The organism is Planotetraspora sp. A-T 1434 (genome assembly GCF_025420585.1).
In the GTDB taxonomy this organism is placed as follows: domain Bacteria; phylum Actinomycetota; class Actinomycetes; order Streptosporangiales; family Streptosporangiaceae; genus JAOEGB01.
Genome location: NZ_JAOEGB010000027.1, coordinates 1 through 57,671, shown reverse-complemented (window position 1 = coordinate 57,671; position 57,671 = coordinate 1). Strand labels below are relative to the sequence as shown.

General features: G+C 70.9%; 48 protein-coding genes and 1 pseudogene (1 of these 49 running past the window's edge). 27 read left to right on the top strand and 22 right to left on the bottom strand.

Features of this window, described 5'->3' with window-relative positions:
- From N5079_RS28925 to N5079_RS28905, 5 genes are all read right to left on the bottom strand, one after another.
- Positions 1-1,171, bottom strand: the 5' portion of a protein-coding gene (locus N5079_RS28925) for an FxsB family cyclophane-forming radical SAM/SPASM peptide maturase (protein WP_261587310.1). 1,094 nt of this gene lie to the left of the window's left edge; 1,171 of the gene's 2,265 nt are visible here — the first part of the coding sequence; its start codon is at positions 1,169-1,171; the stop codon falls past the left edge of the window.
- A gap of 685 nt (positions 1,172-1,856) precedes the next feature.
- Positions 1,857-2,738 carry a DUF4231 domain-containing protein gene (locus N5079_RS28920; RefSeq protein WP_261587309.1) on the bottom strand — a complete coding sequence of 294 codons (882 nt, stop codon included), beginning with the start codon at positions 2,736-2,738 and terminating at the stop codon, positions 1,857-1,859.
- A 31-nt stretch (positions 2,739-2,769) separates the two neighbouring features.
- Positions 2,770-3,264 (bottom strand): hypothetical protein, encoded by a 495-nt coding sequence (locus tag N5079_RS28915; protein WP_261587308.1) that lies wholly within the window; start codon positions 3,262-3,264, stop codon positions 2,770-2,772.
- Positions 3,265-3,288: 24 nt separating this feature from the next.
- Positions 3,289-4,596 carry a M20/M25/M40 family metallo-hydrolase gene (locus N5079_RS28910; protein WP_261587307.1) on the bottom strand — a complete coding sequence of 436 codons (1,308 nt, stop codon included), beginning with the start codon at positions 4,594-4,596 and terminating at the stop codon, positions 3,289-3,291.
- Entirely contained in the window at positions 4,593-6,380 is a 1,788-nt protein-coding gene (locus N5079_RS28905; protein ID WP_261587306.1) for a S9 family peptidase, read from the bottom strand. The genes N5079_RS28910 and N5079_RS28905 overlap by 4 nt, the downstream gene beginning before the upstream one ends.
- 263 nt (positions 6,381-6,643) lie before the next feature.
- Here N5079_RS28905 and N5079_RS28900 point away from each other — a divergent pair, with 263 nt between their 5' ends.
- Complete coding sequence (locus N5079_RS28900; RefSeq protein WP_261587352.1) at positions 6,644-9,166, top strand: glycosyl hydrolase family 18 protein; 2,523 nt, start codon at positions 6,644-6,646, stop codon at positions 9,164-9,166.
- A gap of 49 nt (positions 9,167-9,215) precedes the next feature.
- Here the strand turns inward: N5079_RS28900 and N5079_RS28895 are convergent, their stop codons facing one another.
- On the bottom strand, positions 9,216-10,325 hold the full coding sequence (locus N5079_RS28895; protein ID WP_261587305.1) for a DUF5925 domain-containing protein: 1,110 nt from the start codon (positions 10,323-10,325) through the stop codon (positions 9,216-9,218).
- A 158-nt stretch (positions 10,326-10,483) separates the two neighbouring features.
- Here N5079_RS28895 and N5079_RS28890 point away from each other — a divergent pair, with 158 nt between their 5' ends.
- The 5 genes from N5079_RS28890 (at position 10,484) to N5079_RS28870 (ending at position 18,817) form a co-directional block, all read left to right on the top strand.
- Positions 10,484-11,257 carry an N-acetylmuramoyl-L-alanine amidase gene (locus tag N5079_RS28890; protein ID WP_261587304.1) on the top strand — a complete coding sequence of 258 codons (774 nt, stop codon included), beginning with the start codon at positions 10,484-10,486 and terminating at the stop codon, positions 11,255-11,257.
- A gap of 386 nt (positions 11,258-11,643) precedes the next feature.
- Entirely contained in the window at positions 11,644-13,416 is a 1,773-nt protein-coding gene (locus tag N5079_RS28885; protein ID WP_261587303.1) for a methylmalonyl-CoA mutase subunit beta, read from the top strand.
- 5 nt (positions 13,417-13,421) lie between these two features.
- Positions 13,422-15,557: a methylmalonyl-CoA mutase gene (gene scpA / locus N5079_RS28880; protein WP_261587302.1), complete on the top strand. Its 2,136-nt coding sequence runs from the start codon at positions 13,422-13,424 to the stop codon at positions 15,555-15,557.
- Between the two features lie 127 nt (positions 15,558-15,684).
- On the top strand, positions 15,685-16,644 hold the full coding sequence (gene meaB / locus N5079_RS28875) for a methylmalonyl Co-A mutase-associated GTPase MeaB (protein ID WP_261587301.1): 960 nt from the start codon (positions 15,685-15,687) through the stop codon (positions 16,642-16,644).
- A 181-nt stretch (positions 16,645-16,825) separates the two neighbouring features.
- Positions 16,826-18,817, top strand: a complete 1,992-nt coding sequence (locus tag N5079_RS28870) for a CehA/McbA family metallohydrolase (RefSeq protein ID WP_261587300.1) — start codon at positions 16,826-16,828, stop codon at positions 18,815-18,817.
- A gap of 4 nt (positions 18,818-18,821) precedes the next feature.
- Here the strand turns inward: N5079_RS28870 and N5079_RS28865 are convergent, their stop codons facing one another.
- The 7 genes from N5079_RS28865 to efeU all read right to left on the bottom strand — a co-directional run bounded on the left by N5079_RS28865 (position 18,822) and on the right by efeU (position 26,781).
- On the bottom strand, positions 18,822-19,442 hold the full coding sequence (locus tag N5079_RS28865) for a hypothetical protein (protein WP_261587299.1): 621 nt from the start codon (positions 19,440-19,442) through the stop codon (positions 18,822-18,824).
- Positions 19,429-21,009 (bottom strand): vWA domain-containing protein, encoded by a 1,581-nt coding sequence (locus N5079_RS28860; protein WP_261587298.1) that lies wholly within the window; start codon positions 21,007-21,009, stop codon positions 19,429-19,431. The genes N5079_RS28865 and N5079_RS28860 overlap by 14 nt, the downstream gene beginning before the upstream one ends.
- Positions 21,006-22,172 carry a toxic anion resistance protein gene (locus N5079_RS28855; RefSeq protein WP_261587297.1) on the bottom strand — a complete coding sequence of 389 codons (1,167 nt, stop codon included), beginning with the start codon at positions 22,170-22,172 and terminating at the stop codon, positions 21,006-21,008. Before N5079_RS28855 ends, N5079_RS28860 begins: the two co-directional genes overlap by 4 nt.
- A 63-nt stretch (positions 22,173-22,235) precedes the next feature.
- The gene (locus N5079_RS28850) at positions 22,236-23,360 is read right to left on the bottom strand and encodes a hypothetical protein (RefSeq protein ID WP_261587296.1); all 1,125 of its coding nucleotides are present in this window, start codon (positions 23,358-23,360) and stop codon (positions 22,236-22,238) included.
- A gap of 131 nt (positions 23,361-23,491) precedes the next feature.
- The gene (gene efeB, locus N5079_RS28845; protein WP_261587295.1) at positions 23,492-24,742 is read right to left on the bottom strand and encodes an iron uptake transporter deferrochelatase/peroxidase subunit; all 1,251 of its coding nucleotides are present in this window, start codon (positions 24,740-24,742) and stop codon (positions 23,492-23,494) included.
- A gap of 8 nt (positions 24,743-24,750) precedes the next feature.
- Positions 24,751-25,905, bottom strand: coding sequence for an iron uptake system protein EfeO (efeO, locus tag N5079_RS28840; protein WP_261587294.1), 1,155 nt, complete (start codon positions 25,903-25,905; stop codon positions 24,751-24,753).
- 33 nt (positions 25,906-25,938) lie between these two features.
- A complete protein-coding gene (gene efeU / locus N5079_RS28835) occupies positions 25,939-26,781 on the bottom strand; it encodes an iron uptake transporter permease EfeU (protein WP_261587293.1) in 843 nt (280 codons plus the stop codon).
- A 694-nt stretch (positions 26,782-27,475) separates the two neighbouring features.
- Here efeU and N5079_RS28830 point away from each other — a divergent pair.
- Positions 27,476-28,432: a hypothetical protein gene (locus N5079_RS28830; protein WP_261587292.1), complete on the top strand. Its 957-nt coding sequence runs from the start codon at positions 27,476-27,478 to the stop codon at positions 28,430-28,432.
- Between the two features lie 96 nt (positions 28,433-28,528).
- Here N5079_RS28830 and N5079_RS28825 read toward each other — a convergent pair whose 3' ends face one another.
- Together N5079_RS28825 and N5079_RS28820 are read right to left on the bottom strand one after the other, a co-directional pair.
- Complete coding sequence (locus tag N5079_RS28825) at positions 28,529-28,786, bottom strand: zf-TFIIB domain-containing protein (protein WP_261587291.1); 258 nt, start codon at positions 28,784-28,786, stop codon at positions 28,529-28,531.
- Between the two features lie 25 nt (positions 28,787-28,811).
- Positions 28,812-29,966 (bottom strand): phosphotransferase family protein, encoded by a 1,155-nt coding sequence (locus N5079_RS28820; protein WP_261587290.1) that lies wholly within the window; start codon positions 29,964-29,966, stop codon positions 28,812-28,814.
- A gap of 804 nt (positions 29,967-30,770) precedes the next feature.
- Between N5079_RS28820 and N5079_RS28815 the strand changes: the two genes are divergently transcribed.
- Positions 30,771-32,429, top strand: a complete 1,659-nt coding sequence (locus N5079_RS28815; protein ID WP_261587289.1) for a flavin monoamine oxidase family protein — start codon at positions 30,771-30,773, stop codon at positions 32,427-32,429.
- Between the two features lie 131 nt (positions 32,430-32,560).
- Here N5079_RS28815 and N5079_RS28810 read toward each other — a convergent pair whose 3' ends face one another.
- Positions 32,561-32,791, bottom strand: a complete 231-nt coding sequence (locus tag N5079_RS28810) for a hypothetical protein (RefSeq protein ID WP_261587288.1) — start codon at positions 32,789-32,791, stop codon at positions 32,561-32,563.
- Positions 32,778-33,026, bottom strand: coding sequence for a DUF6400 family protein (locus N5079_RS28805; protein WP_261587287.1), 249 nt, complete (start codon positions 33,024-33,026; stop codon positions 32,778-32,780). Before N5079_RS28805 ends, N5079_RS28810 begins: the two co-directional genes overlap by 14 nt.
- A gap of 106 nt (positions 33,027-33,132) precedes the next feature.
- Between N5079_RS28805 and N5079_RS28800 the strand changes: the two genes are divergently transcribed.
- From N5079_RS28800 to N5079_RS28775, 6 genes are all read left to right on the top strand, one after another.
- A complete protein-coding gene (locus tag N5079_RS28800) occupies positions 33,133-33,354 on the top strand; it encodes an FmdB family zinc ribbon protein (RefSeq protein ID WP_261587286.1) in 222 nt (73 codons plus the stop codon).
- Positions 33,355-33,393: 39 nt separating this feature from the next.
- The gene (fmdA, locus tag N5079_RS28795; RefSeq protein WP_261587285.1) at positions 33,394-34,671 is read left to right on the top strand and encodes a formamidase; all 1,278 of its coding nucleotides are present in this window, start codon (positions 33,394-33,396) and stop codon (positions 34,669-34,671) included.
- Between the two features lie 119 nt (positions 34,672-34,790).
- Positions 34,791-35,378, top strand: a complete 588-nt coding sequence (locus N5079_RS28790) for a (2Fe-2S)-binding protein (RefSeq protein ID WP_261587284.1) — start codon at positions 34,791-34,793, stop codon at positions 35,376-35,378.
- Positions 35,375-36,391, top strand: a complete 1,017-nt coding sequence (locus tag N5079_RS28785; protein ID WP_261587283.1) for an FAD binding domain-containing protein — start codon at positions 35,375-35,377, stop codon at positions 36,389-36,391. Before N5079_RS28790 ends, N5079_RS28785 begins: the two co-directional genes overlap by 4 nt.
- On the top strand, positions 36,388-38,490 hold the full coding sequence (locus tag N5079_RS28780; RefSeq protein ID WP_261587282.1) for a xanthine dehydrogenase family protein molybdopterin-binding subunit: 2,103 nt from the start codon (positions 36,388-36,390) through the stop codon (positions 38,488-38,490). Before N5079_RS28785 ends, N5079_RS28780 begins: the two co-directional genes overlap by 4 nt.
- A 75-nt stretch (positions 38,491-38,565) precedes the next feature.
- Entirely contained in the window at positions 38,566-38,790 is a 225-nt protein-coding gene (locus tag N5079_RS28775; protein ID WP_261587281.1) for a hypothetical protein, read from the top strand.
- 68 nt (positions 38,791-38,858) lie between these two features.
- Here N5079_RS28775 and N5079_RS28770 read toward each other — a convergent pair.
- A pseudogene (locus N5079_RS28770) lies at positions 38,859-39,090 on the bottom strand (carbohydrate-binding protein).
- Between the two features lie 281 nt (positions 39,091-39,371).
- Here N5079_RS28770 and N5079_RS28765 point away from each other — a divergent pair.
- The 9 genes from N5079_RS28765 to N5079_RS28725 all read left to right on the top strand — a co-directional run bounded on the left by N5079_RS28765 (position 39,372) and on the right by N5079_RS28725 (position 49,750).
- A complete protein-coding gene (locus tag N5079_RS28765; protein WP_261587280.1) occupies positions 39,372-40,364 on the top strand; it encodes an N-acetylglucosamine kinase in 993 nt (330 codons plus the stop codon).
- A 26-nt stretch (positions 40,365-40,390) separates the two neighbouring features.
- The gene (locus N5079_RS28760; protein ID WP_261587279.1) at positions 40,391-41,836 is read left to right on the top strand and encodes a glycoside hydrolase family 3 protein; all 1,446 of its coding nucleotides are present in this window, start codon (positions 40,391-40,393) and stop codon (positions 41,834-41,836) included.
- A 205-nt stretch (positions 41,837-42,041) separates the two neighbouring features.
- The gene (locus N5079_RS28755; protein ID WP_261587278.1) at positions 42,042-43,007 is read left to right on the top strand and encodes a MurR/RpiR family transcriptional regulator; all 966 of its coding nucleotides are present in this window, start codon (positions 42,042-42,044) and stop codon (positions 43,005-43,007) included.
- Positions 43,008-43,061: 54 nt separating this feature from the next.
- Entirely contained in the window at positions 43,062-44,876 is a 1,815-nt protein-coding gene (locus tag N5079_RS28750) for an ABC transporter substrate-binding protein (protein ID WP_261587277.1), read from the top strand.
- Positions 44,873-45,892, top strand: a complete 1,020-nt coding sequence (locus N5079_RS28745; RefSeq protein WP_261587276.1) for an ABC transporter permease — start codon at positions 44,873-44,875, stop codon at positions 45,890-45,892. The genes N5079_RS28750 and N5079_RS28745 overlap by 4 nt, the downstream gene beginning before the upstream one ends.
- On the top strand, positions 45,889-46,812 hold the full coding sequence (locus N5079_RS28740; RefSeq protein ID WP_261587275.1) for an ABC transporter permease: 924 nt from the start codon (positions 45,889-45,891) through the stop codon (positions 46,810-46,812). Before N5079_RS28745 ends, N5079_RS28740 begins: the two co-directional genes overlap by 4 nt.
- A 3-nt stretch (positions 46,813-46,815) precedes the next feature.
- Positions 46,816-47,859 (top strand): ABC transporter ATP-binding protein, encoded by a 1,044-nt coding sequence (locus N5079_RS28735; RefSeq protein ID WP_261587274.1) that lies wholly within the window; start codon positions 46,816-46,818, stop codon positions 47,857-47,859.
- A complete protein-coding gene (locus tag N5079_RS28730) occupies positions 47,856-48,863 on the top strand; it encodes an ABC transporter ATP-binding protein (protein ID WP_261587273.1) in 1,008 nt (335 codons plus the stop codon). Before N5079_RS28735 ends, N5079_RS28730 begins: the two co-directional genes overlap by 4 nt.
- Entirely contained in the window at positions 48,860-49,750 is an 891-nt protein-coding gene (locus N5079_RS28725; protein WP_261587272.1) for a GNAT family N-acetyltransferase, read from the top strand. The genes N5079_RS28730 and N5079_RS28725 overlap by 4 nt, the downstream gene beginning before the upstream one ends.
- Here N5079_RS28725 and N5079_RS28720 read toward each other — a convergent pair.
- The gene (locus N5079_RS28720; protein WP_261587271.1) at positions 49,729-50,865 is read right to left on the bottom strand and encodes a DUF1343 domain-containing protein; all 1,137 of its coding nucleotides are present in this window, start codon (positions 50,863-50,865) and stop codon (positions 49,729-49,731) included. The genes N5079_RS28725 and N5079_RS28720 overlap by 22 nt on opposite strands.
- Before the next feature lie 92 nt (positions 50,866-50,957).
- On the opposite strand from N5079_RS28720, the gene murQ reads away from it, so the two are divergent.
- Together murQ and N5079_RS28710 are read left to right on the top strand one after the other, a co-directional pair.
- Positions 50,958-51,869, top strand: a complete 912-nt coding sequence (murQ, locus tag N5079_RS28715; RefSeq protein ID WP_261587270.1) for an N-acetylmuramic acid 6-phosphate etherase — start codon at positions 50,958-50,960, stop codon at positions 51,867-51,869.
- Between the two features lie 101 nt (positions 51,870-51,970).
- Positions 51,971-53,044, top strand: a complete 1,074-nt coding sequence (locus tag N5079_RS28710) for a serine hydrolase domain-containing protein (protein ID WP_261587269.1) — start codon at positions 51,971-51,973, stop codon at positions 53,042-53,044.
- Between the two features lie 42 nt (positions 53,045-53,086).
- On the opposite strand, the gene N5079_RS28705 is transcribed toward N5079_RS28710, so the two are convergent.
- Positions 53,087-54,163: an NAD(P)/FAD-dependent oxidoreductase gene (locus N5079_RS28705; protein WP_261587268.1), complete on the bottom strand. Its 1,077-nt coding sequence runs from the start codon at positions 54,161-54,163 to the stop codon at positions 53,087-53,089.
- Between the two features lie 143 nt (positions 54,164-54,306).
- On the opposite strand from N5079_RS28705, the gene N5079_RS28700 reads away from it, so the two are divergent.
- Positions 54,307-54,606, top strand: coding sequence for an MTH1187 family thiamine-binding protein (locus tag N5079_RS28700; RefSeq protein WP_315967895.1), 300 nt, complete (start codon positions 54,307-54,309; stop codon positions 54,604-54,606).
- Positions 54,603-54,947 (top strand): MmcQ/YjbR family DNA-binding protein, encoded by a 345-nt coding sequence (locus N5079_RS28695; RefSeq protein ID WP_261587266.1) that lies wholly within the window; start codon positions 54,603-54,605, stop codon positions 54,945-54,947. The genes N5079_RS28700 and N5079_RS28695 overlap by 4 nt, the downstream gene beginning before the upstream one ends.
- Positions 54,948-55,088: 141 nt before the next feature.
- On the opposite strand, the gene N5079_RS28690 is transcribed toward N5079_RS28695, so the two are convergent.
- Both N5079_RS28690 and N5079_RS28685 read right to left on the bottom strand, forming a co-directional pair.
- Entirely contained in the window at positions 55,089-55,832 is a 744-nt protein-coding gene (locus tag N5079_RS28690; RefSeq protein ID WP_261587265.1) for an endonuclease V, read from the bottom strand.
- 455 nt (positions 55,833-56,287) lie between these two features.
- Positions 56,288-57,055: a VOC family protein gene (locus tag N5079_RS28685; RefSeq protein ID WP_261587264.1), complete on the bottom strand. Its 768-nt coding sequence runs from the start codon at positions 57,053-57,055 to the stop codon at positions 56,288-56,290.
- Between the last annotated feature and the right edge of the window lie 616 nt (positions 57,056-57,671).

Sequence of the window (57,671 nt, the reverse complement as noted above, 5' to 3'; positions counted from 1 at the left end):
CTTCTCCGAAGCCGCCGGCGATCGCGTCGATGGCGTCGTAGGGCAAGGCGTGCGCCCGCACCGTCTTCCCCTCCCGGACATGGACGATCAGCTTGAACAGATCCGCGCAGAAGACGCTGGGATTGTCGAAGGAGCCGGCCCTGTACCTGTGGGTGTAGAGCCCGCCGCCGCAGCTGGTCACCACCGGACACGCCCGGCACGCCGCGGCCAGGCTCTCCAGACCGCCCTGCCGGGCGCGTACTCCCGGATGGGCCGCCACCTCGTCCAGGGACTCGTTGGCGACGTGGTGCCCGGTGGCGGGGGCGCCGTCATGGACCACCTTCAGCGAGTCGACCAGCTCGTAGGAGCCGTCGGTCTCGATGACGATCAAGTTGCTCGGTTCAAGGCCGATCGCCTCGGTCAGGCTGGCGCCGCCCCACGTGGTCGCGATGATCGAGTCGAACAGCCGTACGGCGACCGGCCGTCCATCGGCCTCCCAGCGATCGAAGATCGTGATGAGCCAGTCCGCGTACGCCGTCGCGGAGGGGCGGGGAGGCGGGGCGTCCCACGTGGCGTGGGGAAGCAGGAAGTCGATCCGCGGTGGCCGCAACGCCACCAGAGCCTCGTAGACGGCGATGGGATCATTGGCGACGTCGATGGTGCACAGCAACCCGGCATACAGTTCCGGCTGCCGGCGGAGCCGTTCCACGGCGCGGACGGCCTGAGGATAGCTGGTCCGCCCGTCGGCGTATCGGCGATGCCTGTCGTTCGCCAGGCGGTCGCCGTCGAGCGACACCCCCACGGTGATGCCCTGAGCGGCGAAGGTGTCGCAGAACCGGTCATCCAGGAGGATCCCGTTTGTATGAATCCGCAAATCGAGGTCACATGACTCGCTGATGCGGCCGCGCAACTCAGTGGCGACCTCGGCGAGGACGTCCGGCCCGGCGAGCAGTGGTTCCCCGCCATGCATCACCACGAGGATCTGCTTCAGGTCGTGTCGCCGTACATGCTCGGCGATGCGTTCCGCTGTCCGGACGATCGTGTCCGAAGACATCATCTTGGGGCGGCCCCGCCAGCTCTGGTCCGCGTGTTCGTAGACGTAGCAATGATCGCAGGCGAGATCGCAACGGCTGTGAACCTTGAGCACGAACTGGCGAAATGGCAGGATCCCGCTCGCGCCGCCCCACTCCATCAGATGGAGGAGTTGAAGGCGGCCACCGCCACGCGGGCGACATCGGGTGACGCGGGCATCAGGCGCCGCAGCGTCGCCCCGAGCTCGACGTCGCCGTACGTCTTCATCTGTGCAAGCGGGACATGCTGAAGGTCTCTGACCTCAGATGCGATTTGTGCCGATGTGTCTTCGGTAGTGTTCATGGTTCGTTCCAATGGTAAAGAGAATCGGACCGCGAGCGGTAACAATGCGTGATCGTAGTCCCTTCGGGAAGCAGAGTGAAAGCCCTGTGGCCGCACAGTTCAATTGCTTCCGGGAACGTACGCCGGGTCCGTGCGGGTCCCCGCTGTCCTAGAGTCGCCCATGGACCTCATGGCTGGTAAGCGGCACGCCGTAAAGGTTATTTTGCGTGGGCGGCTCGACGATCATCTTTCAGATGGACGACTGAAAGGCGGACACGTTCGCCGCCGCCTTGTCCTCGGCTGCCGAGGTCACACGCCGGAGCAGGGCGGTGACTTCCGCATGGCGCACCTCAGCGAGGCGGAGGGGGACGTCGTGGAGTTTCGGGACACCTGATGACAGTTCTATGCGTTCGTCCGAAATTCCCGAGAATCGTATGACTGCACCGTCTTGTGCCATAGATATCTACTGTGAGTTATTGGCCTATAAATGTCCAGTAACAGGGTGAGAAACTATGATTTCCCGATCAGCTGTGGGCCTTCCACCACGCCGCGTGTTCGCGGGAGATGACGTCCTCGGCCTCTTCGACGAACCGCGCCCACTCCTCCTCGGTGGAGGGCCATTCGGCCCGCGAGATGATGTCGCCGAGCTCCAGCGCGGCGACGGAGTAGGTCGTGGCGAGTTGCCGGTGCTGCCGGGTCTGCATCCAGGCGATCCCGGCCGCACCGATCGCGCCGACGATGCCGGGGAGGTCCAGGTTGAGCACCTGGGCGCCGTTCAGCACGGCGGTCACCAGGCCGAGCGCCTCCAGCGCCGCCAGGGCCACCGACCATCGCGACGCCCGCCGCTCGTTGGCCGTCGCCTTGGCCCGATACCACGCCCGCTGGTCGTCGACACGGCCCGACATGTAGTGCCGCTTGCGCTCCTCCAGGGAGGAGGCCCGAAGCTGACGCATCGCCGAGGTGAGCTGGGCGTCGCCGTCCGACAGGGGGATGGGCGCGAAATTGTGCAACTCCCGGGCGATCGCGGTGAAACGCCGGAGGAGCAGCAGGTCCGCGCTCTGCTCGTCGTGCTCGCGGCGGCCGAACGGCGTGCCGCCCACGACATAGCGCCACGTCAGCGACTTCGCGGACTCGGCCGCCGCCCTCGCCTCCGACCACTGGCGGTCGGGCATGGCGGTCAGCAGGTAGACCTCGGTGACGAGCGCCGCCGCCAGCGCGGCGGCGGCCAGCACGGCCGCGGTGTCGATCTTGGCGATGTCGAGGCTGAACGCGCCGAACGTCGCGGCGATGACCAGGCACGTCAGGCGGAGCCCCGTCGTGGCGAGGAGCCTTCGCTGGCCTGCCACGGCGCTTCGGTCGGCGGCACGGAACAGCGCCGGAAACTCGTCCTCGGCAAGTGTCTCCACATGTCGAGGGGAAAGGCGATGCGGTGAGGTGTCAAGGCCCGCCGGACCGGGCGGCGCCCTCCGGCCACAGGATCCGGACCTCGATCGAGCGCCGCCGCGCGTCGCCGACGACCTCGGCCGTGCCGCCCGTGCCCTGCGCCGGTCTGCCGTCCCATACGGCCAGCAGCAGGTCCACGCCCGACAGAAGAGTCTCGTTGGCCGCCTGATACGTCGCCGGAGTCGGTGTGTCGTAGGGCAGCCGCACGACGTTGCGCGCCCGGCCCAGCAGCCGGTCGAACTCCGCCCGGTCATCGGCGGTCAGGACGCATCCGTAGCGGCGCGCCGGGACGATCGCCTCCAGTTCGCCGCCCAGTTCGAGGACGGCGTCGGCGAAGATCTGGTCCGCGCCGGGAGCCAGGCAGGACACCCCAACGATGGCCGGGGCGTGCGCCGCGAGCTCTCTCTGGATCGCCGAGCCGACCAGATCGATGGTCGCCGGAGTCAGGTCTCGATGCCCGGTGACGGCCACGCGGAGCCCTTGGTGCATGGGTTCCCCCCTCCCGGGGAGGTTCTACCCATCCGCCGCTTCGCGCGCACCGTCGGGCTGCGGGAGGAGCAGGCGGTTGAGGACGCGGACGCCGAACTCCAGGCCCTCGACCGGGACCCGCTCGTCCACGCCGTGGAACATGCCGAAATAGTCGAGGTCCGGGGGCAGCATGAGGGGTGCGAAGCCGTACCCCTTGATCCCGATGCGGGCGAACGACTTGGCGTCGGTCCCTCCCGTCATGATGTACGGCACGGGCCGCCCGGCGGGGTCCTCGGCGAGCAGCGCGGCGGTCAGCTCGTCGAACAGGCCGTCGGCGGGGGAGGAGACCCCCTCCTCGAAGCTCACGAACTCGCGGGTCACCTTGGGGCCCAGCAGCCGGTCGACGGTCTCGAGGAACTCCTCGCGGAGCCCGGGGAGAAACCGGCCGTCCACATGGGCCTGGGCGGTGCCGGGGATGACGTTGACCTTGTACCCGGCGTCCAGCATGGTCGGGTTGGCCGAGTTGCGCAGCACGCCCTTGAACAGGGTGCCGGCCCGGGGGAGCCGCGTGATCTCCTCGTCCAGCCGGTCGAGGTCGATGGGCGTGCCGAGGGCCCGGGACAGCTCGTCGATCAGCCGCGCCACGCCCGGCGTCAGCCGTACCGGCCACTGGTGGTCGGCGAGCCGGGCGACCGCGCGGGCGAGTTCGGCGACGGGGTTGTCCACGGCGGGTTTGGAGCCGTGCTGCGCGACGCCCCTGGCGGTGAGGCGCATCCAGGCCGTCCCGCGCTCCCCGACGGCGACCGGATATAGCCGGACACCGCCGTCCTGCCAGCTGAAGCCGCCCGACTCGCTGATGGCCTCCGAGCACCCCTCGAAGAGGTCGCGGTGCCGCTCGACGGCGTGGCCCGCGCCGTACTCGCCGGTGGCCTCCTCGTCGGCGAGGAACGCGAGCACTAGGTCGCGCTTGGGCCGCAGGCCCCGCCGGGCCCACTCCAGGGCCGTGGCGAGGGTCATGGCCAGCGTGCCCTTCATGTCCACCGCGCCCCGGCCGTGGACGCAGCCGCCTGAGATCTCGCCGGAGAACGGGTGCGTGCGCCACTCCGACGGGTCGGCGGGCACGACGTCGAGATGGCCGTGGATGAGCAGCGCGTCGCCGCTGTCGCCCGGGATGCGCGCCACCACGCTGGTGCGGCGCGGCGCCGACTCGAAGACGACGGGCTCGATGCCGGCCTCGCCGAGCAGCCCGGCCACGTACTCGGCGGCCCTCCGCTCGCCCGGACCGTCCCCGGTCCCGTCGTTGGTGGTGTCGATCCTCAGCAGCTCGGAGCAGATCGTCGCCACGTCCGTCATGCGTTACCTTCCAGGGCGAGTGGTGGCACCTCCGGCGTCGGAAAGCCGAAGACCAGGCCGTAGAAGGCCAGCTCCGTCTCGAGGACGGTGACGATGGTCTCCTCGCGCCGCCATCCGTGCTGTTCCCCGGGGAAGGTGAGATACGCCCACCGGTGGCCGTGCCGCTCCAGCGCGGCGGCGAACCGCTCCGACTGCGACGGGTCCACGACCTTGTCCTCCAGGCCGTGCATGAGCAGGGCGGGGCCGGACGCGCCGGCGGCGTGCAGCTCGGGGGAGCGGTCGAGGTAGCGCTGCCGGGTCTCGGGAAGGGGGCCGATCAGTCCGTCGAGGTAGCGGGACTCGAAGTCGTGGGTCTCGGCCGCCCAGCCCTCCGGGTCGGAAATCCCGTAGTGGGCGACCGCGCCGCAGAACACGCCGCTGCGCACGAGCGCGGCCATCGACGTCCATCCGCCCGCGCTGCCGCCCCGGATGGCCACCTTCTCGGCCCGCCCGCTCTCGACGAGCCATCGGGCGACCGTCTCGCTGTCCTTGACGTCCACGACGCCCCAGTTGTGCCGGAGCCGCTCGCGGTAGGCCCTGCCGTACCCGGTGGAGCCGCCGTAGTTCACCTTGGCCACGCCGATGCCCCTGCTGGTGAAGTAGGCGGCCTCCAGGTCGAGGACCGGCGCGACCGACCCCGTGGGGCCGCCGTGCACGAAGACGACGTACGGAGAGGGGCCTGCGCCGGGTGGCGCGTAGAGGTGGGCGTGGACGCCGTCGATGGTCACAGGCTCCGGCGTGGGCAGCAGCTCGGCCGGCGGCAGGGGCTTCTCCGGCGACAGTACGGCCCGCTCGCCGGTCTCCAGGTCGATCCGCACCACTTCATACGGCTTGTACGGCGAGGCGGCCACGCCCACGACGTGGGTGCCGTCGGCGGACAGGGTCGGCGCCCAGGCCGTGTAGCCATCGCCGATGTCCCTCATCGGGGAGCCGGGGGCGTCGAGCACGCCGAGGCGCCGCTCGTCGGCCGTGCCGTACGTCGCGACGATCTTCTCACCCGCCAGGGCGAAGAAGACGCCGCCGAGCTTCCAGGTGGCGTCGCCGAACTCCAGGGGTAGCGGCGTCAGGTCGCGGGTCGTGCCGTCCAGCTCCACGAGGTGGATGTTCCACCAGCCGGTCGGGTCGGTGACGGCATAGAGGGCGTCCGCGTCGCGCCATTCGGCCTGGACGGTGGACGCGCCGCCGAGCAGGACCCGGTGGGGGCCGCCCTCGATCGGCGCGACGCACAGCTCGGTGGCGTCCCACGGCATGTCCGGGTGGTCCCAGCCGATCCAGGCGATCTGCCGCCCGTCCGGCGATATACGCGGATTCATCAGGAAATGGTGATACTTGATCACGCTGCGGAGCGGGGAACCGTCGAGCGGCACCGCGACGATGTCCCTCTGAACGTCCCGTGCGGTGCCGGTCTCCCGGACGCACCACACCTCGTCCCCGTGGACGACCAGGTCGCCGTAGCGGGCCGGGCCCTCTGGGGTCAGCGGCTCCGGTTCCGCGCCGGGGGAGCAGACGTAGATGCGCCCGTCGGCCCAGTTGGTGAAGACGAGCCGCCCCCGGTGGGGCCGCCACGACCGCCCGCCGTACTCGATGACCCGGTTCCTGGCGTTCCACCCCTTCGGCAGGACGTCCTCGACGGCGCCGGCCGACGTGCTCCGCACGACGCAGCGGCGGCCGCCCTCGTGGGGCCGCGGCTCGTCCCACCACACCTCGTCACCCGAGATCTCCACCCATTGCGGGCGGTCGGTCACGCGAGCGACGTCGGAGGCCTTAATAGAGGCCGGAATCGTCACTGGTTTCCCCCCGGAGCCATGTGGCAGGGCGTGCCCGGCCCCGTCATTCCACCCGTTGGTCCACCGCCCATCGTAGGTCACGCCGGGCCGCGCTCTCCCCGGGGTTTGGGCCTTGCCGGTTTCGTGAGCCGGACTTACGATCCGGGCAATTCTTAGGAAACCTTCCTAAAAGAAAGGCCCGTGACGTGCGAAGAGTTGTCATTCTCTTGCTTCCGATCATGATGGCCGTGGCCTTGGCCACCCCCGCGCACGCCGCCGGGCGCCTGATCGCGACCTTCAGCCTGTCGGGCACCACCGGCAAGTATGTGGTGAGCAACCCCGGCACCACCGCCGTCACGGGCTGGTCGATCACGTTCGACCTGCCGTCCGGTGTCACCGTCGGCAACGTCCAGAACGCCACCGTGACCCGGAGCGGCACGCGGGCGACGCTCACCCCGGCCTACTACATCAACACGGTCCAGGCGGGCAGGGACACCGAGCCGTACAGCCCCACGTTCACGCTCAGCTCCGCCGTACAGCCCGCGAACTGCACGATCAACGGCGCCAACTGCGACGGCAGCGGCGGCCCGCCGCCCCCGCCCCCGCCGCTCACCGCGACCTACACCGTCAGCGGGACGACCGGCAAGTTCGTGATCAGCAACAACACCGCCACCGCGCTCAGCGGCTGGTCCGTCGTGTTCGACCTGCCCGCCGGCGTCACCGCGAGCAACGCCCAGAACGGCACGCTGAGCCAGAGCGGCCGGACGGTCACCCTGAGCCCGGTCTACTACAACACCACCGTGGCGGCGAACTCGTCCACCGAGCCGTACAGCCCGTCGTTCACCGTCAGCGCGTCCGGCGCGGAGCCCACGAGCTGCCGGATCAACGACGTGAACTGCGACGGATCGCCGGACACGCCGCCCGCGGCCCCGGGCAACCTGCGGTCCCCGGTCAAGACCACCAAGACCGTGTCGCTGACCTGGGACGCCTCGACGCCCGGCAGCCTTCCGGTCACCGGCTACGACGTCTACAACGGCTCCTCGGTGGCCGCCTCGGTGACGGGGACGAGCGCCACGGTCACGGGCCTGTCGCCGAACACCGAGTACACCTTCACCGTGAAGGCCAAGGACCGCAAGGGGACCCCGTCGGCCGCCGGCGCCGCGCTCAAGGTGAAGACCAACAACCCGGCCGACGACACGCAGGCGCCCTCAGCGCCCGGCGGCCTCCGCAGCACCGCGACGACCTCGGGCGGCGTGACGCTCGCGTGGAACGCGTCCACCGACAACACGGGCGTCGCCAACTACGACGTGTACGCCGGCTCGGCCGTCGCGGCGACGGTCACCGGCACGACGGCCACCGTTTCGGGGCTGTCGCCGTCCGCCGAGTACACGTTCACCGTCAAGGCCCGCGACCTGTACGACAACCTGTCCGCGCCGAGCGCCGCGCTCAAGGTGACCACCGCCGACATCGTCGAGACCGGCTACGCCCGGGTCGGCTACTTCGTCCAGTGGGGCATCTACGGCCGGCAGTACTTCGTGCGCAACCTCGACACGTCGGGCGCCGCCGCCAAGCTGACCCACATCAACTACGCGTTCGGCAACATCGACGCGGCCACCCTCACCTGCCTGCAGGGCGTCACCAGGGGCACCACGCAGAACCCGCAGGACCCGAGCCAGGGCGACGGCGCGGGCGACGCCGACGCCGACTACGGCAGGCCGTTCAGCGCGGCGCAGTCGGTGGACGGCGTCGCGGACACGGGCTGGGAGAAGCTGCGCGGCAACTTCAACCAGCTCAAGAAGCTCAAGGCCAAATACCCGAACCTCAAGGTGCTGATCTCGATCGGCGGCTGGACCTACTCCAAGTACTTCTCCGACGTGGCCGCCACCGACGCCGCGCGGAAGAAGTTCGTCAGCTCGTGCATCGACACCTACATAAAGGGCAACCTGCCGGTCTACAACGGCGCGGGCGGCCCGGGCAGCGCCGCCGGGATCTTCGACGGCATCGACCTCGACTGGGAGTGGCCCGGCGCGGAGGGCCACGCCGGAAACCACGTCAGCGCCGCGGACAAGGCGAACAACACGCTGCTGATCGCCGAGTTCCGCAGGCAGCTCGACGAGCTCACCAAGACGACGGGCAAGCGCTACCAGCTCACCGCGTTCACCCCGGCCGACCCGGCGAAGATCGCCGCCGGCTGGGACTTGGCCGAGGTCGCCAAGTCGCTGGACATCTTCAACATCCAGGGCTACGACTTCCACGGCGCGGGCAGCGACAACTCGTGGGAGCCGAACCGCACCGGCCACCAGGGCAACCTGTACGCCGACGCGGACGATCCGTACGGCTTCAACTTCAGCGTGGAGAACGCGGTCAACGCCTACCTGCAGGCCGGGGTCAAGCCGCGCAAGCTGACCATCGGCCTCGCCTACTACGGCCGCGGCTGGCAGGGCGTCACCGACGGTGGCAAGTCCGGCGAGTGGCAGGCGGCCACCGGCGCGGCCCCCGGCCAGTTCCAGGAGGAGGCCGGGACCCGCGGATACGGCAACCTGGTGGCGAGCGTGCCGGGCTGCACCGTGCGGCATGACGAGCAGGCGGTCGCCACCTACTGCTTCACCGGGAACGGCGGGCAGTGGTGGACCTTCGACGACACCTGGTCGATCGGCAAGAAGGCCGCCTGGCTGCGGAGCAAGAACCTCCTCGGGGCGATGATCTGGGAGATGTCCGGAGACACCGGCGCCCTGACCACCGCCCTGGACACCGCGCTGAAGTGAGCACGGGGCCGGCCCCCGGCGATCACGCCACGCCGGGGGTCGGCTCCCGCTACAGGTAGAGGCCGGTTTCGGGAAGGGGGTCGGGACGGGGGGCCGTGTGACCGTCCCGCAGGGCGAACAGCTCGGCCAGCGTGGCGCCGCCGGGCTCGACGCCCGCCGGCCTGCCCAGCCACTCGGCGGCCTGGCCGGCGTCGAGGCGGCCGACCTCGATCTGGGCCAGGCAGCGGCCGGGCCGTACGACCGCGGGGTGCAGCCGGTTGACGTCCTCGTTGGTCGTGATCGCGACGAGCACGTCCCGGCCCTGGCCCAGCAGGCCGTCGGTCAGGTTGAGCAGCCGTGACAGGCCCTGCCCGGTCGACTGCTTGGCCTCGGCGCGGATCAGCTCGTCGCAGTCCTCCAGGACGAGCAGCCGCCACCGGTTCGTGTCGTCGTCGGGGGAGTCGGAGCCGACCGCCACGTCCATCAGGTAGCCCGACTGGTTGAAGAGCAGCTCCGGGTCCAGCACGCAGTCGACCTGGCACCAGGACGCCCACTCCCGCGCGATCGTGCGGAGCAGCGTCGTCTTGCCGGTGCCCGGCGGGCCGTGCAGGAGGAGCAGCCGCCCGGTCACGTCGTCCGGGGTGGTGGTCATGAGGGCGTCGAGCCGGGACGCCGCGGCCCTGGAGTAGTTCCGCCTGACCTTCTCCCACGGAGACGTCGTGATCGGCTTCTCGGAGCGGCGAGGGCCTCTGCCGGACATCCACCAGAAGCCCATGCCGACGTGGTCGTTGCCGCTGGCCGGCTCCTCGGCTCCGCGGACGGCCTCCGCGAGGACGGCGCCGGCGAGTTCCTCGGTGACGGCGGTCGCGGTGACGGTCGCGGACCGGTTGCTGTAGCGGACGATCCGCAGCGTCCACCCGTCGCCGGAGATGAGGCGGGACTCGTGGCCGTCCGTGTGCTGGGCGACCCGGAGCAGCCGCCCGCCCTCGGCGGTCATGTCGGCGTCGGCGCGGACGCGGTCGAGGTTGGTGGTGCGCGACCAGGGCTGCGCGCCGGTCGCGAAGGGCGACAGTGCCAGGGCGTCGATCACGTCGGCCGGGCTGTCGCCGTCGTCGAGCCACACCCTCATGGGGAGCGGCTCGGGGCTGGAAGAGAAGTGGACCTCCTTAACCACGGACATATGTCGATGATCCCACGTCACAGCCCGCTGTCGATGGATTTATCGGCTAGCGCGGCTCTCGCGATTGTTTATGGGGACCGATCTGGGTAAAAGGGCATACCGGTTGAACCATTGCCCATTACGCTCAACTGTCCTGCCGTTTCCCCTCGGAGAACTCTGTGGCCATCGATCTCGTGACCCGCGCCGACTGGGGCGCGCGCGCCCCGAAGGGCGCGTACTCACCGCTCTCCTCCACCAAGGGCGTCAAGGTCCACTACACCGGCGGCCGGGTGGACCCGAAGATCGTCGACGACCACGCCAAGTGTGTCGCCATGGTCAAGTCCATCCAGAACTTCCACATGGACGGCAACGGCTGGATCGACATCGGCTACTCGATGGTGGCCTGCCCGCATCGGAAGGTGTTCGTGGGGCGCGGCCCCGGGCACGTCCCGGCCGCCAACGGCGCGGGGCTGAACTCCGGCCACTACGCCGTTCTCGGGCTGGTCGGGAACTCCGGGCTGGTCCAGCCGACCGACGGCATCCTCCATGCCATCCTCGACGCGGTGGACTACCTGCGGGCCCACGGAGGCGCGGGCACCGAGATCAAGGGCCACCGGGACGGGTACTCCACCGACTGCCCCGGCGACGCCCTCTACTCCTGGGTGAAGAAGGGCGCGCCACGCCCCGGGGGCGGCGGGAACCCCACGCCGCCGCCGGAGCCCGAGCACAAGTGGCCGGGCCGCCTGCTGAAGTATCCCCCGGTTCTCCACGGCGACGACGTCCGCGCGTGGCAGGAGCAGGTGAAGAAGCTCGGCTACGACATCGAGGCGGACGGCGCGTACGGTCCCGCTTCCAAGGCCGTCTGTGTCAAGTTCCAGAAGGACAGGCACCTCGACCCCGACGGGATCGTGGGCAAGCAGACCTGGGACGCCACCTTCGCAGCCAAGCCGTAAGCCGCAAGCCGCATGCCCAAGCCATAAGCCCGCGCCCGCGCCTCCCCACCAGCGTGATCATGCACAGGTTCCTTCGCCGGCCGTCCGCCTGCGATTCTCCGGTTTGTGATCATGCGTGAATTCCTCGACGGCATGGCCGAGCTGCTCGTTTCGTTGTCGTGATCATGCAGCGACGCACCACTGCATGATCACGACCGGAGTCCTTCCACTTCATGGGCATGCCCGGGAATTCGTGCATGATCACGACCGGGGTGGGTCCAGCTCGTACGGCATGCCGGGGAATTCGTGCATGATCACACCCCTTTTAGAAGGGGCTCCGGGTCGGCGACACGCGAGGCGTACCCCCGGGGCGTCGCAGCCGGGGGCGGCAGCTTAGCATCCGGTGCATGACGGTGCCGCCTACTGGAATCGCCGACCCGCCCTCCATCCGGGAGCAGTGGCGCGAGCTCGCGCTCGCGGTGCTCCGCAAGTCGGGGTTCGACGGGTCATCCGCCGAGGTCGAGGAGGCGCTGTCCTCCACGACCTACGACGGCGTGACGATCGCCCCCCTCCACGACGCCTCGGACCTCCCGGACTCGCCACGCCTGGCCGGCCCCTCGGGCGGCTGGGACGTGCGCCAGCGCCACGCCGACCCCGATCCCGACGTCACCCGGGAGGCCGTGCACGCCGACCTGGAGAACGGCGCCACGTCGGTGTGGCTCGACCTGACCGCTCTCGACCCGGGGTCGCTCCCGGATGTGCTGGAGGGCGTCTACCTGGACCTCGCCCCCGTGGTCCTCGACGCGGGCAGCCGTACGGCGGAGGCCGCGGAGACCTTCCTCGGGCTCGTCTCCGGGGTGGCGGTCCCCGGCGGCAACCTCGGCGCGGACCCCATCGGCCTGGCCGCGCGGGCCGGCGTCCCCGCCGGAGACATGGGCGGGGCCGTCTCGCTCGCCAGGCGCTGCGCCGAGGAACACCCCGGGCTGCGGGCCGTAACCGTGGACGCGCTGCCGTACCACGACGCGGGCGCGAGCGACGCCGAGGAGCTGGGCTGCTCGATCGCCACGGGGGTGGCCTACCTGCGCGCGCTGACCGACGGCGGGCTGTCCGTCGAGCAGGCGCTCGGGCAGCTGGAGTTCCGCTACGCCGCGACGGCCGACCAGTTCCTGACGATCGCCAAGCTCCGGGCCGCGCGGCGGATGTGGGCGCGGGTCGCCGAGGTCGCCGGCGGCCCACGCGGGCAGCTTCAGCATGCCGTGACGTCGTCCGCGATGATGACGGTGCGCGATCCCTGGGTGAACATGCTGCGCACCACCCTCGCCTGCTTCGGCGCGGGAGTCGGCGGGGCCGACGCCGTGACCGTGCAGCCGTTCGACGCCTGCCTGGGCCTGCCGGACGGGTTCGCCAGGCGGATCGCCCGCAACACCCAGTCCCTGCTCATGGAGGAGGCCGGCGTCGCGCGGGTGGCCGACCCGGCGGGCGGCTCCTGGCACGCCGAGAGGGTCACCGCCGACCTCGCCGCGAAGGCCTGGGAGTGGTTCCAGGAGATCGAGCGGGCCGGGGGGATCTCCGAGGCGCTGGAACGGCTGGTCCCCGAACGGCTGGCGGACACCCGGGCGAGGAGGGCCGCCGACGTCGCCCACCGCCGCGCCCCGATCACCGGCGTCAGCGAGTTCCCCGATCTGGGGGAACGGCCGCTGAGCCGCAGGCCCGGCCCGGGGCTCGCGCGGAGCGCCGCCCGGAGCGGGCTGCCGGTCGTGCGGTACGCCGAGGAGTTCGAGGCGCTGCGCGACCTCGCCGACGCGCGCGAGCCGCGCCCGGCGGTGTTCCTGGCGACGATCGGGCCCGTCGCCGTTCACACCGCGCGCGCCACGTTCGCGGCCAACCTCTTCGCCGCGGGCGGCATCGCCACCGTGACCAGCGGGCCGCTGACGGACCCCGCCGCGCTGGCCGAGGCCTTCCGCGACTCCGGCACGTCCGTCGCCTGCCTGTGCTCCAGCGACCGGATGTACGGCGAGCACGCGGCGGCCGTCGCGGCGGCGCTCCGGGAGGCCGGGGCCACCAAGATCTGGCTGGCCGGTAAGGGTGACTATGAAGGGGTGGATGCCACGTTGTACGCCGGATGCGATGCCCTCGACGTGCTGCGCACGACCTTCGACGATCTGGGAGTGAGCCGGTGATTCCGATGATTCCGGATTTTTCGGAAATTGAGCTCGGTTCCGGTGCCGACGCCGTACCGGAGACCGGCGGGGAGGTGTGGGAGACGCCGGAGGGCATCGCGGTCAAGCCTCTATACACGGCCGGTGATCTCGACGGGCTCGGCTCCCTCCAGACGTATCCCGGCATCGCGCCCTACCTGCGCGGGCCGTACCCGACGATGTACGTCACCCAGCCCTGGACGATCCGCCAGTACGCCGGGTTCTCGACCGCCGAGGAGTCGAACGCGTTCTACCGGCGCAACCTCGCCGCCGGGCAGAAGGGCCTGTCGGTGGCCTTCGACCTGGCGACGCACCGGGGCTACGACTCCGACCACCCGCGCGTGGCGGGCGACGTCGGCATGGCCGGTGTGGCCATCGACTCGATCTACGACATGCGGCAGCTCTTCGACGGGATCCCCCTCGACCGGATGAGCGTCTCGATGACCATGAACGGCGCGGTGCTGCCGATCCTGGCGCTCTACATCGTGGCGGCCGAGGAGCAGGGGGTGGCCCCGGACAAGCTGGCCGGGACCATCCAGAACGACATCCTCAAGGAGTTCATGGTCCGCAACACCTACATCTACCCGCCGGGGCCGTCGATGCGGATCATCTCCGACATCTTCGACTACACCTCGCGGAAGATGCCGAAGTTCAACTCGATCTCGATCTCCGGCTACCACATCCAGGAGGCCGGGGCGACCTGTGACCTGGAGCTGGCCTACACCCTCGCGGACGGCGCCGAGTATCTCCGGGCGGGCGTCAAGGCCGGGCTCGACATCGACGCGTTCGCGCCGCGGCTGTCGTTCTTCTGGTGCATCGGCATGAACTTCTTCATGGAGGTCGCCAAGCTGCGCGCCGCCCGGCTGCTGTGGGCCGGGATCGTCGAGGGATTCGGTGCGAAGAACCCCAAGTCGCTGTCGCTCCGGACGCACAGCCAGACCTCCGGGTGGTCGCTGACCGCGCACGACGTGTTCAACAACGTCGTGCGGACGTGCGTCGAGGCGATGGCCGCCACCCAGGGGCACACCCAGTCGCTGCACACCAACGCGCTCGACGAGGCGCTCGCCCTGCCGACCGACTTCTCCGCCAGGATCGCCCGCAACACCCAGCTTCTCCTCCAGCAGGAGTCCGGCACCTGCCGGGAGATCGACCCGTGGGGCGGCTCCTACTACGTCGAGCGGCTCACCCACGACCTGGCCCGCAAGGCATGGGACCACATCCAGGAGGTCGAGCAGGCCGGGGGCATGGCGAAGGCCATCGACCAGGGGCTGCCCAAGCTCCGCATCGAGGAGGCCGCCGCCCGCACCCAGGCCCGGATCGACTCCGGCCGCCAGCCGGTCATCGGGGTCAACAAGTATCGCCCCGAGGCCGACGAGCCCATCGAGGTGCTGAAGGTCGACAACACGGCCGTGCGGAACCAGCAGCTCGACAAGCTCCGCAGGCTCCGCGAGGAGCGCTCGGCCACGGCCGTGGCGGAGGCCCTGGAGGCGCTCACCAAGGGGGCCGCGGGCACCGAGAACCTGCTGGAGCTGGCCGTGGCCGCCGCCCGCGCCAAGGCCACGGTCGGGGAGATCTCGGACGCGCTGGAGAAGGTCTTCGGACGGCACGCCGCGGAGATCCGTACCATTTCGGGGGTGTATCGGGAAGAGGTGGGCGACGCGGTGGACGAGGTCCGCGCGGCCTGCGCCGAGTTCGAGCGGGCCGAGGGCCGCCGCCCCCGGATCCTGGTCGCCAAGATGGGGCAGGACGGCCACGACAGAGGCCAGAAGGTGATCGCGAGCGGCTTCGCCGACCTCGGCTTCGACGTCGACGTCGGCCCGCTGTTCCAGACGCCGGAGGAGGTGGCCCGCCAGGCCGTCGAGGCGGACGTGCACGTCGTCGGCGTCTCGTCCCTGGCCGCGGGGCACCTGACGCTGGTCCCGGCGCTGCGGCGGGCGCTGGCCGGCCTCGGCGCGGACGACATCATGATCGTGGTCGGCGGCGTCATCCCGCCGGGCGACATCGACGAGCTGAGGGCCGCCGGGGCCGCCGCGATCTTCCTCCCCGGCACCGTGATCGCCGACGCCGCCCTGGAGCTCCTCAAGGACCTGTCCACCCGCCTCGCCCACACCCCCTCGCCGTGATCATGCACAGATTCCCGCGCGGCCGCCTGACCGGCCCCAACCCCCGTCGTGATCATGCGCGAATTCCCCGCCGCGCCGTACGACCTGCGGCGACGTCCGCCGTGATCATGCACAGCGGTGGGCGCAGGTGACCGAGAGCTACGCCGAGGGGGTGCTGGCGGGAGACCGGCGCTGGATCGCGCGGGCGATCACGCTTGTGGAGTCGACCAGGCCCGATCATCGCGAGCTGGCCCAGCGGCTGCTGATCGAGCTGACGCCGCACGCGGGCAAGGCGCGCCGGGTGGGGATCTCCGGCGTGCCCGGGGTCGGCAAGTCGACGTTCATCGAGGCGCTCGGCACCCACCTGACCGAGCGGGATCACCGGGTCGCCGTGCTCGCCGTGGACCCGTCGTCGAAGCGCTCGGGCGGCAGCATCCTCGGCGACAAGACCCGGATGGCCAGGCTCTCGGCCGACCCCCGGGCGTTCATCCGGCCGTCGCCGACGGCCGGCACCCTCGGCGGCGTCGCCAAGGCGACCCGTGAGGCGATGATCGTCGTCGAGGCCGCAGGGTACGACACGGTGCTGGTCGAGACCGTCGGCGTGGGCCAGTCGGAGACCGCCGTGGCCGACATGGTGGACACCTTCCTGCTGCTCACGCTCGCCCGCACGGGCGACCAGCTCCAGGGAATCAAGAAGGGCGTGCTGGAGCTGGCCGACGTGATCGCGGTCAACAAGGCCGACGGCGAGCATGAGATGGCCGCGCGCAGGGCGGCGCGCGAGCTGGCCGGGGCGCTTCGGCTCCTCCGCTCGGCCACGCCGGTGCTGACCTGCAGCGGCCTCACGGGCGCGGGCCTCGACGACCTGTGGAAGCACATCGTCCGCCATCAGGAGAGCGTCGATCTGGCCGCCAAGCGCAGCCGCCAGCAGGTGGAGTGGACGTGGGCCCTGGTCCACGACCGTCTCCTCGCCCGGCTGCACGAGAGGGCCGCGCCCATCGCCCCTGGCATCGAGCGGCAGGTCCTCGACGGCACCCTGACCCCGTCGCTCGCCGCCGATCGCATCCTCGCGGCGTTCCAGGAGGAGCCTCCGCGAGCAGACCCGGAATAGACCCGGAGTAGACCCGGAGTGAACCGATTGACGTTCGGGTCATGAGGTTTCCCTCCCGGTGGCATATTCCCCCACCCGTGGGGCCCAAGATGCACGATTGCATATTCGCCCAGCTCAACTCCTCCGTGTGACGATGGCGGCGCTTACGACGTGACGGGTTCGTTATGAGGGGGAGGTCGCGATGCATCAGGATCCGATGGCGCCGCAACCGGTGGCCCGGGCTCTGGAGGAGTACCGGGCGCTGCTGGACGAGCACGGGCTCACCTGGGGAGAGCCGCCGCTGACGTACGTACGCATGATGAGCTTCCTCCGGTTCCCCGACGAGGCGAGGCGGATGGCCTTCGGCCGTGACGCCGGCGACACGGAGCTCGGCGAGGCGTTCCGTGACGCGCTCGGCGGCGAGGTCCCCAGGGGGCTCACCGTGCTGAGGCTCCTCCAGGACGGCCACCGGCTGGAGACCGGCCCGGCGACGGCGGTCCTGTCGGCCGATCCCGTCCCCGCCGTCCTGCTGGTCGACTCGGCCCGCGACACCGCCGCCCGAGTCACTGTCGGCGGCGTGCCGTACGACATCGGGCCGGGGAGCGCCCGGCTCCTCGACGTGACCAGCGCCACGCCCGTGACGGCCGACGGCCGGGCGGTGGACCTCTCGGGGCTGGTCCGGGCGGCCGTGCCGGCCAGGCTGCGCCTGCGCGCCGGGTTCCCGTGCCGCTGGACCGTCCTGTCCGGCGGGGGCCAGGGGTGGTATCCGCCGGGCAGCCCGCCCCGGCGCGACTACCGCGACGTGCCGTTCTTCCACGGCGACGACCTCGTGCTCGACGTCCCCGCCGAGCCCCTGACCGTCCGCGTCTCGCGCGGCATGGAGTACGGCACGGCGGAGACGGCCGTGGTGCCCGAGCCGTGGCGCGAGACGCTCGTCGAGCTGGCCCCCGAACGGATCTACGACGCCGCCGCCCGCGGCTGGTACGGCGCGGACCTCCACGTCCACCTCAACTGGGCGGGCGACCTGGTCGCGACGCCCACCGAGGCGGCGGCCGCCCAGCTCGGCGAGGACCTGCACGTGCTCAACCTCGTCGCGGGCAACGTCGCGGGGGAGCGGGTCTACGACCGCGAGGCGCTCCAGCACTGGGCGGGCCGCGACCTGCCGTGGTCGGACGCCACCCACATCGCCCGTATGGGCGTGGAATACCGCAACGACCTCCTCGGCCACGTCCACGCGTTCGGGATGGCCGCGCCGCCGTCGGCCTACCACACCGGGTTCGCGGGCGACGCCGACTGGCCGCCGAACGCAACCGCCTGCGGCGAGATGCGGGAGCTGAACGCCGTCCTCGGGTACGCCCATCCCTTCCACGGGCCGGTCTCCACGCCTGAGGAGATCATCGGCGACGGGTGCCGAGACTGCTCGGGGCGGGCCCTCGTCGTGGACGCCGTCCTCGGCCTGATGGACGGCGTCGAGCTGCTTCACTTCTCGGACTTTTCCGGCACCGTGGAGGTCTACCGGCGGCTCATCGGCGCGGGGAACCGGCTCGCCGCCCTCGCCGGCACCGACACGATGCTCTCCTTCACCCGGCAGGACACGGTCTCCAGCCCGCCCGGCTGGGAGCGCGTGTACGCCCGCCTCGACGGACCCCTGTCCGCCGAGTCGTTCGCCGGAGCCGTACGGCAGGGCCGGACGTTCGCCACCACCGGCCCGTGGCTGGAGCTGACCGTGGACGGCCACGAGCCGGGGGACACGCTGGACCTCGCGCCGGGCGACCGAGTGACGATCACGGCCAGGACGGTCGGCCCCGAGGTGGAGCGCCTGGAGATCCGCACGGCGGCCGGCCCCCTCGCCCAGTCCGCCGCCCGTAGCTCTACTGGACGGGGAGGGGGCCTCGGCGGCGAGCTGACGGCTACGCTGGTCGTGGACGGCCCCACCTACGTCGTGGCGGTCGCGTCGGGACGCGGCCACCCACGGTCGCTCCACCGTGAGGTCTTCGCCCACACGAGCCCGGTCTATCTCGACGTCGCGGGCAGGCATGTCGCCCGCGAGGAGGACGTGCGCTGGTGCCTGCGCTGGCTCGCGCTCCTGGAGGATCTCGTCCGCGACCACGCCGCCCTCGAGGGGCCCGCCCAGCTCCGCGACCACCTCGACCTCATCGAGAAGGCCCGCGCGGTCTACGAATCGCGTCTGTGAACCGTCAGATGTCGAGCTCTGAGCCGCCGAACCGGTCCCGCAGGAACCGGCCCTGGTCCCTGAGGGCCTGCTCGTCCCCCTGGTAGACGGCGTCGGCCACCTTGGTGAGGCCCGTCTCCAGCAGGTCGAGCTGGGCCATCAGCTCCTCGTGCGCGCTGCGCTCCCGCTCGCCCCGCCGGGTCAGCGCGTACGACCTGGGCAGGTTGGCGTAGGCCTCCAGGCTGGTCGGCAGGTAGTCGCGGATCGCCTGCGACACGACGTGGAGCTGGTCGGGGGAGGAGGTCAGCGCCTCCGCCCTGGCCAGGATGTCGCGGAGGATCGCGGCCAGCCCGCCTACCTTCGCCACGACATCGTCCGGGAACCGGGTCGCGGACACCTTCGGCACGAGCGCGTCGAGGTCGGCCCGGAGCTGCCGCGTCTCGACCTCGGCATGGGAGATCGTCAGCCGCACCCGGTCCGGCGGGGTGAGCAGCGCCCCCACTCCGTAGAGCCCTATGACGACGACGGGCCAGAACGACCCGGCCAGCCCGAGGAAGTGCAGCACCAGGCCGAGCAGGGCGAGGCCCGAGCCGACGATGTTCCTGGTCGAGCCGAGGTAGGCCAGGACCCGGTCACTGGTAGCCACGGATCTCCTTGAACGCCGACGCTAGCGACCCCGACCGGGCGTCGAACGTCGCACCGCCGGTCAGCGCCGCGACCTGCTTCATCTCCGCCACGTCGCTGTCGCCGAACAGCACCACGAAGGTCCGGACGTTCCGGGATGTGGTCGCGTAGTAGGACGCGAAGTCGTCGTAGGAGGCCCCGTCGGTGTTGTCCCCGTCCGTCATCAGCACGATCGACGTGAAGTCGCCGCCGTTCCCCTGCCGTGCGGCCAGCTCATACGCCGCCCGGAGACTGTCGTAGATGGCCGTGCCGCCGCCCGCGTCGAGGTCCTCGCCGTACGACCTGATCTGGCCGAGGACGGGGGTGGCGTCCCGCTCCGGCACGGTGAACGTGCGCGGCGTCCCGGGAGCGGAGTTGAACGGCAGCAGCGTCACGGTCTCGCGGTTGCGGAACCGGGAGAACTGCCCGGAGACCGAGGTGTCCGCGCCGGTCAGCGCCGCGAGCGCCTGCTTGAGCGCGTCGATCCTGTCGCCCCGCATCGAGCCGGAGGTGTCGAGCACGAACAGCGTCCGCGACGGGCGTCGCACCTGGTTGAGGTACGCGCTGATCAGCTCGTCGGCGGCGCTGCGCCGGTTCGGGAACGGCAACTCCAGCAACTGGGCCGTGCCGAACCGCTGGTCGGGCCGCACCTCGGGCACGATGGGCCGCCGGTAGGTCGTCGTCATGATCTTCCGCTGGACGTCCGGGGTGCGCAGCCACGTGGCGAGCTTGCCGTACAGGTCCTTCTTGGCGGAGGACGCGAGCAGCGTGAGCGGGTAGTCGGCGGTGACGACGCCGTCGCTGGGATAGACGATCGTGAGCGGCTCCTTGAGCCTGCTCTGCAGGCCGAGCAGCACCGACTCATAGTTGATCAGCCCGTCCACCGAGCTCGTCTTGGCGTACGCGTCGGCGAGCCAGCCCGACGAGCCCGCGGTGAGCGTCTGGGCGGAGAAGAACTGCTTCAGCTTCGGCGTCGCGGCGGCGATCTGCGCCTTGTCCAGCGCCTCGCCCGCGTTGGAGAGCGCGGCCGTGACGCCGACCAGGGCGGAGAAGCCCGAGTTGGACGACGCCGGGTTCGTCATGCCGAAGGTGAACTTCCGGTCCTTGGCCGCCGCCGCGATGTCCGCCCAGGTGACCTGCCTGGTGTCCCAGCCGAGCGCGTGGGCCTTGGTCTTCTTCAGGCCGAGCACCACGGGCGAGACCATGACCTTCGTCTGGGTCGACAGCTTGGCGTTCGCCCCGTCGATCAGCGACAGGTAGCGGTTGGAGGAGAACCAGGTCGCGTCGTAGTGCCCGTCCGCCCCGCCGCTCGCCACCTGCTCGGCGCCGTCGAGTGTTCCGGTGTAGGTCAGGGCCACCTTCACGCCCACGGCGCCGGCCGCCTCCTTGAGCAGCGGCTCCAGGTCCTTGACCTCGCTGCCCGCGAGGACGCGCAGCACGTCGGGCCCGTCCGGTAGCCGCCCCGGCGTGTCCGGCGTGTCGCCGCCGCGCGAGCAGGCCGTCGCCGCGACCAGCACGGCCAGTGTGGCCGCCGCCGCGAGACGCCTCATGAGGAGATCGCCTCGTCGTCGCGGCGGGCCCGCTCCAGATAGGTCTTGGCGTGGTCGAGCTCGACCGTCAGGTTGTTGACCGTGACCGCCATGCTCTCGACGGCCTTCGCCTTGAACGTGTCGATCATGTCCATGGTCGTGTAGATGTTGTCGAACGCCTTCTGCAGCGCCTCCATGCTCACCGTGGTGGAGGCGGCCTGCGTCTGGATCTCGCCGGCCTGCGTCTTCAGCATCTCGCTGGTGGCCAGGATCAGGTCCGAGGTCGTCGCGTTGAGGGCGGAGATCTGGTCGAGCACGAGCTTCTGGTTGGCCAGCGCCTGGGCGACCGTGACGGCGGTCCGCAGCGCCGAGATCGTCGTGGTCGTCGCCCGGTCGACGCCCTTGATCAGCTCCAGGTTGTTCTTGCGGATCAGGTCCAGGGCGAGGTAGCCCTGCGCGGAGACGGCGAGCTGGGTCAGCAGGTCCTGATGCTTCTGCCGGACGCTGAACAGGGCGTCGGAGCGCAGCGCCGTCGCCTTCTCCGAGTCCGTCAGCTCGATCCTGTTGATCTGTTCTTCGAGGGCCGAGTCGAGCGCCGCCGCGAGCACCGCGTACTCCTGCAGTTTCGTCATCGACTCCCAGAGGTTCGCCTTCTCGCCCTCGATGGCGGCGTTGTCCTTGAGCAGCTCGTCCTGCCCGGACTTGAGGGCCCGGATGATGTCGTCGATGTGCTTCTGCGCGCTCTGGTACTTCGCGAAGTAGTCGCGCAGCTTGTCCCCGAACGGGATGAGACCGAGCAGCTTCTTCGCGCCGCTGGTGGCCTGCTTCGGGTCCAGGTCCACGATCGTACGGCGGAGCGCCACGAGCTGGTTGGCGACCTGGACCTGGCCGTCGGCGCCCTCACCCTTCGCCGAGGCGAGCGCGGACACCGGGCGCTTCAGCATCCGGTTCGAAACCTGCGACGACGCCCGGATCTCCGAGTCGCCCATCGAGGAGATGTCGTGGACCTTCTTGGTGAACTCCGGCGACCGGGGGTCGAGCGTCGTCAGCTCCTCGGCGAAGCCCGCCGCCTTGCTCGCCAGCTCCGCGCCGCGCTCGTCCGGGAGCGGCAGCATGGTGGCGGCCTTCTCGACCGGCACCGCCGCTACGGGGGCGGGCGGCGTCAGCACCAGATCGTTGGACACTGTTCGGTTCTCCTTGTGGGGGTGCCGCGTGGGGGTCAGCGCGTAAGAGGCAGCGCGCAGGGGTCAGGAGGTGGGCTTGGCGCCGGCCAGGTAGCGCCGCTCGATCGTGGCGATGAGCCGCTCCAGGTGGTCGTAGGTGGGCGGCTCCACGACGTCGACCAGGCTGCCGGGGATCTGGGCCTTGGCCGAGGCGACCAGGCCGGCGAAGACCTTCGGGTCGGCCGTGCGGAAGCCGTATCTCGCCTCGAGGCGGGCGAACTCGGGGTCCTCCTGGAGGAGCCTGCCGACCTCGGCCGCCTGGTCGGTGAACGGCACGAGCGTGTGCTTGCTGAGCACGGTCGGCGAGGGGTAGATCAGCCGCATGTCCGGGCGGATCGCCCCGTCGGCCGCGAACAGGCGCGACGCGTACTGCGCCTCGTAGATCACGACCATCGGCGTCTTCCCGGCGCCCATCGCGAGGTAGTCCTCGAACGGCGCCTCGCTCGACGACTCCGAGTAGCCCTGGTCGAGGAAGAGCGGGGACACCTTCTCGGCGACCGTGGCCGCCTGGGCGGATGAGTTCACCACGTCGTCGCCGTTGGCGACGTAGCTGGTCATCGCCAGGTACATCGCGGCGGAGTTCGACGTGCGCACGTCGGTGGTGGTGAGCAGCACCCGCTTGCGGGCCCGGTAGGTCGTGTTGCCAGGCAGCGCGTCCCAGCGGGTGCCTTTGGCGACCAGGTCGAGGTACTTCTTGATGTCGAGCACCTGGTAGCCCGAGCCGGAGTCGTGGACCACGCCGGCTTTCGTCAGCACGTCGACGATCGGCTGGAACGTCGCGATGGCCATGGGGGAGTAGAACGGCGAGTACGTACGGCTGGCCCTACGCTCCTGCCGGATCTTCTCCGCCGCCGGGACGCTGGAGGGGAAGGCGAAGGCGTACTTGCCGAGGTCGACCGAGGTGGCGATCTGCCGCGACCCGGCCGTGTCGACCTCCACCCGCAGCCCGTGCTTCGCGAACGCCGCCTGGACCTGCGCGTCGTCGAAGAACGGCTTCTTCTCCGAACCGATCACCCCGCGGACCGTCGTGAGCTGCTTCGTCCCCCCGCCCCCGCCGCCGCCGCTTCCGCCGCTGTTGCCGAGGACGAGAGCCAGCACGACGGCCCCGCCCAGGAGCAGCGCCAGCCCGACGCCGATCCATCGCTTCATTCAAACGTTCCTTTGGCGAGCTCCCGCAGCCGATTTGGCCCCGCATCCACCCCGAATTATGGGAGATAACCGGAATACGTGAGGTCGAGGGAGAGAACGTATTTAGAATTCAGCACTCGTTCACCGTAAATTCACGCGAACAGGGCGCGGCCCCAGTAGTCGCCGGCGTCCGTCACGCCGGGAGGAACGGCGAACAGGCCGCTGGAGACATGTTTGATGTACTCGTTGAGCGCGTCCTTGCCGGCCAGCTCCATCTGAATCGGCACGAACTGCTTGCGCGGGTCGCGCTGGTAGGCCATGAAGAAAAGGCCGGCGTCGAGCCGTCCGAGGCCGTCCGAGCCGTCGACGAAGTTGTAACCCCGCCGCAGCAGCCGGGCCCCTCCGTGGCTGGACGGGTGCGCGAGCCGTACGTGCGCGTCGGCCGCGATCACCGGCTTGCCGTCGGGGCCGGTCTTCGCGAAGTCCGGCGCGTCGAACTCCCCGTGCCCGGTGAGGGGCGCCCCCTTGCCCTTGTCCCGGCCGAAGATCGCCTCCTGCTCCCCCAGCGAGGTGCGGTCCCAGGTCTCGACGTGCATGCGGATCTTGCGGGTGACCAGGTAGCTGCCGCCGTCCATCCAGGCCGGGCCGTCGCCGGGGGCGGCCCACAGATGGTCGCGGAGCATCGCGGTGTCCTCGAGCTTGAGGTTGTTCGTCCCGTCCTTGAAACCCATCAGGTTGCGGGGCGTGGCCTGCGCGCGCGAGGTGGAGGAGGTCCGGCCGAAGCCGAGTTGCGAGTAGCGGACCGACACCTTGCCGAACCCGATCCTCGCGAGGTTGCGGATCGCGTGCACGGCGACCTGCGGGTCGTGCGCGCACGCCTGGACGCAGATGTCGCCGCCCGAGATCTCCGGCGTGAGGTCCTCGCCGGGGAACGCGGGCAGGTCGGCCAGGGCCGCCGGCTTACGGCCGGCCAGCCCGAACCTGCCGTCGAACAGCGACGCCCCGAAGCCGACCGTCAGCGTCAGCCCGGAGGGCGGCAGGCCCAGGGCCTCGCCGGTGTCGTCCGGCGGAGCCTCGGGGGCGCCGCCGACCGCTCCGAACGTGCCTGCGTCCCTGCCCTGGGTCATCCGCGCGGCGGCGGCCGTCCACTCCTGAAGCAGGTCGGCCAGCTCGGCCCGTTTGGTGGTGATCACGTTGAAGGAGACGAAGTGCAGCCGGTCCTGCGCCGGCGTCGTGATGCCCGCCTGGTGCGCGCCGTAGAAGGGCACGGGGCCGGACGTCGACGCCGCGTGCGCGGCCGGGGGCTCCTCGATCAGTGCGCGGCTCGCGACGGCGCCCGCTCCGACGGCCGCCACACTCGCCGCCCCCAGGCCGAACAGCTTCCTGCGGCTGATCCCGCTCATCCGGCCGGTCATTTGGCAGCCACCACGGCGGCGACCCTGCTGATCGGCTCGGCGAGGGCGTTGATGGCGTCCGACAGGGCCTTCAGATCGTCCTTGGACAGCTCGTTGTGCGGCTTCCAGCCGTCCCCGGCCCGGTGCCCGCCGAGCGTGGTCTCGGCCGCGGCGAACTTCTCGTCGAGGGTCGTCACCAGGTCGGCGGCGCGCTCCTGCAGCACCGGCCGGAGGGCCTGGACGGCGGCTTTGGACCCCTGGAGGTTGGCGTCGAAGTCCCACAGGTCGGTGTGGGAGTAGCGGTCCTCCTCGCCGGTGATCTTGCCGGTGGCCACCTCGTCGAGCAGTTCCTTGGCGCCGTTCGCGAGCTGGACGGGGGAGAGCTCCGCCGAGTTGGACTTCGCCACGATCGTGGTGACGTCGGCCATGAGCTTGTCGGCGATCGGGCCGTCCTGGCTCACGTCCTTGGTGACCCACAGATCCTTCTCGATCTTGTGGAAGCCCGTCCACTTCTCGCCCTTGGCCACGTCGTTCGCGCGGGCGTCGATCGCCGGGTCGAGGTCGCCGAAGACCTCGGCCACCGGCTCGATGCGCTCCCAGTAGGTGCGGGCGACCGGGTAGAGATCCTTGGCCTTGGCGATGTCGCCCGCCTTGACGGCGTCCGCGAACTCCTTCGTCTTGACGAGCAGCGTGTCGGACTGGGACTTGATGTACGCCTTGTAGCTCGCGACCGCCTGGGAGAGCTTCGCGTCCGCGGCCAGCGGCTTGTGCTCGCCGGTGACCGTGAGCGGGTTGCGGATCCCCTTGCCGGACATTCCCGGCTTGCAGGTGGCCTCGTAGGCCCCCGGCGGGAGCTCGATGACGACCTCGCGGGTCAGGCCGGGGACGATGTCCTCGACCTCGCCCATCACCCGGTCGCCCGGGGCGTACACGTAGAACTCGGTCACCTTGCTGCCGTTGTTGGTGATGGCGAAGGTGGAGGTGCCGGCGGCGAGCTGGGCCGCGCCGACCTTGCAGTCGGTGTCGGTGGCGGCGACGGCGATCTTCCCCAGCTTCCCGGGCCCGGCCGCGGCGGTCGTCGTGCCGGTGTCCCCGGAGCCGCTCGTCGAGGAGCAGGCGGTGAGCCCGGCGAGAGCCAGGGCGGCGGCGGTCAGGGCGGTGGCGGTGCGCATGTGCGTAGGACTCCGACTCTTGCGGTGAGGGGTTCAGGAAGCGGGCTGAGCCGATTTGGGAGCAGGACTCACCGGCGCCTTGCTGGAGGGCCGGAGGAAGAGGAAGAGCACGGGTACGGCGTAGGCGACCCAGGCGACGGTCTCCAGCACGCTGGGCTGCGCGGTGATGTTGAACATGCCGCTGAGCACCGTGGAGTACCACGCCGACGGGTTGAGGACGCCGCTGATGTCGAAGGCGAGGGTGCTCAGGCCGGGCAGGACGCCCGCCTCCTGCAGGTCGTGCACGCCGTACTTGAAGATGCCGGCGGCGACCAGGATGAGCAGCAGCCCCGTCCAGGTGAAGAACTTGGTGAGGTTGATGCGCAGCGCACTGCGGTAGAGCCCCCAGCCGATGGCGACGGACACCAGCAGCCCGAGGCTGATGCCGATCAGGGGGCTCGCGCTGGCCGTCGCTCCCTGCGCCGCGGCGAACCACAAAAGCGCCGTCTCCAGGCCCTCACGGGCCACGGCGAGGAACGCCATGACGACGACGGCGGTCCCGCCGAGCTGGAGGGCGTCGCTGAGCTTCTCCCGGAGCTCGCCCGACATCTTCCGCGCCGCCGTCCGCATCCAGAAGATCATGAAGGTCACGAACACGGTGGCGGCCAGCGAGGCGATCGCGTCGAACAGTTCGTGCTGCCGCGATTCCAGGTGCGCGGCGGTGAAGGTGAGCAGCGCGCCGAACCCGACAGAGAGCGCGACGGCGGCTCCGACTCCGGACCACACGAGCGGCAGCCGGTCTCGGCGGTCGCTCTTGACCAGGAAGGCCACGAGGATGGAAACGACGAGCGTCGCCTCCAGGCCCTCGCGCAGCCCGATGAGGAAGCTCGCGAACACAGTGACCCTCCGAGGGAGTGGTAAGCCTTGCCTAAATTAGGACAGGGTTACCTTACCCGCAAGAGGCCATGGTCATCTAGCGGGGGAGGCTTTTGTCACTTCCCTGGTCGCCCGCCTCCCGGGTCACGGGAAAACCAGTGGCGCGGGGCGGTCCCGCCCAGCGTGCCAGCCGTCTCGCAGTGCATCCCGGGAGGGTCCGCTGGACTTCTGAGGTCGCCGCCACCCTGTATTCAGGAACATCCCCATGAGCCTATTTATGCCAGTTTCTGTTATTTATGTCGATTTGTCGCTTTTCTGTGTGATGGCAGTCGTCTCGACGGCCTCTTCGCTTTCCGGACGGCCGGACCGGGCTCATCGGGGTTCCGGCTGCTCAGGCTAATCGCGGGGGGGGGGGGGGGGGCCTTCCGGCGGCTCCATCGCCGAGACTGGCGAGATATGCCACCTGCCGTAGAACCTGCCGACCTTGTAATCCGGGGGCCCGAGCGGATCGCGCCGCTGGGCCGAACGGGTCGGGAAGACCATGCTGTGAGGCAGCTCGCGCGGGCGCCGCCGGCCTACCGGAGCGCGCTGATCGGCCGGCCAGGACGTGCCGTTCCTGGAGCCGATCGGGATCACGTGCTGGCTGTCCGTCGGCCAAGAGGGCCTGATGGCGTCGGCTTGACACGGCGTGTTTGATCCATAAAAAGTGGTGGGGGTGATCTCCCCCCGACTACCGGCGGCCGTGCTGGCCGTGACCTTCGCCCTGACGGCCTGCACCGGAAAGAGCTCCACGGGCGGCCCCAGCCCGGCCTCGCCCGCCGGCGCCTCGTCCGGGTCCTCGTCTGGATCTCCGGCCCCTTCGGGGCTGACACCGGAGGCATACCAGGTCACGCTGGACGGGGCCGGCAAACCCGTCGCCTCCGCGCTGGGCGCCATCGCCAAGGCACGCACGTTGCGGTCGGTCGGCCAGCGGATCGATCGCGCCAAGAACGCGATCGACGACGCGGTCGGGCAGCTCGGCGGCGTCCAGCCGCCCGCGGACATCGGACCGGAGCACGCCGACTACCTCGCGGCGCTGCGCGCGATGAACGGTCAGCTCGACACCCTCCGCGTCGCCGTCGACGGGCGGAGCCTGTGCACCTCCGGGGCGGTCCTCGCCCGGCTCGGCAAATCGGGTGAGTTCGCCGATCTCAAGGAGGCCGGGGCGGACCTCGCCGGCGGCGGCGACTACCGAGGCGGGGTGATCGGCCTCAAGCCGCCCAAGGAGCGCGACCGCCGGCCCGGCAACGGCACGGTCCTGCTGTCGGCCGTCCGCGGCGGCCGGGGCAGCCTGACCGTCAAGAACGGCGGCTCCAGGGATGGGGTCGTGACCCTGGTCAAGGGCAAGAAGAAGGCCGTCAGCCTCTACGTGCGGAAGAAGTCGACCGCCAAGGTTCCCAACATCAGGGACGGGAGCTACCGCGTCTACTTCACGACCGGCGTCGACTACGACCGCGGGGCGCATGCCTTCACCAGAAGCTGCCGGTTCTCACGGTTCGACGACTCGCTGCGCTACCGGACCACCTACACGGCCAGCCAGGTCCGCTGGAACAACTGGACGATCACGCTGAACAAGATCAGCGGTGGGAACGCGTCGACCAGCGACGTCGACCCGGACGACTTCCCGTCCTGAGACTTTCTACGCGAACCCGTGGGAGGCACGGGAGCGCCGTGGGCTGTCATGGCGCTCCTCAGGCTCCCGTCCTGCGGCAAGGCTTCCGCGGTGGGCTCAGCTTGAGAAGAGCATGCCCACCCAGCTTCGGTTATGGTGGCCGTGGTGCCCCCCATGGTGCGGCGCGCCCCAGGCCGGGCCACTGTGAGCGGGCGGCGGCGCGTACTGCTGCTGCGCCCACTGCGACTCCAGCCGGGTCAGCGTCTCCAACTCGCCGTAGTCCAGGAAGATCCCCCGGCAGTTGTCACACTGCTCGATGTGGATTCCGTTGCGGTCGTAGGTCCGCATCCGGCCACGGCACTTGGGACACTCCATCAATAGCCCTCTTCCTGCTCTATCTCTAAGCCTGTCTCCGGCTCTCGCCTGCCGCCGCGAGGATCCTCCCGCAGGAGGAGACCAGCGCCAGGGCCACGTCGTCGAGGGCGTCGCCCGCCCTCCTCGCCGTGACCACGGCTGTCGCGGCCAGTTGGACGGTCAACGCCCGAGCCGGCAGGTCGAGTTCCCGCCATGGGTCGTCGTACGGCACGGCCGCGCCGCCCGCTCGGAGATAGGCGGACAGGAAGCGGTCCCACGCGGCGGGTTCCAGCAGTCCGGCCGCGAACCAGGCCGCGGGCCGGGCCAGGTCCCACGCCGGGTCGCCCACCCCGAGGTCATCCGGATCGATCAGGAGCCACGTCCCCTCATGGCGGACGAGTTGCCCCAGATGCCAGTCGCCGTGCGTCAGCGCCGGCCTGGCGACCGGAGGAGTCAGCAGCGGTAGCGTCTCGTACGCCTTCCGGATGATGGCGACAGCGTCTACACCACCCAACTCGTCCGAATCCCCCTCACCCCCGTATTTGCCCGTATGGGATGCTCCAGCGCCCTGCTTGTCCCCGCCCAGGCGGCCCGTGCCCTGCTCGCCTCTGTCCAGCTCTCGTGCCTCTGGTGCGGGGCTGTCCGGCTCCGCTGTGGTATGTGCGGGTTTGTTCGGGTGGGCCGTGCCGCGTGGTGGCATGTCCGGTTGGGCTATGCCGTGTGTGGGGCTGTCCGGCTCCGCCGTGCCCGGGGCGAGGCTGTCCGGCTCCGCAGCGCCCTGTGCGGCGGCGCTCTCTTGCTCGATCCCGCCCAACTCCGCCATTGCTCTGGCCAGCCGTCCGGGTCCGCCCGCTGGGGGCATGCCAGAGGGCGCGGGATGGGCGTGGAGCCGTGCGAGGAGTCGTCCGCCCTCCTCCCATGGCGTCGCGCCGCTGTCGAGGAGGGCGGGTGTCAGCGCCTCCCCAGCGGGCCAGATCGTCACGAGCCGGTCGCCCAGCCGATCCAGGCCGAGGGGGGCCAGCATCACCCCTGGCACCCGACTGGCCACGTCCAAGCGAGCGCGTAGCTCTTTCTCGTCCGTGTCGGCAGGGTGAGCCTTGACCACGACGTCGCCGACCCTCACCACCAGCACCCGAGTGTCCTTGAGCACCGTCACTGGCCCGTCGCGCCGGGCGAGCCGTACAAGATCGTCAACGAGCATGGGACCTCAAGCGCTGATCATCCACGACGTAAGCCTAAGCGCGGTGCCTAAGAGGTCGCCCAAGGCTTTTCGGTGCCCTTCGCGGTTGCACGTTGGCGTGCTCCAGACGAGGAGGCGACGGGCCGGGAAACACCCGGCCACCTGCGCTCTGATCGGGTGCATACATGTGATCGCGGCTCGCCGACCCGGGCCCCTCTGGGACGATTTAGGTAGATCTTTTCGGGGTCCTTCTGACCTGCGGTTTTGTGGTTGATCTAGCCGAGTTCTGTCATAGGCGCTGGATAGCGTGAGGGCAGTTCTTGAGATCCGTGGGAGCCCAGGGGGAGGTGCCTTTCGATGGTTGAGTGGCCGATTGACGTCTTTGGCCCCTCTCATACGGCGCGTGCCGCCAAGCGCAAGCTGCCCGACGTCCTCAAGGGCACTGTCCTGGACCCTGATTACGTCCCGCCGCAGCGCTCCGTGGACGACGGCTACGGCGACGCCTGGCAGTACGAGGTATACCGGCAGTTCGTCCGGAGGAGCTGCTCACGCCCCCCTGCCGAAGCCGCACGGGGTGCTGCTCCACCACGCACCGGGCCCTGTTTAAGCGCGCAGGCGCTTTGTTCCACCACGCACCGGGCTTCGTTGAACCGCACTGGCGATTGCGCGCGCGTGCTTCGGTGACCGGGCGGTTAAGCGGATCGCAATGATGCTTTACATGATGATCTCTAGTCGTTGATCGAAGGTGCGGATAGTTTCACGGCGTCACCCCCCAAGCGAGTCGGCAGGCCGTATCACGGGCCGGTCGCCGAGGTAGGAAGTGCCATGGCACGCACACCGCTTTTCGCCGCGCTCCGCAGCGTCGTCCGCCAGCTGGAGACCGAGACCGCATCAGACACCGCATCAGACACCGCGTCACAGACCCCATCCGTGTCCGCGCCCGAGTCCGTGTCCGCGGCCGGTCGCCGGTCCGGGGGGCAGAAGCCCGGGGAGGGAATGTCCCGCCGGCATCTGCTGAGGGCGGCGGCGGCCGCCGGCACGATGGCCGGGCTGGGTGCCACCACGGCGTACGGGCTGGCCACGCCTTCGCGGGCCCAGGCGGCCACCGCGCCGAGGATCGTCGTCATCGGTGCCGGGCTGGCGGGGCTCACCGCCGCTTACGAGCTGAAGAAGGCGGGTTACACGGCGACTGTCTACGAGGCGTCCGACCGCCTGGGCGGGCGGTGCTGGAGTGACCGGAGCACCTTCGCGGAGGGCCAGATCGCCGAGCACGGGGGCGAGCTCATCGACCAGGGGCACACCGCCCTGCTCCAGCTCACCCAGGAGCTCGGCCTCACGACCCAGAACCTGCTGGCCGCCGAGCCGAACGGCTCCGAGCCGATCTACTACTTCGACGGGGGCCGCTACGACTACGCCACCGCGAAGGGTGACCTGCAGGGCATCTGGCAGCAGTTGCACTCCGACGCGTCGGCGGCGAGTTACCCCACCCTCTACTCCAGCTACACCCAGCGCGGATACGAGCTGGACCACATGTCGGTGCGCGACTGGATCAACGCGTACGTCCCTGGAGGCATCGGCTCGCGCCTCGGGCAGCTCCTGGATGTGGCCTACAACATCGAATACGGCGCTGAGACGAGCCAGCAGTCGTCACTCAATCTGATCTACCTGCTGGCCTACCAGGGCGCGGGCAACATCCGGATCTTCGGCAAGTCGAACGAGAAGTACCACGTGCTCGGGGGCAACGACCAGGTGGCGACGCGGCTCGCGGCCGCGCTCACCGGTCAGATCAAGCTGGGCACCGCGCTGCGGGCGCTGGCCGACCGGGGAGACGGCACCTGGGCGGTCACGGTGGGGTCGCCGGGAAGCTCCAAGTCCACGACCACCATCGCCGACCGCGTCGTGCTGGCGCTGCCGTTCTCGCTGCTGCGCGACGTCGACCTCAGCAGCGCCGGATTCCCGGCGCGCAAGGCCAAGGCCATCGCCGAGTCCCGGATGGGCACCAACTCGAAGCTGCAGCTTCAGTTCAGCCGGCGCTACTGGTACGAACTCGGTGGCAACGGGGAGAGCTACGCGGACACTGGCTACCAGTCCACCTGGGAGGTGACGCGTGCCCAGAGCGGGACATCCGGAATCCTCGTGGACTACACCGGCGGGGCGCCCGGTGCCGACTTCGGCACGCTGACGCCCGCCCAGTACGCCGCGAGGTTCCTGGGCCAGCTTGAGCCGGCGATGCCGGGCATCACTCCGCTGTGGAACGGACGGGTGCTGCTCAACCACTGGGCCTCCTACCCGTGGACCCGCGGCTCCTACTCCTACTGGGGAGTGGGGCAGTACACCACGGTCGTGGGGGTCGAGCGCGAAGCCGTCGGTGGCTGCCACTTCGCCGGGGAGCACACGTCGGTCGACTTCCAGGGCTACCTCAACGGGGCGGTCGAGTCCGGCCAGCGAGCGGCCGACGAGGTGATTGCGGCGCTGCGCCGCTGAAGGCCGCGCCGCCGAAAGCTCCGCTGCTGAAACCGCCGCTGAAACGCCGCTGAAAAGCGCCGCAGAAAGCTTCGCCGCTGAAGGCAGGTCGCTGAACGCGCCTCGCTGAAGTGCCGCGTCGTCGACCCTGGTCAGCGCGTCGCGGTATGGCCGCCGCGGAAGCGGGTCTCGTGGTCCCAGAGATAGGCGCAGCGCGGGCACTGGACGTGCAGGAGGCTCCCGGTGGTGCCGAGGAGGTATCGCCAGTGTTCCCGGCAGTTCCGGCCCGCGCCGCAGTCGCCGCAGTCCTTGTCGTCGAGGCATCGGGGGCAGGAGACCCAGGCGCGGCGTCCCCGGTCGGCGTGGGGGTCAATCGGCAGCATGGCTGAGGTCCCGTCTGGGGAGGACGCCCGCGTCGGCCAGCATGGCGTAGGTGTCGCGCTGGTGCTCGTCGAGGTCCGAGTAGAGCAGGTCGTAGGCTTCCTGCTCGGACCGCAGCGCGGCCACCGGGTCCCAGTGTGGACCGATTCCGGCGATCACGGCGGCCCGCCGCCGAGCCTCCTCGAGGGCGAGGTCGATCTCGAAGACGGCGTGCTCGCCGCCGCTCTCTTGGTGCATTGCGACTGTCCCGGGGAAGAGTTTTGCGGGGTTTATGCACCTTACATGACTTTTGTCCGAATAGCTGGACGGTGGGCGGGCACGGAGCGCTGAACGGGGAGGTGCCATGGCCACCTACGAGTACGTCTGTTCGGGCTGCGGGCCGTACGACGTGGCCCTGCCCATGGGCGGCGCCACGCCGTACCGCGACTGCCCGGAGTGCGGCGGGCCGGCCCGCAGGATCTTCTCCGCCCCGAGCCTGTCCCGCGTGGGCCGGGCGCTGGCGGAGGCGCTCGACAGAGAGGAGCGCAGCCGGGACGCGCCCGAGGTCGTCAGGGACGTCCACTGACGACATCCAGCAAGGGAGGGACCAGTAAGGGAGGCTGCCATGCCGCAGGTCGCGTTCAGCGTGGACCAGTCGAAGTCCATGCGGGACCAGGACGTCCCCGGCCACAACAGGTGGCATCCTGACATCCCGGCTGTGGCGTCGGTGCGGCCCGGAGACGAGTTCCGGCTGGAATGCCGCGACTGGACCGACGCGCAGATCGGGAACAACGACTCCGCCGACGACGTGCGGGACATCGACCTGACGCTGCCCCACATGCTGAGCGGCCCCGTGGCGATCGAGGGGGCGGAGCCCGGCGATCTCCTGGTCGTCGACATCCTGGACCTCGGCCCGGTCCCGCAGGAGACCAGCACCCAGCAGACCGGCCCCCAACAGACCAGGGACGCGCCGGGGCAGGGATGGGGCTACACAGGGGTGTTCGCCAGGGTCAACGGCGGCGGCTTTCTGACCGATCACTTCCCGGACGCCTACAAGGCCGTCTGGGACTTTCACGGCGTCCAGACGACGTCCCGCCACCTGCCGGGCGTCCGGTTCACGGGGATCACCCATCCGGGCCTGTTCGGCACGGCGCCGTCAGAGGAACTGCTCGCGACGTGGAACCGGAGGGAGCGGGCGCTGATCGACACCGATCCCCGGCGCGTACCGCCTCTCGGGCTGCCGCCGGAGCCGGGCAACGCCCTGGCCGGTACGGCGACCGGCGAGGTGGCCGCCCGGATCGCCAGGGAGGGCGCCCGGACGGTCCCGCCACGCGAGAACGGTGGGAACCAGGACATCAAAAACTTCACTCGTGGTGCGCGGGTGCTCTGCCCGGTGTTCGTGAAGGACGCCAAGCTGTCGGCGGGCGACCTCCACTACAGCCAGGGCGACGGCGAGATCACCTTCTGCGGCGCCATCGAGATGGGCGGGTTCATCGACTTCCACGTCGACCTCATCAAGGGCGGCATGGAGAAGTACGGCGTGACCACCAACCCGGTCTTCATGCCGGGCAACGTCGAGCCGCGCTATTCGGAGTTCCTGTCGTTCATCGGCATCTCCGTCGACCACGACAGCGGAACGAACCACTACCTGGACGCCACGGTGGCCTACCGCAGGGCCTGCCTCAACGCCATCGAGTACCTCAAAAAGTGGGGCTACACCGGCGAGCAGGCCTACCTGCTCCTCGGGTCGGCGCCGATCGAGGGCCGGATCAGCGGCATCGTGGACATTCCCAACGCCTGCTGCTCGCTCTACATCCCGACGGCGATCTTCGACTTCGACGTACGGCCCAGCGCGGCGGGGCCCGTGGCCAAGGACCGGGGCCAGTGCGCGGTGACCTCGTAACCGGCAGCCCTCCGCAGCACCTACAGCGCGCGCAACCGCACAACGCCGGTAGATCACAATGAGTAGATCACAGTGAAAGGGACGCATGCGGTGAAGAGGCGAAGGGTACGGCAGCGCCCATGAGAGGGCCCGTGAGAAGCGAAGACAACAACGGACCGGGCTTTCCGGCCCCCGTCACGGCGGACATCCGGCTGTCCGTCAACGGGGACGAGCATCCGGTCACCGTGGACACCCGTGAGACGCTGCTCGACACGCTGCGCGAGCATCTGGGCCTCACCGGGGCCAAGAAGGGGTGCGACCACGGCCAGTGCGGGGCGTGCACTGTGCTGGTGGACGGACGGCGGGCGAAGGCCTGCCTGACGCTGACGGTGACGGTGGACGACCGGGAGATCACGACGGTCGAGGGGCTCGCTCGAGACGGCGTTCCGCATCCGCTCCAGGCGGCTTTCGTCGAGCAGGACGCGTTCCAGTGCGGCTACTGCACGCCCGGGCAGCTCTGCTCGGCCGTCGGCATGCTGGCCGAGTTCGCGGCGGGCTGGCCCAGCTCGGTGACGCTCGGCGCCGTGAGCCCGGGCGCCGTCGCCCCCGGCGTGGAAGGCCGGCCGCCGCTCTGCGACGACGAGATCCGCGAGCGAATGAGCGGCAACCTGTGCCGCTGCGGCGCCTATCCCAACATCGTCGCGGCCATCCGGCAGGTGGCGCCGTGAGACCGTTCGCCTATCAGCGCGCCACCGACGTCCCGTCGGCCGTGGCCGCCGGCACCGGACAGGCCATGTATCTCGGCGGCGGCACGAACCTCGTCGATCTCATGCGTCTCGGCGTGGCCACGCCCGAGGTCCTCGTGGACGTCACGCGCGTGCCGTTCGACACGATCGAGGAGACCCCCGGAGGGGGCCTGCTCATCGGCGCGGGCGTGCGCAACAGCGACCTGGCGGCCCACCCACTGGTGCTGCGGAATTACCCGATGCTGGCCCAGGCGGTGGTGGCGGGGGGCTCCGGCCAGATCCGCAACATGGCGACGGTCGCCGGGAACCTGCTGCAGCGCACCCGCTGCTCCTACTTCCAGGACATCACCAAGCCCTGCAACAAGCGGGTGCCGGGCTCGGGCTGCCCGGCCCGCGAGGGCGACCATCGCAATCTGGCGATCCTCGGCCACTCGGAGGCCTGCGTGGCCACCCACCCCTCCGACATGGCCGTTCCCCTGGCCGCGCTCGGCGCGGTGGTCAACGTGGAGAGCAGCGGTGGGCCTCGCGCGATCCCGATGCCGGGCTTCCACCGGCTGCCGGGCGACGCGCCGGAGCGCGACACCCTGCTGCGGCCCGGCGACCTGGTGACCGCGGTCGAGCTGCCCGCCCTGCCCTTCGCGGCCCGGTCCCGCTACCGCAAGGTCCGCGACCGGGCGTCGTTCGCGTTCGCGGTCGTGTCGGTGGCGGCGGCCCTGGACGTGGCCGACGGCGTGGTGCGGGACTGCCGGATCGCGCTGGGCGGCGTGGCCCACGTGCCGTGGCGCGCCGAGCGCGCCGAGGCGGCGCTGCGCGGAGCGCCCGCGACCGCGGAGGAGTTCGCGCGGGCCGCCGAGGCCGAGCTGGCCCAGGCGAGCCCCCTGCCGCGGAACGCCTTCAAGGTGCCGCTCGCCCGCAACGTGCTGGTCCGCACCCTGCTCGATCTCACGGCCCGCGAGGACCTCACGGCAGCAGGCGACACAGGGGAGACGTCATGACGACCGTGGCCATGCCGAACGTCGGCTCGGCTCTCGACCGGGTCGACGCCCTGGAGAAGGTGACGGGCCGGGCCAGGTACGCCTATGAGAATTTCCCGGCCGACCTCGCCTACGCCGTACCGGTCCAGGCCACGATCGCGAAGGGCGAGATCAGCGCGGTAGACGTGGACGCGGTGCTCCAGCTCCCCGGCGTCATCGCCGCCATCTGGCACGCGAACGCGCCACGGCTGGCTCCCCGCAACGGCGACCCCGAGCTGGCCGTTCTCCAGTCATCCCGGGTCGCCTACCGCGGGCAGTACGTGGCGGTCGTCGTCGCCGAGACGCTGGAGAGCGCGAGCGAGGCCGCCAGGGTGCTGCGCGTGCGGTACGACGCGGACGAGCACGACGTCGAGCTCCGCCCCGGCCATCCCGGGCTCTACCGGCCCGACCACGTCAACCCGTACTTCCCGACGGACACCGAACAGGGAGATCCCGACGCCGCTCTGGCGGCCGCCCGGGTCGTGGTGGACGCGACCTACAGCACCCCGGCCGAGCACAACAACCCGATGGAGCCACACGCCACGGTCGCCGTGTGGGACGCCGAGGGGCTCACGGTGTACGACTCCACGCAGGGCGCGTCGAACATCCGCGACACGCTCGCGCCGCTGTTCGGCCTGCCGCCCGGCAGTGTCCGGGTGATCTCCCCGCACGTCGGCGGCGGCTTCGGCGCCAAGGCCAGGGCCCACCCGCACGTGGCCCTTGCCGCGCTCGCCGCCAAGCAGGTCGGCCGCCCTGTCAAGCTCGCGGTGACCCGGCAGCAGATGTTCGCGGTCACCGGTTACCGCACCCCGACGATCCAGCGCGTACGGCTCGGCGCGGACGCGGATGGGCGGCTGACCGCCATCGTGCACGAGGCGATCGAGCAGAGCTCCACCGTCTCGGAGTTCGCCGAGCAGACCGCCGTGCCGACCCGGATGATGTACGCGGCGCCGAACCGGCGCACCACCCACCGGCTGGTACGGCTCGACGTCCCGACGCCCTCGTGGATGCGCGCGCCGGGGGAGGCCCCGGGCATGTACGCGCTGGAGTCGGCGATGGACGAGTTGGCGATCGCGTGCCGGATCGACCCCATCGAGCTGCGGATCCGCAACGAGCCCGACGTCGACCCCGAGAGCGGCCGGCCGTTCAGCTCACGGAACCTGGTGGCCTGCCTGCGCGAGGGGGCGCGCCGGTTCGGCTGGGCCGGCCGCGACCCCGAGCCGGGGATTCGCCGTGAGGGCGGGCTGCTGGTCGGCACCGGAGTGGCGGCGTCCGTCTTCCCGGTCTACCGGATGCCGTCCCAGGCCACCGCGCGGGCGGAGCCCGACGGCGGGTTCACCGTCCGGATCGCCGCCGCCGACATAGGCACGGGGGCCCGCACCGTGCTCACCCAGATCGCGGCCGACGCGCTGGACGCCCCGATGGACCGCGTCCGGGTGGAGATCGGCGACAGCGCGCTGCCCCCGGCCTGGGTGGCCGGCGGCTCGGCGGGCACCGCGTCGTGGGGCACCGCGGTCGTCCGGGCGTGCGAAGCCTTGATGGACGTGCTTCACGGCCGCGCGGGCGACGTGCCGCCGGAGGGCCTGGAGGCGAGCGCCGACACCACCCAGGAGGTCCGCGCGCAGCGGCGGTTCGCCCAGCACGCGTTCGGCGCCCAGTTCGCCGAGGTCGCCGTGGACATGGACACGGGTGAGGCGCGGGTGCGCAGGCTGCTCGGCGTGTTCGCGGCGGGCCGCATCCTCAACCCCAAGACCGCGCGGTCGCAGCTCATCGGCGGCATGACCATGGGGTTGTCCATGGCCCTGCTGGAGGAGAGCGTCATGGACCAGGAGTTCGGCGACTACCTCAACCACGACTTCGCCCAGTATCACATCGCCGCCTCCGCGGACGTCCGCGACATCGACGCGGTGTGGATCGAGGAGGACGACCCCGGCCTCAACCCGATGGGGTCGAAGGGCATCGGCGAGATCGGCATCGTCGGCACGGCCGCGGCGATCGCCAACGCGGTGCATCACGCCACCGGCGTCCGGGTCCGTGACCTGCCGATCCGCCTGGACAAGCTTGTTCATGGGGTCATTTGAGCTCTCTCGCATAGGAAAGGGCGGTTTGGGCACCGAGAGGATAGGGCTGATCGCCCCCTGTCAATGGGAGGACTCATGGCTGTTACAGCGGACCTGGCCAAGCTGCTCGACAAGGAATACGAGAATGTGAGCCTCGCGCAACTCGTCAAGGCGCCGGTGCACGCGCTGGCGGGCGTCAGCGAAGGCGACGCCGAGCTTCTCAAGAAGGCTTTCAACATCAAGACGGTCGGCGACCTGGGCCATAACAAGTTCTTCCGGGCGGCCACCGCGATCGTCGACCTGGCGGACAGCGGAAAGTAAGCGGTTCTGGCACATGGTGTGGTCCCACGGGCTCCGTGCCGGAGCCCGTGGGACACGCGTTCGAGGGCTCAGTGGCCGAACGTGAACCAGTTGAGGTTGACGAAGTTTGCCGGCTGGCCGCTGGTGAACGTGAGGTAGACGTGATGCTTCCCCGTCACGCCGCTGATGTTGGCCGGCACGCTCCGCCAGCTCTGCCACTCCCGTCTTGGCGATGGCGAAGCTGCCGATCGGCGCGCTCGACCGGCTGTCCAGCCGCACCTCGACGAGGCCGCTGACCCCGCCCGCCGCGCCGCTGGCCACACGGGCGATGAACTGCCTGGCCGCGGTGGAGCCGAAGTCCACGCCCTGGTAGAGGGGATCCTGCCCAACAGCAACCCGCCGAGCCGCCTCATGATCGGTATCGGCTGGTAACCCAGGGGAACATATGTGGAGACGACGGCCGGGCACGCCTGCCCGGCCGTCACCGCATGCTTCGTCGCGGAACAATCATCGTTGTAGAAAATCTTCACACTCTTATAAGTTGTTGGAGGGTATCTACGCCCACCGGCCGGGGGCGGCACAACCGGGGGAGGGGGGCGGTCGTGACGGCTCTGTTCGTCGGTGTCGACGGAGGCGGCACCAGCACTCGCTGCGTCGTGGCCCAGGAGACGGGGGAGATCGCCGGCCGGGGACGCGCGGGCGGCGCGAACGCGCTCTCGGTCAAGGACCCCTCCGCCAACGTGCTGGCCGCGCTCACGGCCGCGCTCGGCGGCCTCGACCGCTCCTCGGTGGCCGGCGGCGTCTTCGGGCTGGCCGGCGCGGCGTCCGCGGAGCGGGTTGCGGGGGACGCGTGGCGCGCGGCCGGGCTCCCGGGCCGGCCCGCGGTCGTGCCGGACGTGCTCGTGGCCTTCACCAGCGCCACCGCGTGTCCCGACGGGACCGTGCTCATCTCCGGCACCGGCGCGGTCGCGGCGCGGATCCACCAGTGGCGGGTCGTACGGCGTGCCGACGGCCTCGGCTGGCTGCTGGGCGACGAGGGCTCGGGAGTCTGGATCGGCAGGCGGGCCGTCACCGCCGCGCTGACCGCTCTGGACGGTCGCACCGCCCACACCGCGCTGACCGGCCGCGTCGCCGCCGTCCTCGGCTGCGCTTTCAGTGACGTTCCCGGCGACGAACGAGCCCTCGCCCAGGCGATCCTTTCCGCTGTCTACGCCCGCGTCGCCGAGTCCGGACCGGCCTGGCTCGGCACGCTCGCCCCCGTCGCGGACGACCTCGCCCGGCGGGGCGACCCCGTGGCCGGCGAGATCCTGGACGAGGCCGCGCGGCGGCTGGGCCGTACGGCACGTGCCGTTTGCCAGGCGGGGGGCGGGGACGGGCCACTGGTGCTCGCGGGGTCTCTGCTGACCGAGCCCACCGAGCTGGCCCGCAGGGTCAGGGCCGAGCTGGGGCAGCACGCCCAGTGGGTGCCCGCGCGGGACGGCGCCGCCGGAGCCGCCGCGCTCGCCCTCCGGGCCGCCCTCCCGCCCGGCGAGCCCCGCGCGCTTCAGGCGCACCACCGGCTGATCGGCATGGCCGCGGCGCCGGACGGTGGATGATGGGCGGCTCCTCCGAGCTAGACCGGATGGCCCTGACCGTGCTGCAGCCGGGCTTCGCCGGCACGAGCCCCCCGGTCTGGCTGCGGCGGGCGCTCGCCGAGGGCCTGGGCGGGGCCGTGCTCTTCGCCCGCAACATCGCCGATCCGGACCAGACGGCCGCCCTCGTGGCGGCGATGCGCGAGGAGAACCCGGGTGTGGTGGTCGCGGTCGACGAGGAAGGCGGGGCGATCACCCGTCTGGAGGCGCGGACGGGGAGCTCCTGGCCCGGCAACCTGGCGCTCGGCGTGGCCGGCGACGTCTCGCTGACGGAGCGGGTGGCCCGCCAGATGGGCCGGCTGCTGGCCGCCGCGGACATCACGCTCAATTACGCGCCCGTGGTCGACGTCAACTCCAACCCCCGCAACCCCGTCATCGGCGTCAGGTCCTTCGGCGCGGATCCCGGGCTGGTCGCGCGGCACGGGGTGGCCTGGATCCAGGGCATGCAGGGAGCCGGCGTGGCGGCCTGCGCCAAGCACTTCCCCGGCCACGGCGACACCATGACCGACTCGCATCTGGCGCTGCCGACCGTTCCCGTGCCGCGTGACGTGCTCGCACGGAGGGACCTCCCGCCCTTCCACGCCGCGATCGACGCGGGCGTGCGGGCCGTGATGTGCGGCCACCTGCTCGTGCCCGCCCTCGACGACGCCCCGGCCACGCTCAGCCATGCCGTACTGACCGGGCTGCTCCGTGAGGAACTGGGCTTCGACGGCCTCGTGGTCACCGACGCGATCGAGATGCGGGCGGTCGCGGCGCTCCGCTCGCCCGGCGATATCGCCGTCGGGGCCCTGGCCGCCGGGGCCGACGCCGTCTGCGTCGGCGTCTCCTCGCCCGAGGGGGAGAGCGTCTATGCGCTTCGGGACGCCGTCGTCCAGGCCGTCCGGGAGGGAAGCCTCGCGGAGGAACGGCTGGCGGAGGCGGCCGGCCGCGTGCTGCGGCTCGCCGGCTGGTACGCCAGGGAGGCCCCCGCCCGGGCCGCCGCCCTCCGCGACACCGACGAGGGCCTCGGCCTGGCGGCCGCCACAGCGGCCCTGCGTGTCATCGGTACGGCAGGCCGTCCCGTGCTGAGGGGCGCGCCCCTGGTCGTCGAGATGTCGGCCCGGCCGACCCAGGCCGTGGGGCGGGCGACGCCCCTCGGCATCGGCGGAGCGCTCGCCGAGGTGCTGCCGGGGACCGTGCGGGCCGAGGTGGCCGAGGGTGGCGCCCTGCCGGACCTCGCCGACCCCGGCAGGCCGCTCGTCGTCGCGGTCCACGAGGCCGCCCGGCACGGCTGGATCCAGCGGCTGCTCGCGGAAGCCGTACAGGCCAGGCCCGACGCGGTGGTCGTCGAGACGGGCCTTCCCGGCACCCCCGCCGGGGCCGTGTACGTTGCCACCCACGGCAACTCCGCCGCGTCGGCGCGGGCCGCCGCCCAGTGGCTGACCGACGGTGGCTGACCGCATTGGCTGACCGAAGGCAGTTGACGACGTACCTGGCCGGTAGCGGCTGACCGGCGCTCCGGACACGACATCCCCGTGAACCCCCAGAATCCCCCGTAGACCCCCTCACATCGCAAGGAGCCCCATGAAGGAGCCCTCACCCTCCAAGGGCGGCCCCGCGGCCCCGAACGTAACGGCCCCGGCTCCCGGAGCCTCGAGCCTCGTGGCCCCGAACTTGGTGGCGAGCGTGCGCGCGGTGCTGCCCTCGCTCACCCCGGCGGGGCGGGCCATCGCGAAGCTGATCCTCGACGACCCGGCGACGGTCGCCCGCAGCACGATCACCGAGCTGAGCGCCGCCTCGGGGACCAGCCAGGCGACCATCGTCCGGACCGCCCGCGCGCTGGGCTTCTCGGGATATTCCGAGCTCCGCCTGGCGCTGGCCGCCGCGTCCGCCGGTGAGCGGCCGGAGCGGCTGGTCCCCGGCGACCTCGCCCCCGACGACCCGCTCGCCGACGTGATCGCGAAGGTCGCCCGCGCGGAGTCGGACGCGCTGGCGGACACCGCGGCGCAGCTCTCCCCGGAGCGGCTCGGCGCGGTAGTGGACGCCCTCGTGGAGGCCCGCAGGGTGAGCGTGTACGGCGTGGGCGCGTCCGGCCTGGTGGCGGCGGACATGGCGCAGAAGCTGATGCGGATCGGCGTGTCCAGCCACGCGTTCATCGACGTGCATCTGGCGCTCACGGGGGCCGCGCTCGCCGGGCCTTCGGACGTCTCCGTCGGCGTGAGCTGCACCGGCGAGACGCCCGACGTGCTGGAGCCGATGTGGACCGCACGGGAGGCGGGCGCCACGACGGTCGCGATCACCAACAACCCCCGCTCGGCGCTCGCGGAGATGGCCGACCACGTGCTCGTGTCGGCCGGACGGGAGACTGCTTTCCGGCCGGGCGCGCTGGCGAGCCGCATCAGCCAGCTCCTGATCGTCGACTGCGTCTTCGTGGGCGTCGCGCAGCGCACCTTCGAGGCGTCGGACGGCGCTCTGAGGGCCACCAGAGGGGCGCTCGACAGGTTCCTCACCGACCCTCGCCGCCGCTCTCGACAGACCTCTTCCCAGGCGTCTTCTGCGACGTCTTCGCAGCTAGACGGCGTGGTAAAAATTAACTCCATGACTGACTCTATAGACGGAAAAAATTGACGCCGCTGCTCGGCCGCCCGTATTGTCCAGGCAATCGGGAACCAGGAGCAGCCCATGAAGCGACTCGCGGCGATTGCGGCACTGGCGTCGGTCGCCACCGCCACCGCGTGCGGCAGCGGCACCGGGACATCTACCGGGACATCAGCCGGGACCTCGGACCCCTCGGGAGGCGTCTACACAACGATCGACGGCAGCAAGCAGATCAACGCGAGCGCGCCGGTGAACCCCTTCAACCCCGTCGGCTCGGTCTTCGCCGGCTACAACGGGATGACTCTGGCCTGGCCGAAGAACGACCCCATCGACCCCAACCAGTTCTATCCGGCGCTCGCCAGCGACTGGACGGCCACCCCTGACCAGTCGGAGGTCGTCATCCACCTCCAGCCCAAGGCCAGGTGGTCCGACGGTAAGCCGGTGACCAGCGAGGACGTCCGGGTGTCGATCGGCCTCGCCTACACCCAGGGCGGCACGGCCTACGCCCTCGACCCCAAGGCGGCGGGCGCCGCGGCGACCATCCAGGTGGTCGACCCCCGGACCATCAGGATTACGCAGGGCGCCAACAAGAGCGGCACGTTCCTCAGCAACCTCCTGTCCACCGTGGTCGTCCCCGCCCACGTCTTCGGCTCGCTGCTGCCCGCGGACTTCTGGCACACGCTCAAGGTGGCCCAGGACGGGACCGGCGCGGCGGCCGACCGGGCCAAGGCCGTGATCACCGGGCTTGCCGAGAAGGTCATCGCCTTCTCGCCGCCGCGCGACGTGTCCGCCGGGCCGTTCGTGCTGGAGCGGGTCAACCCGGGCGCGGCCCTGCTGAAGCGGAACCCCTACTTCTACAACAGCGGGCTCATCGGCCCGGACAAGGTCAAGGTCCTCAACTACACCGGCAACGAGCAGATCTGGAACTACCTGATCGCCGGGAAGCTCGACAACGCCCCCTTCACGTCGGTGCCGACGGCCGTCATGGACCGCATCCGCGAGACGAGGGGCAGCCAGGTCATCAAGGGCTACTCGCCGGTGTCCACGTCGATGGCGTTCAACCAGTCGCGGAAGCCGTACGACAACGTGCACGTGCGGCGGGCGCTGGCCTATCTGATCGACCGCAACCAGGTGACCAGGATCGCGTCTCCGGAGGGCGGCACCGCGGCGGCCACCACCTCGGGAATCCACGCCAAGGCGGCCAAGGCCTGGCTGGGCGACGGGTTCGGCGCGCTCGACCCCTACCGGTTCGACCCGGCCAAGGCCGCGGCCGAGCTCAGGGCCGCGGGCATGACCCGCAAGGGCGACCGGTGGGCGATGCCCGACGGCACGCCGTGGAAGGTCGAGATCCACGTGCCGGCGTCGTTCTCCGACTGGGTCTCCGCGGCCAAGTCGATCACCAGCCAGCTCAGCGACCACGGTATCGACGCCACCGTGGTCACCGCCGCCGACTACACCCTCTACCTGGGCGAGCTGGCGGCCGGCAAGTACGACGTCGGGTTCTGGCTCATCGGCCTCGGGCCCTCGCCGTACAACATCTTCCAGCGCCTCTTCGGCCAGGCGAACGGCTGGCAGATGTTCGGCGGCCACCTGAAGCACGTGGCGCCGGGCGCCGAGGGCAACTGGATGGGCGGCCCGGAGACCGTGGACGGGGTCAACCCCGGCGAGCTGACCAGCAGGCTCCAGTTCGCCTCCCCGGACGAGCAGAAGCGGATCGTCGCCTCGCTGGCCCGGGTGGCCAACGAGCAACTCCCGGTCGTGCAGCTCTGGGACTACGTCAACACCCAGTTCGTGAACACCTCCCGGTACACGGCGTTCCCGCCGGACGACAGCGACGCGCTGCGGCTGTCGTCGGGCGTGTGGATGCAGCTCGGGATGATCAAGAAGAGGCAGGCATGACGCGATCCCGCGGAGGCGCCGTAGCGAGGCGAGTGGCCGGCCACCTGATCCGCGGCCTGGTCATGGTCTGGGTCGTCGCCACGATCAGCTTCGTCATCATCCGGGAGATCCCCGGCAATCCCGTCCAGGGACAGTACGAGAGCCTGATTCAGAAGGGCATGTCGCCCGAGCAGGCCGAGCGCGCCACGGCCGTCCTGTACGGATTCCTCCCCACGGGAAGCCTCTGGGACCAGTACACGGGTTACCTCGGCTCGCTGCTCCACTTCGATCTGGGGCGGTCGCTCAGCACGCCCGGCGTCGAGGTCACGACCCTGATCGGCCACGCCGCCCGGTGGACCGTGCTGCCCGTCCTCGCGGGCACGCTGCTGAGCTTCCTGCTCGGCGTCACCATGGGCGTCTACGCCGCGATCAAGCGGTCGGGCAAGCTCGGCGACCTGCTCGCCCTGTCCGGCTCCCTGCTCCACGGCGTGCCGGTGTACGTCATCGGCCTCCTGCTCACGGCGATCTTCACGACGCTGTGGCCGATCCTGCCGTCGGGCGGGCCGGTCGACGTCGAGTTCGTCCCCGGCCTCAACCCCGGGTACGTCGGCTCGCTCCTCCAGCACGCGGTGCTGCCCGTCGTGACGTACACGCTGGCGAGCTACGGCGGATGGATCCTCGCGATGAAGTCCAACGTGGTGGCCGTGCTCGGCGACGACTTCATCCTGGCGGCCGAGCTGCGCGGGCTCAAACGCGGCATCGTGTTCCGCTACCTGGCGCGCAACGCGATCCTGCCGCTGTTCACGATCCTCGCCCTGTCGATCGGCATGCTCTTCGGCGGGTCGATCTTCATCGAGGAGATCTTCAACTATCCGGGGCTCGGGCTGCTGCTGGTCAACAGCATCAGCAGCCGCGACTACGCCCTGATGGGCGGCACCTTCCTGGTGATCACGGTGGGCATCATCGTGGCCAACATCGCCGCCGACCTGCTGTACACGGCGATCGACCCGCGGGTCAGGAGCGGAGGCTCGGCATGACCGTGACCGTGATCCCCGAGGCGACGGTCCAGACCACCGGCGGGACCACCCGCGCGACGCTGCGGCGCAACTTCTGGCGCGGCGTGTGGCGGGTGCTGCGCCGCAAGCCCAGCCGGATGGCCGGGGTAGTCATCGTCCTCCTCTTCGCCGTCATGGGCCTGATCGGGCCCCTCCTCTACCCGGACCACCTGCCGCGCGACGACAACGCGCTCTACTCGCCGCCGAGCCTCCAGCACCCCTTCGGCACGGACTTCGAGGGGACGGACGTGCTCGCGCTGGTCGTCACCGGCGCGCGGTACGTGCTGCTCACCGGTCTCGCCACGGCGGTCATCACGGTCGCGCTCGGCACCGCCATCGGCCTGTTCGCCGGGTTCCGGCGCGGCCGGTGGGACACCGCGCTCATGCGGCTCACCGACATGAACCTCGCCATTCCCGGCCTGCCGCTGCTGCTCGTGCTCTCCGCCGTGTGGAAGTTCGAGAGCCCGATCGAGATGGGCCTCGTGCTCGGGCTGCTCGGCTGGGGAGGCGTGGCCCGTGCCGTACGGTCCCAGACGCTGTCTCTGCGGGAGCGGGGCTTCATCGAGGCCGCCAGGGGGCTCGGCCTGCCGACGACGCACATCATCGGGCGCGAGCTGCTGCCCAGCATGGCCCCCTACATCGCGATGAACATGCTCATCGCCGTGACCGGGGCCGTGTACGCGCAGGTCGGCCTGTTCTTCCTGGGCGTGCTGCCGTTCGAGGCCAACAACTGGGGCGTGATGCTCAACCTCGCCGTCTTCAACGGCGGGGCGCTGACCACCCCGGCCGCCCTGCCGTACCTGCTCGCCCCACTGCTCGCGATCCTGCTGCTCACGCTGGGCATCGTGCTCATCGTCGACGCGATGGACGAGATCTTCAACCCGCGGCTGCGGGAGGAGTAACCAGTGACCACCAGTTCCCCCGCACCCGGCTGCCCAGCGCCCAGTTGCCCAGCACCGGGGGTGCGCATCCGCGACCTCACCGTCGTCTACAAGACCCCCGTGGGCGAGTTGCCCGCCGTCTCCGGCGTCGACCTCACGCTCACGCCGGGGACGATCACCGGTGTGGTCGGGGAGTCCGGCTCCGGAAAGTCCACGCTCGCCCTGTCCCTGCTGAACGCCGTCCAGCCGCCCGGCCGGATCAAGTCGGGCACCGTCGAGATCGACGGCCTCGGCGACGTCGTCAAGCTCGGCGGTGAGCAGCTGCGCCAGACCCGCGGCCGCAAGGTCGGCTACGTCTTCCAGGCCGCGCAGAACTCGCTCAACCCGCTCAAGACGATCGGCAAGCAGCTGCTCGACCTCGGCCGCTCGCACGAGGTGGACGACCTGCGGGCGCTCGTGCGCGACGCGAAGGACCTGCTCGCCCGCATGGGCATGGACGGCGCCCGCGTGCTCGACTCCCACCAGCACGAGCTGTCGGGCGGCATGCGTCAGCGGGTCGGCATCATGCTGGCGCTCGTGCTCAACGCCCAGGTGGTCGTGCTCGACGAGCCCACCACGGCCCTCGACATGATCACCCAGGCGACGATCCTCCGGATCATCCGGGAGGTCCACGAGGAGCGCGCCCTCACCACGCTCGTCATCACCCACGACGTCGGCGCGGTCGCCGAGGTCGCCGACGACCTCGCCGTGATGTACGGCGGGCGGGTGGTGGAGCACGGCCGGATCACCGAGGTGCTGGGCGCCCCCAGGCATCCCTACACGCAGGGCCTGATCCGGGCCATCCCACGCCTGTCCGGGGACATCTCACTGGCCAGGGCGCTGCCCGGACGGCCCCCCACGCTGGGCACGCTGCCGGCCGCCGGGTGCGTGTTCCGGGAGCGGTGCGACAAGCGGATGGAGATCTGCGAGACGGTGGAGCCCCAGTCCGTGACCCTCGACGGGCGGACGGTCGCCTGCCACGCGGCCGGGCGTCCGCTCCCGCTGGTGAAGCGGAAGGAGTACGCGTGATCACCGGAACCGGCATCACCAAGACCTTCAAGCAGCGCGGGAGCGTCCTCGGAGGGCGCGACGTCCCGGCGCTGCGCGGGGTCGACTTCGCCATCGAGAAGGGCGGCGCGGTCTCGTTCATCGGCGAGTCCGGCTGCGGCAAGACCACGCTCGGACGGATCATCGCCGGCCTGGAGACCTACGACTCCGGCGAGATCCTCATCGACGGCGCCCCGATGTCCGGGCTGAGCCACCGGAAGCGGCAGCCGCACTTCCGGCGGATCCAGCTCATCCACCAGGACCCCTACTCGGCGCTGAACCCCACCCGGACGATCCACCAGACGCTGGAGGCGCCGCTCAGGCTGCGCGCCCGGCAGACGGGCCGTCCGAGGTCGTGGATCGACGGCCGGGCCGAGGAGTTGCTGGCGCTCGTCGGCATCGACCCGGGATACGTGCTGCCGCGCTACCCCCACCAGCTCTCGGGCGGCATGCGGCAGCGCGTGGTCATCGCCCGCGCTCTCACCATGGACCCCGAGATGCTCGTCGCCGACGAGGCCGTCTCGATGATCGACGTGTCCATGCGGCTCGGCATCCTGGCCCTGCTCAAGGACCTGCGCGAGCGGCTGGGCGTCAGCGTGCTGTTCATCACCCACGACATCGCCACGGCGCGGTACATCGGCGACGAGGGCGAGGTGTACGTGCTCTACCGGGGCCAGGTCGTCGAGCGCGGGCCGACGGAGTCGATCATCGCCGACCCGGTCCACCCGTACACCCAGTCGCTGCTGTCGGCCATCCCGGTCCTCCACGGGCTGGAGCGGCCGGGCGCCGAGCAAGTCGTGCCGACCGAGGCCCTCGACGAACGGCAGGCCGACGCGGGCTGCCTGTTCGCGCGGCGGTGCCCGTTCAGCACCGACCGGTGCGAGAACGAGACGCCCGTCCTCGGTCACCTGGGGGAAACGGTTCAGCTGCACGCCTGCTTCCACCCGAAGCACCGGAGCGTGATCCCGCTGGGGGTGGGCGAGTGACCGCCACGAACGCCGTACGCGCCATCCGGCCCCTGGCCCCGGACGTCCAGGTCGTCGAGCGGGTCGAGAAGCTGGCGGCCGCCGCGCTCTGGGCCGACGCCGCGGAGGCGCCGCTCCTGGTCCGGCGCCTCTCCACCCCGCCCGACGGGCGCCGCTGGACGGCGCTCGCCACTCCCGGCCTGGACGGGGTCGTCTTCGCGTCCATGTCGGAGGACGGCGTGGGGCATGTCGACCTGCTCGCCGTCGAGCCCGCCGCCCAGGGGCGCGGAACGGGCCGCGCGCTCGTCCGGGCGGCTGAGGAGTGGCTGCGGTGCGAAGGCGCCACCGAGGCCCGCTTCGCGGGGAACCCGCCCTGCTACGCCTGGCCCGGCATCGACGTCCGCTACACCCCGGCGGCCTGCCTCGCCGAGAGCCTGGGGTACGACCGGTACCGCGTGGCCTGGAACATGACCGCCGACCTGCCCTCCGTCGTCCCCGACGACCGGGCTGAGCTTGATCGGCTCGCCTCGGCCGGGGTGACCGTACGGGAGGCGGCCCTGAGGGAGCGCGCTCCGGTGGCCGAGTTCGTCAGGCGGAACTGGAACGACTCGTGGGCCTGGGAGGTCGAGCAGGCCACCGGGTGCCACTACGCGGTGCGGGACGGGGAGATCCTCGCGTTCGCCGCGTGGGGCTCCCGGCCCCTCTGGTTCGGCCCGATGGGGACGGCGGAGGCCGCCCGGGGGCTCGGCGTCGGCCGGGTCCTGCTGCGCAGATGCCTCGCCGAGCAGGCGTCGGCCGGGCTGCGAAGCGTGCAGATCGGCTGGGTCGGGCCGATCCGGTTCTACTCCCAGGCGGCCGCCGCGAGGGTCGAGCGCGTCTTCTGGCTCTACCGCCGCCCGCTCGGCTGATGCCGGCCGTACAGCAGCTCGACCTCGTCCAGCCAGGGGACCGGCGCGCACAGCTCCCGCGGATCATCGCCCGCGTCGAGGCTGCGGCGCAGCGAGCCCGACCCCCACAGCTGGTCGAGGAACGGGTCGCAGGCGAAGTCGCCGGGGTAGAGCGTGCGGAGCACGTGCAGCATCGACACGCCGGTGAGCACCGGCCGGAACGACCGCCGGTCGCCGACGTGCGCCTGGACACCCCGCACCGGCACGCCCGCGTGCTTTCCGAAGGTCGGCGTGAACCACGTGTCGCGAAACCGGACGCCCGGCAGGCCCAGGCCGTTCAGCGCCTCGGCGAACCGCCCGTCGGCGTACGGCGCGCCCACCAGCTCGAACGGCCGGGTGGTCCCGCGCCCCTCGGACACGTTGGTCCCCTCCAACAGGCCGGTCCCGGGATAGACGAGCGCGGTCTCCAGCGTGGGCATGTTCACCGAGGGCATGACCCAGGGCAGCCCCGTCTCGTCGAAGTACGCCTCCCGCCGCCACCCCTGGAGGCCCACCACCTCCAGCTTCGCGTTGATCGTACGGTTGACGAACAGGGCCAGCTCGCCCACCGTGAGGCCGTGCCGTACCGGAATGGGGGCGCGGCCGACGAAGCCGGCGTAGGACGGGTCGAGCAGCGGCCCCTCGCTCGCCACGCCGCCGATCGGGTTGGGCCGGTCCAGGACGACGAACCGCGACCCGAGGCGCGCCGCGGTCACCATGAGGTCGTACATCGTCCAGACGTAGGTGTAGAAGCGGGTGCCGACGTCGCCGATGTCGAACACGAGCGTGTCCACCCGGGAGGAGGCCACAAGCTCGTCCAGCTCCGCGCCCGAGCGTTGATAGGTGTCGACGACGGGAAGCCCGGTGACCGGATCGGCGGCGTCTTCCTCCCCACGCCCGGCCTGAGCCGTGCCCCGCAGGCCGTGCTCCGGGCTGAAGAGCGTGGTCAGCGGCACACCCGCCGCCAGCAGGGCCGTTGCGGACGGGGTCAGATCGGGCAGGACTCCAGTGGGGTTGGTGACGAGGCCGACCCGGCTGCCCATCGCCGGTCGCGGCCCGGAGACCAGCTTCTCCAGCCCGGTGCGCACCCGGCTCATGTCGAACTCGTCATTTCGGACTCGCTATTTCGAACGTCACTTCGGAATCGTCATCTCGTGCTCGTCATCTCGCCCGTGAAATCTGAGGAATCATGACGCAACCACCTGCCGGTCTCGGCACTCTCGCCACTGAACAGAGCGATCCCCGCTACAGCGGGATCGACACGCTGCCGACGGAGGAGATCGCGCGCCTCATGAACGCGGCCGACGCCGCCGTGCCGGCTGCGGTGGCCACCGCCGTACCGGCGATCTCGGCCGCGATCGACGGCATCGCCGAGCGGATGTCCTCGGGAGGGCGGCTGCTCTACGTGGGCGCCGGCACGTCCGGACGGCTGGCTGTGCTCGACGCCTCCGAGTGCCCGCCGACGTTCGGCACCGACCCCGAACTGGTCCAGGGGATCATCGCGGGTGGCGACACGGCGCTCACCCGGTCGGTCGAGGGTGCCGAGGACGACGCGGAGGCGGGCGCCGCGATCATCCGCGCCAAGGAGGTCGGCCCCCTCGACTCCGTCGTGGGGATCTCGGCCAGCGGACGCGCGCCGTACGTCGTCGCAGCGGTCGCCGAGGCCCGCCGCCTGGGCGCGCTCACCGTGGGGCTGGGATGCAACACCGCCACGCCGCTCTCCGCCGCCGCCGACCACGCCATCGAGGTCATCGTCGGGCCCGAGATCGTCACCGGCTCGACCCGGCTGAAGGCCGGCACGGCCCAGAAGCTCGTCCTCAACATGATCTCGACGATTACGATGGTCAAGTGCGGCCGGACCTACGGCAACTACATGATCGAGGTGTCGGCGAGCAACTCCAAGCTCGTCGACCGGGCGGCCCGCATCGTCGCCGACATCACCGGCGCCGAGGTCCCGGCGGCCCGCGAGGCACTGGAGGAGGCCGGGCACGACGTGAAGACCGCCGTCGTGATGATCGAGCGCGGCCTCGACCCGGACGACGCGCGGTCGCTGCTCGCCGCGCACGGGGACAGGCTGGCCACGGCGCTTCGGCGCGGATGACCCCGGCTCCCGCCGTGATCATGCACGAATTCCGGCCCTGCGCACGGGACTTACGCTGCTGAGGGGCTGCTGAGGGCTGCTGAGGGGATGTTGAGAGGCTGATGGGGGTGCCGATGCGGACGACGGCGCTGGAGGAGATCCTGCGTGGGGCGGTGCCGGGTGTCGCGTCGGCGGCGGTCGCGGTGATCGCCGTGGACGGACGCCCGGTCATGACGGCCGCCGCCGGGGAAGCGGCGCGGTTCGCCGACGCCTCCGAGGCGCTGCTGCCGGACCGGCCCCCGGTCATGCCCGACTCCGTCTTCGATCTGGCGTCGATCACCAAGCTGTTCACGACCGTCGTGCTGCTCTCGCTGGCCGAGGACGGCCGCCTCGGCCTGGACGAGCCCGTCGCGGCCTGGCTGCCCGCGCACTACGGTCACCGGCCGGAGATCACCCTGCGGCACCTTCTCACGCACACCTCCGGCCTGCCGCCGGGGCGGCGGGTGGGCGAGGAGCCGGCACAGTCCCGCTGGGACGTCATCCTGTCCACCCCGGCGCAGGGCCCGCTGGGGACACACACCTACTCCGACGTCGGCATGATCACGGCAGGCCGGGTCGCCGAGATCGCGGGCGGGGCGTCACTCGACGTTCTGGTGCGCGAGCGGATCACCGACCGGCTCGGCCTCCCGGATACCGCTTATCGGCCCGGACCGGCCGTGCTGCACCGCGTCGTCGCCACCGAGCACAAGCCCGAGCGCGCGGGGCCGGGCGCGGGGCCGGGGTGCGTCAGGGGAGAGGTCCACGACGAGACCGCCTACGCGCTGGGCGGCGTCACCGGGCACGCCGGGCTGTTCTCGACCGCCGGGGACCTGCTCCGCTTCGGCGAGATGCTGCGCGCGGGGGGCGACGGGGTCCTCTCTCCGGCCATGCTGTCGGAGATGACCCGCGACCACGGCGTGCCGGGCGCCGCCTTCCGCCAGGGCCTGGGCGTCCGGATCGGTGACCCGGCCATCGTCGGCCCGCTGGCCGACGCGCTCGGCCACTCCGGCTTCACCGGGACGTCGCTGGTCGTCGACCCCGCGCGCCGTCTGACCGTCGTGCTGCTCACCAACAACGTTCACCCCCTGCGCGGACGGCCCGGCATCAGGGACCTGCGCACCGCCGTCGCCGCCGAGGCCCTTCGCCTGTCGGGTTAGGCGGGTGCTCGGTCAGGCGGCCTCTGATTAGGCCTTCTGTGGTCAGGCCACCGCTTTCGAGCCGTTCAGCAGTCGGCGGATCTCCGTCGCGGCGGACCGGCCCGCGCGGTTCGCTCCGACGGTGCTGGCCGAGGGGCCGTAGCCGACGAGGTGCAGCCGGGGCTCGGCCACCACGCGCGTGCCGTCCATCTGGATGCCGCCGCCCGGCCCGCGTAGCCTGAGCGGCGCGAGATGGTCGAGGGCGGAGCGGAAGCCGGTGGCCCACACGATCACGTCGGCGCCGGCGACCCGGCCGTCGTCCCACGCGACGCCCGTGGAAGTGACGCGGCTGAACATCGGCAACCGGTTGAGCGCCCCCTTGGCCAGGGCCTCCCGTACCACCGCGCTGTAGCCCAGACCGGTCGCGCTGACGACGCTCTGCGGCGGCAGCCCGGCCCGCACCCGCTCCTCCACCAGGGCGACGACCGCCCGCCTGTCTTCGTCGTCGTAGGGGCCCTCGCGGAGCACCGGCGGCCTGCGGGTCACCCAAAGCGTCGAGGCGGCGACCCCGGCGATCTCGGACAGCACATGCGCTGCCGAGTGACCGCCGCCCACGACGACGACCCTCAGCCCGGCGAACTCGCCTGGCCCCCGGTAGCCCGCGTAGTGGAGCTGCCTGCCCTGGAAGCCGGTCGCCCCCGGATAGTACGGCCAGTAGGGACGGCTCCAGGTTCCGGTGGCGTTGACCACCGCGCGGGCCGCCCAATCGCCCGACGCCGTGGCTACCAGGAGCCGGCCGTCCTCGCCGTCGCTCACCGATCGGACCGGCACGGGCCGCAGCACCGGCAGCCCGGCCTCCTCCTCGTAGCCGGCGAAATACGCGGGCAGGACCTCGGCGGCCCGGAGGGCGGGGTCGACTTCCGGAGTTCGCTTGATCCCGGGCAGGTCGAAGATGCCGTGCAACTTCTCCATGGTCAGCGTGGGGGAGCGGTGCCGCCAGGCGCCGCCCGGCCCCGCCTCCGCGTCGAGGATCACGAAGTCGATCCCGAAACGGCGCAGGAAGTACGCGCTGGACAGGCCGGCCTGCCCCGCCCCGATGACGACGGCGTCGACGTCTCGCTGGAGTCCGGTGGTGCTCACGGGGTGGTCAACAACCGCGACCCCGCCCGGCTTCCCATACCCGGGCTCGGGGCCGCCCCCGTTTCGCGGGCCGCGATAGGCTCCCCACGGCTGGGTTCGGGTACGGCCCGGCGTCCCGGTGACCGTGAGGGGGAGCGATGTCGGTGCTGGTGGCGTTCAGCGTCACGCCCATCGGCGCGGGTGAGGACGTGGGAGAGCTGGTCGCCGAGGCGGTGCGCGTCGTTCGGGCGTCCGGCCTGCCCAACCGCACCGACGCCATGTTCACCACCATCGAAGGCGACAGCTGGGACGAGGTGCTCGCCGTCGTCAAGGACGCCGTCGCGGCCGTCGAGGCGCGCAGCCCGCGCGTCAGCCTCGTGCTGAAGGCCGACTCCCGTTCCGGCGAGGGCCGCCTCGACACCAAGGTGGCCTCAATCGAGCGCCACCTGGCCTCAGACACGTGATCATCGCCGAGGACGTGCGCCGGGTCGCGATGGCGCTGCCGAGGACCGAGGAGAAACTGGTCAGGGACCGCGTCACCTTCCGCGTGGGGAGGATCGTCTACGTGACGATCTCGGCCGACGAGACGTCCATGGGATTCGCGTTCCCCAAGGAGGAGCGGGCCGCCCTCATCGCGGCCGAGCCTCGGAAGTTCCACATGCCCCGCCCGTCGGACGAGCGCTATAACTGGGTGCGGGTCTGGCTCGCCGCCATCGACGAGGCCGAGCTCGGGGAGCTGGTCGTGGACGCCTGGCGCATGGTGGTCCCAAAGCGGGTCGCCGCCGCCCACCTCTCGCCCTCCTGAACGAGCCCCAGTCCCGTTAGTGAGTTGAGCGGGGCACTCGTCTGAGCGAGCCCCGTGCCCTCATATGGCGCCTTTCCTGAACAAGCCCGGTCCCGTTAGCGACTTGAGCTCGGCGCCCTCCCGGACCCCTGCGCGGCGATCTCACGCTTCCGGGGTTGGACCGGGCTGCCGGTCCTGGACCGGGCGGTCCGGCCGGCGGCGCCGATCAACGGGCAGGGCCGTGCGGAGGGCGTCGCGGGACAGCCTGTCGGCCGCCCGGGTCGTCTCGGGAAGCCGATGGGAGGGGCTCAGAGCCAGGACGTTGTGGCAGGCGGTGTCCAGGTCGGTCCGGTGGCCTACCGAGACGAAGACTGGCTTGACGCCGTCCTGTGTCCGCAGCACCCGGCCGACCACATCGCCGTCCAGGCGTAGCTCGCTCCAGGCGCCTCTCTCCCGGCCCGGCTCCTCGTACGTTCCGACGAACGCCGTCTTCCCCACGCCAATGGTCGGCAGGCCGGTGAGCACGCCGAGGTGGCAGGCCAGACCGAAGCGTCTCGGGTGGGCCACGCCGTACCCGTCGCAGACGATGAGATCCGGCGTGACGGTGAGCCGTTCCAGCGCGCGCACCAGACTGGGCAACTCCCGGAACGCCAGGAGCCCCGGCACGTACTCGAAGGCGATCGGCCCCGGCACCGTGACCTGCTCGATCTTCTGGAGGGTCGTCCCGTCCAGGACGACGACCGCCGCGGCGAGCCGGTCCTCGGTGTAGGCCACGTCCACCCCCGCCACCGTCGCCGGGTCGCGCGGCCCCGGTCCGGCAAGGTCGAGCCGTGAGCGCAGCGTCTCCTGGACCGTCTCGGCCTCGTCCGTCGTGGTCGGCCATGCCGCCGGAACGCAAACCTTCACAAGCCGTGACGATAGCCCCACAGCGCCCCGGGCCGATGTCAGGACATGCCTAACCGTGGCTGTCCGCGCCCGTGGGTGCGAACCCGACGGGGACGACTGGTACCGCTCGGGCGGCGGCTGTCACGAATACGCCGTCGTCCATGGCGACCGGCTCCTCCGGCTGAACGCCCCTGAGGATGAGCTCCGGGCCTGGGCGCTCCACACCCCCCCCATCCAGCACCCGGCCTCGCGGAGGTAGTTCGCCGGGCACAGATTGGTCAGACGGCACGGCCTATCGCCACCTGTCGGGCAGCAGGCCCTTGCGCGCGTGTCCAGAGGGCAGGACCGTGCATTTGTCAGGCAGCAGGCCTACGCGCTTGCCAAGCAGCGGGTTGTCGGGTAGCAGGTTGGCAGGTGACGGCGTCGGCCAGGCATCAGGGTTTGGCGAGGCCGCGGCACTGCCGCCCTGCGGTCCGTCAGGCCGGAGCGCTGGTCATGACGGCGAACCGCGCGCCGTACGCGTCAGCCAGTACGGCGAACCTGCCGACGCCCTCGACCCCCATCCCCGGGACGATGACGTTGCCGCCGAGCTCCTGCGCCCTCGCCACGGTGGCGTCGCAGTCGGCCACCTCGAAATAGGGCAGCCAGTGCGGCCGGTCTCCTGGCTGGAGCGGCATGACGCCGCCCAGGCTCGGGTTGTCGCCCTCCGCGGTCGATAACACGATGTACGTCGCGTCGTCGAACGGCATCTCCTCGGACGTCCATCCGAAGACGGTCCGGTAGAAGGGGAGGACGGCCGACGGGTCCGGGACGTACACCTCGGTCCAGCACAGTGAGCCGGGGTCGGTGACGAGGTCCAGGCCCTTGGTCTCCCCGGGCTCCCAGACAGCGAACTCCGCACCACCGGGGTCGGTGAACCCGGCCATCCGCCCGTTGGTGAAGACGTCGGACGCCGGGAACCGGACGGTGCCACCCGCCTGCTCGACCGCTTTGGTTGTGGCGTCGGCGTCGTTGGTGTGGAAGTACACCGTCCAGGCCGAGACGGCGCCTTCCTCGGTGAGTGGGCCGACGGCGGCGACGGTCTTGCCGTCAACCTGGAAGAACCCGTAACCGCCCGAGTCGGGACCGGCCGACTGGAAGTTCCAGCCGAGCAGAGCGCAGTAGAAGGCGGACGCGGCTTCGGTATCCGGTGTTCCGAGATCGATCCAGTTCGGGGCACCGGGAACGTAGTTGGTTGTAAGCATGGCGGCTTCCTTGTCGAGTGTCCTCGTGGTCAGTGGCTCATGACTCGCGCACAGCCTGCCAGGGCCCACTGACAATTTTCGCGCTTCCCATGACCTGCAATCATCCGGCCCGCCTGCCTCCGCCTCCGGGCATGTGACTCTCCGACTCTGGCATCGACGGTCCGATCCTTCTGCCCTGTTTCGTAGGGCCCTGTTACGTTGGCTCGCGGCGGCAGCCACGCGAAAGCGGACAGGGCGAGCCGTACGAACCGGAAGGTCAGGGTCTGCTACGGCGAAGCAGCCAGACTTCGGCGGCGCCGGGCCGGCGGCAGCTGGAACACCGTCGGCCCTGGAACCCTGGTGTCCCCGATACTCCGGTGTACGGCGAGCGATTGAATAGCCATGCCTTTCCCGCTGGAATCTCACCGATAGTGGTGCATTGTATAAGTCGCTGCGTCCGGAGATGTACGGACATATCGCCGTTGCTGTCGCTTCGATAAGCAACGAGAAATAGTTATGGTGAGTTCCTCGACCCTCCGCCCGAAGCGTTTTTGTCGGTGGTGGTTGGTACCTTTACCGTGTGATTGTCGAACGGCAGCAAATCCCCGAAGGGCTCGCGCGGATGGCGCCCGGCCCC

What these genes read in the sequence shown, in the direction of transcription:
- N5079_RS28915 (WP_261587308.1), bottom strand. Translation starts at nt 3,264, where the DNA reads ATGCACCAAGGGCTCCGCGTGGCCGTCACCGGGCATCGAGACCTGACT.
- N5079_RS28910 (WP_261587307.1), bottom strand. Translation starts at nt 4,596, where the DNA reads ATGACGGACGTGGCGACGATCTGCTCCGAGCTGCTGAGGATCGACACC.
- N5079_RS28900 (WP_261587352.1), top strand. Translation starts at nt 6,644, where the DNA reads ATGGCCGTGGCCTTGGCCACCCCCGCGCACGCCGCCGGGCGCCTGATC.
- N5079_RS28895 (WP_261587305.1), bottom strand. Translation starts at nt 10,325, where the DNA reads ATGTCCGTGGTTAAGGAGGTCCACTTCTCTTCCAGCCCCGAGCCGCTC.
- N5079_RS28885 (WP_261587303.1), top strand. Translation starts at nt 11,644, where the DNA reads ATGACGGTGCCGCCTACTGGAATCGCCGACCCGCCCTCCATCCGGGAG.
- scpA (WP_261587302.1), top strand. Translation starts at nt 13,422, where the DNA reads ATGATTCCGGATTTTTCGGAAATTGAGCTCGGTTCCGGTGCCGACGCC.
- N5079_RS28870 (WP_261587300.1), top strand. Translation starts at nt 16,826, where the DNA reads ATGCATCAGGATCCGATGGCGCCGCAACCGGTGGCCCGGGCTCTGGAG.
- N5079_RS28860 (WP_261587298.1), bottom strand. Translation starts at nt 21,009, where the DNA reads ATGAGGCGTCTCGCGGCGGCGGCCACACTGGCCGTGCTGGTCGCGGCG.
- N5079_RS28850 (WP_261587296.1), bottom strand. Translation starts at nt 23,360, where the DNA reads ATGAAGCGATGGATCGGCGTCGGGCTGGCGCTGCTCCTGGGCGGGGCC.
- efeB (WP_261587295.1), bottom strand. Translation starts at nt 24,742, where the DNA reads ATGAGCGGGATCAGCCGCAGGAAGCTGTTCGGCCTGGGGGCGGCGAGT.
- efeO (WP_261587294.1), bottom strand. Translation starts at nt 25,905, where the DNA reads ATGCGCACCGCCACCGCCCTGACCGCCGCCGCCCTGGCTCTCGCCGGG.
- N5079_RS28825 (WP_261587291.1), bottom strand. Translation starts at nt 28,786, where the DNA reads ATGGAGTGTCCCAAGTGCCGTGGCCGGATGCGGACCTACGACCGCAAC.
- N5079_RS28820 (WP_261587290.1), bottom strand. Translation starts at nt 29,966, where the DNA reads ATGCTCGTTGACGATCTTGTACGGCTCGCCCGGCGCGACGGGCCAGTG.
- N5079_RS28815 (WP_261587289.1), top strand. Translation starts at nt 30,771, where the DNA reads ATGGCACGCACACCGCTTTTCGCCGCGCTCCGCAGCGTCGTCCGCCAG.
- N5079_RS28810 (WP_261587288.1), bottom strand. Translation starts at nt 32,791, where the DNA reads ATGCTGCCGATTGACCCCCACGCCGACCGGGGACGCCGCGCCTGGGTC.
- N5079_RS28805 (WP_261587287.1), bottom strand. Translation starts at nt 33,026, where the DNA reads ATGCACCAAGAGAGCGGCGGCGAGCACGCCGTCTTCGAGATCGACCTC.
- N5079_RS28800 (WP_261587286.1), top strand. Translation starts at nt 33,133, where the DNA reads ATGGCCACCTACGAGTACGTCTGTTCGGGCTGCGGGCCGTACGACGTG.
- fmdA (WP_261587285.1), top strand. Translation starts at nt 33,394, where the DNA reads ATGCCGCAGGTCGCGTTCAGCGTGGACCAGTCGAAGTCCATGCGGGAC.
- N5079_RS28790 (WP_261587284.1), top strand. Translation starts at nt 34,791, where the DNA reads ATGAGAGGGCCCGTGAGAAGCGAAGACAACAACGGACCGGGCTTTCCG.
- N5079_RS28780 (WP_261587282.1), top strand. Translation starts at nt 36,388, where the DNA reads ATGACGACCGTGGCCATGCCGAACGTCGGCTCGGCTCTCGACCGGGTC.
- N5079_RS28775 (WP_261587281.1), top strand. Translation starts at nt 38,566, where the DNA reads ATGGCTGTTACAGCGGACCTGGCCAAGCTGCTCGACAAGGAATACGAG.
- N5079_RS28760 (WP_261587279.1), top strand. Translation starts at nt 40,391, where the DNA reads ATGGCCCTGACCGTGCTGCAGCCGGGCTTCGCCGGCACGAGCCCCCCG.
- N5079_RS28750 (WP_261587277.1), top strand. Translation starts at nt 43,062, where the DNA reads ATGAAGCGACTCGCGGCGATTGCGGCACTGGCGTCGGTCGCCACCGCC.
- N5079_RS28745 (WP_261587276.1), top strand. Translation starts at nt 44,873, where the DNA reads ATGACGCGATCCCGCGGAGGCGCCGTAGCGAGGCGAGTGGCCGGCCAC.
- N5079_RS28740 (WP_261587275.1), top strand. Translation starts at nt 45,889, where the DNA reads ATGACCGTGACCGTGATCCCCGAGGCGACGGTCCAGACCACCGGCGGG.
- N5079_RS28720 (WP_261587271.1), bottom strand. Translation starts at nt 50,865, where the DNA reads ATGAGCCGGGTGCGCACCGGGCTGGAGAAGCTGGTCTCCGGGCCGCGA.
- murQ (WP_261587270.1), top strand. Translation starts at nt 50,958, where the DNA reads ATGACGCAACCACCTGCCGGTCTCGGCACTCTCGCCACTGAACAGAGC.
- N5079_RS28710 (WP_261587269.1), top strand. Translation starts at nt 51,971, where the DNA reads ATGGGGGTGCCGATGCGGACGACGGCGCTGGAGGAGATCCTGCGTGGG.
- N5079_RS28685 (WP_261587264.1), bottom strand. Translation starts at nt 57,055, where the DNA reads ATGCTTACAACCAACTACGTTCCCGGTGCCCCGAACTGGATCGATCTC.